Genomic DNA, 57,671 nt, shown 5'->3' with positions numbered 1-57,671 from the left:
GTGTATGAGGCACCGAGGAAAGTATTGGAAAGCTTGGACGCCCAGTTGATCGAACTGAAACGTTGCAAGAGCAATGGATTGTGCTGTGGTGCTGGGGGCGGACAAATGTTCAAAGAACCGGAGCCCGGAGCAAAAGACATTAACATCGAACGTATCGAAGAAGTCATCGATGCACAGCCTCAAGTTGTAGCTGCAGCATGTCCTTTCTGCATGACCATGCTAAAAGATGGCGTAAAGATAAAAGAAAAAGAATCAGTGATAGAAGTGCTGGACATTGCCGAAATCACGGCTCGGGCAAATCAACTGTAAAATACATTGCTTTACTTAATAAAAGAGGCCCGATCATACGATCGGGCCTTTTGTGTAGGGAGAAGAATATCTCCTGTTCACGATTGAATAAGGGAATCCCAAAGCCGGTTAAAATATAGGGGATTCCCCCGAATCGAAGACCAGCGCAGTATTTATACTGACCAAACGACTCTAGCAACTAGCCATAACAAAGGTATCTCCTCTAGTTCAATTCACTGTTGTTAATTTCTTTAAAAATGTTGTTCAAAAGTTTAAATTTAAAAAAAATGATCGTATACTGCGCGCTGCTATAGCCGCCACCGAAATAATAAAACTTCGAACTCATTTCGACTGCGTTAATTCTGAACGATTTCATTGTCTCTCTAAATCTCATCCTTCTCTATCCACTTTGGCACCAGTGGCGCCTCATACTCTTGCATCTTCTCGATCAGTGCTTCAATCGTATCAGCCACTAATAACATCGCTCGATTTTCCTGCTTAAGAAGCCCCTCTTCGACCATGTGATCAATAAAGTGGATTAGGTGATTATAAAATCCATTGATGTTTAACAAACCAACTGGCTTTTTATGTAAACCCAATTGAGCCCATGTAATCATTTCGAAAAGCTCTTCCAAGGTACCAAAACCGCCCGGCAGAGCAATAACTCCTTCCGCATAATCACTCATAATTCGTTTACGATCATGCATGGTATCTACAGTAATCAATTTCGTTACGCCCTTATGCTCCCTTTCTTTCGAATTTAAAAAGTCGGGAATCACACCAATGACCTCACCTCCCTTTGCAAGAGCTCCATTCGCAACAGCTCCCATTAGGCCAACCCTTCCACCCCCATAAACCAAACGAATACCGTATTCGGCCAAAACCTTTCCCACATAGGAGGCCTGCTCTTCATACACGGCCGAATTCCCTAAACTGGAAGCACAAAAAATAACAATACTATTAACTTTCTTCATATACAAGTATAGTTAAAAATAAACGGACCAGCTCTTTTTAATAAAAAAACAAACTAATTATCAATGATATACAAAAAAAACACGCGCATTATTTTCACATATAAATATAAATGTAAAAAAAACACTTAAAATAAATAACACATTTAATATCTTTGATTTACCGGTCCTTTTTTACATAACGGCTAACCAGACAAGCTCATCAGATCTTGTTAATAACAAATGATAATTTCAGTCCATATGATCTTCAAAAACAAATTTTTGCACAGTGCTCGCTTAAGCTTATTTAGTCTGGCGCTATCTGCTCAAACGACTCCTCAATTAAATTATTTCGATTTAAGAGAAGTCAGGTTATTACCGGGGCTTTTTAAACATGCCGAAGATCTGGACATCAATTATTTATTGGAAATGGATCCCGACCGTTTGTTGGCTCCGTTTTTACGCGAAGCCAATTTACCGCTTAAAAAAGACTCCTATACCAATTGGGAAAATACAGGGTTAGATGGCCATATCGGAGGTCATTATCTATCTGCTCTTGCTCATATGTATGCCGCTACAGGCGACCTTCGTATTAAGGAGCGCCTAGATTATATGCTCAGCAACTTGAAACGTTGTCAGGAAGCAAATGGAAACGGTTACCTTGGCGGAGTTCCTGGGGGTAAAATTATTTGGACAGAAATTCAACAGGGCCGGATCAACGCCGGTAGCTTTAACCTGAATGGAAAATGGGTACCACTATATAATATACACAAAACCTATGCTGGCCTGCGAGATGCCTACTTGTTGACAGGCAATAAATCTGCAAAAGACATGCTGGTCCAGATGACTGATTGGGCGCTTAAGTTGGTTGGCCAACTTTCTGATGCTCAAATACAGGAAATGTTACGAAGTGAACACGGTGGACTGAACGAAACTTTTGCTGATGTCGCTGCAATTACCCAAGATCAGGCTTACCTTGAGCTGGCTCGTAAATTCAGTCATCAATCCGTACTTGAGCCTTTATTAGCGCATGAAGATCATTTAACAGGATTGCATGCGAATACACAAATTCCAAAAGTCCTCGGTTTTAAGCGCATTGCTGACCTTTCCCATAACGAAAAATGGGCGGAGGCTGTTCGGTACTTTTGGGACAATGTCGTTGAACAGCGCTCAATTGCTATTGGTGGAAATAGTGTGAGTGAGCATTTTAACCCAACCAACGATTTTTCAAAGATGTTATATAGCATTGAGGGACCTGAGACCTGCAATACCTACAATATGTTACGGCTCACAAAAATGCTCTACCAAACCGATCCGCAAGGGAAATACCTCGATTTTTATGAACGTGCGCTATACAACCATATCTTATCGACACAACATCCCGACCACGGAGGATTAGTCTATTTCACACAGATCCGTCCGGGGCATTATCGCGTTTATTCACAAGTGCAGACAAGTATGTGGTGCTGCGTTGGATCAGGGATGGAAAATCACGCCAAATATGGTGAAATGATCTATGCATACCGCAACAATGACCTATTTGTCAATCTATTTATTCCTTCACGCCTGGACTGGAAGGAGAAAAATATGGAAGTCATTCAAGATACGAACTTCCCGACAGAAGCCAATACAAGCATACGAATCAACACCGTGAAACCGACGTCATTCAGCTTGTTTATTCGTAAACCCAGCTGGCTCACCACAGCTCCCCATGTGTTGATCAATGGGAAGCCCTACAACAATTTTAGTTCCACAAATGAGCATATCCAGATCAAACGTACATGGCGAAAAGGCGATATCGTCAGCCTTGAATTGCCCATGGGAATACATACTGAGCAGTTGCCTGATAAAAGCAATTATTACAGTATTTTATATGGGCCTCTTGTTTTGGGAGCCCGCACTGGACAGGAAGATCTTTTGGGACTTCAGGCTGATGACAGCCGAATGGGGCACATTGCATCGGGAAAACAAATCCCTTTACGTGATCTTCCAATTCTTCAAGCAGAACCGAACAATATTCCGGCACTTGTAAAACCAATAGCGTCAAAGCCCTTACACTTTACACTCTCTGATCTCTATTTGGGAAAAAAAGGTGTTCAAATGGAATTAGAACCTTTTTTCGGTATTCATGATTCCCGTTATATGATCTATTGGCCTCAAGCAACAGAAAAGGAATTGCAGGCATTACAGGAGAAAATGAGCCGCGATGAAGTAGAAAGCTTAGCGCTAGCGGCCAAAACGGTCGATAAGGTCGTCGCTGGAGAGCAACAACCGGAATCAGATCACTTTTTTCGCGAACAAAATAGCAATGCTGGGGCTTTCGGCGATACACGCTGGCGCGATACAAAAGACTGGTTCAGTTACGTGATGAAAATAACGCCCGAGGCCCAATTGGTGGCGATCAAATTTCTGGCAGACAATTCATCCAGGGTAACTGAGGTTATGATCGATGGTAAAACCATCAGCACATTGGAAGACAAGGACGAGAAATCCACCATGAAAACTATACGTATACAGCTTCCCAAAGAGTGTATAGGTAAAACCAAAATAGAACTGAAAATTAAGGCCGGAGCAGGATCGACAAGTCACAAGATCCTAGAAATTCGAACTCTTCGTCCTGACTAATGGAATCTGTGAGAAAGCTTCCATTAGTCAGGCCTGATTCATTTAGCCTGGATAATTCAGTTCATCAAAAGTGATTCAGTTCGTCAGAAGAGCGTTTAATTTATTTTCCGATTAAAACAACAGCGCCGTCAGGTTGCAATGTCAATTTGATGGACTTTGTTTTGGAAAGTCGAATTTGTTTCTGTTTTGACTGCCGGGCGATGTTATCGTCGATTAGCTGTACCGCATCTGTACTCAACATGGGCAAATTCACCGATACAGTCTTTTCTTTGCCCTCGGCATTTATACCGGCGATGTACCATGTATCATTCTTTCTCCGGCCAAGTATGACATATTTACCTGGATAACCATCAATAAAAACAGTCTCATCCCAGGTAGTTGGTACCTGCTTCATAAAATTAATCACGTGGGTTGGCATTTCCTGTAAATTATTGGGTGTCAATCCAAAATTTTGCACTGGAGTCTGAAATAGAACCGCCGTTGCCAATTGAAATGTTTCTGTCGTTTTGCGGATAGTACCGCCGCTATTTTCGCGGTTATGACGTTTGTTCAGTAAAACCGGGCCAAAATCCATGGCCGCCACGGCATTGCGAATAAAGGGATGTAAAGTCGCATTAAAAGCCTCCGTATCATTTGCATGTTGTGTGAAAATCAAATTTTCAGAGGCCAATACGGCTTCACTGCCCACGAAATTCGGATACATACGTTCCCAACCCCGCGGTAAAGTACATCCATGAAATATAACGGTTAATCCATAGTCATTTGCATCCGAAAGAATATCTTCGTAAAGCTTCAGTGTTTCTTGTTTATCGCCTCCAAAAAAGTCGACTTTGATTCCTTTAATGCCCACGCGCTGCATCCATTGCATCTCGGCTTTACGTGCAATCGAAGTATTCATTTTATTTTTTGGCGTCTGCGGTGCGTCGTTCCAGAATCCGTTCGAATTGTACCACAGACAAATACCTACGCCCCGCTCCTTCCCATAAGCCACCAATTGTTCAATTTTCTCGTGGCCGATCTTTGTATCCCACCAATTGTCGATCAATACAAATTCATACCCCATTGAAGCCGAAAGGTCAATGAACTTCTTTTGGTCTTCAAAATTAATACTGCCGTCCTGCCATTCCAACCAGCTCCACGTCGCCCGTCCGAATTCGTATTTCTTCGATGCCGTATACTGCGGTTCAACAACATCAAACGGAATCGTCGTCTCCACAATGGGTTTTAGATTGCTTCCGACAGTCAGTGTGCGCCAAGGTGTATAACCGGGTAATGAAATTGTGGGAGCAGCTCGTCCAATGCCATTGTTCTCCCCTTCTTCCGGAAAAGCAATGCTATAAAGCCCATCCTTGGTGCCTTCGCTTAACTTGGACGCACAATATGCACTTGAAACTCCCGTTTCCGAAACAAGTACCCATCCACGATCTCCAACATGAAATAGCGCAGGAAAAGTATAACCAACACCATACGTCGAAGGTACGCCTAGCGCCTGGTCTGCCTGATACTCCTCTTCGTAACTTGGTTTTGTTTTCATCCAGCCTATCATCGGGGAAGCTTGGGCTGTTAAAAATGTTGTTGTAACTAATGGGAATTTAAAGCCGCTGTTCTCCTTTATCAATGCAAAGTTGGCCGGCTCGCCCACTTGAGGCACATAATATCGGAAGGCTATATTGTTGTTGCTCACACGGAAAGTAACCTCGATCTGCTGCTTTGAAGTATTCTCCAACAGATAACGCAATTCATTCGCTTTATACGCTACCTGACTGCGTTTGATTTTTGATTCGTTATAATTAGTCGAAATTTCAGCTCTTTTTTCTGCTATTAAACGCAAATTATCGCTTAAATTTATGGTCTTACTTTGGAGCCCAAGAGGTGAAGATTCCAACATTGTCTTTCCTTCCAGTTCAACCTCATAAAATAGATGACCATTTTTCAGATCCAACTTAACGGTCAAAGTTCCATCAGGACTCGATACCGATGTTTGTTGCGCTATAGCAATTCTGCCCAGTAAAGACAGGGCACATACCAAAACATAACGTTTTAGCGGTAAACGGCTAAAATAGCATGTATAATTGTGATTTAACATAGATTAAGTCAAATAGTAGGTTAGTTATCCTGTTAAAGATAAGGTTTTATTTCAATAAATGTACTAAAAACACTTATTACAAAATGCGTATTTTATCAGGTTGCAATCGACCGCGTCATTTAGGAATTATCGTCGTTTGCTCTGGAAGGTGCGTATGTAGCTTTTCTTGTCCTATGAGAAGATATACCAAACAAAAATCCCTTATAATTGTAAAGAAATAGTGACATTTATTTTACGATCTTAAAACGTATTAAACTATGAATCTAATTATGAACATGATAGCACTTGCCAGTATAGCAACTGCTACCTTGGCTCCGTCATCAGCCAAAACCCGATTATTGCTCGAGCAAAAGGACCAAAACATTACGCTGATAGAGAAAAAACAGGCTTTAAAACGCGATTATGTTGGAACCGACTCGCTATTGCAATATTTTAACCAAACAACTGCGGAACTTGAAAAGCAGGTTGCGGGTTTAAGCGAAGCGCAGCTCCAATTTAAACCAGCGCCTGACAAATGGTCGATCAGTCAATGCCTTGAGCATATTATTCGTTCAGAACGAATGATATTTGACATGGCAAAAAAGGGCTTGGATCAAGATCCTCAACCTGAAAGAAGAAAAGAGATCAAGATGACCGACGACAACCTAAAAAACGCACTCACAGACAGGAGTCACAAATACCAGGCACCCAAGGAACTTCAGCCAGAAGGAATTTATAAAAATGTGAACACTGCTTTGACTGATTTCTCGGCCGCTCGCCAACCCGTGCTTGATTACATCAAAAAAGCTGATGCGGAAGATCTTAGAAATCATGTCAGCGATTCCCCAACCGGTCCGATTGATGGTTACCAAGCCCTCATGTTTATTGCTGCACATTCTGCGCGTCATACCAAACAGATCGCTGAAATAAAGGCCGATCCTAATTTTCCAAAACAATAGAAAGATGAAGAAATTGACTTATCAAATTAAGATCCATGCGCCTGTGGCGCGGGTTTTTAAAACTATGCTTGACAAAGAAACCTATAAAGAATGGACCAGTGCATTCAATCCAAGTTCAGATTTCGAAGGCATTTGGGAAAAGGGGCAAAAAATTCATTTTACCGGCGTCAATGAAAATGGTGAAAAAGGTGGAATGGTAGCAGAAATCGCTGAATACATTCCAAATTCATATGTATCTATTCGGCATCTTGGCATCCTAGACAATGGCCAAGAAATTTTATCCGGACCAGCTGTCGAAGATTGGGCTGGAGCATTGGAAAATTATTCTTTTTCGGACATTGAGGGACAAACATTATTGAAAGTAGATGTTGATACAAATGACGAATACATCGATTACTTTAATGAGGCTTGGCCAAATGCTTTGCAGCGACTAAAGGATATTAGTGAAACAAAATAAACAAATACAGGCTGCTATTTCATGTCTTTTGGAGACCGATACATTGGTAAGGATGCTATTGCTTAATAAAGCGGGACTATTCAAAACGTTTGTATAGCCCCGCTTTATTAAGCAATTCCACACTTATCGTCCTGCAGCATTCGATCAGCTATTCATCTTTCCAAGGGGTTCGTGTGATCTTTTGGCCTATTGACCTAAGAATATCTTCTGAACGTCAGTAACGTTCGTTTACAGTTGTTTTTTAACCCTAATGTCGAATATATTATAATACTTTAAGGTGCTGTAGTCCTTCAGGCTCATAAAGTCATAGGTAAGCGGATAATTAAAGATATTTTCCGTCTGACTCACATAAATGAGCATATCGCGGAGCGCTGTTCTAATAGCTTGGGCTCCTTTTGGATACTGAATAAAACTGTTCTTGCCACCGCCACGATAATAGACCAGCAGATTGCTGCAATCGAGTACCTTGGTATCTGTATCATCCAGCGTTTTATGTTCCAGTATTTTGTCTATTGCTGTATTTAGGCCTGCCCGTGTTGAATCAGTTTCGCCCATCAGAATCATATGGGTACCATACGTTACCGAAGCAAGCACGTAAGGAGAATAGCCTGCTTGAGTTAATGCGGCAACTTCCGATTCCGGATAAGCTTCATGATACTCGGTGTAATCAATATAAATCGTAAGCTTATTGACATTTCCTATCCGAAGCGTACTATTGGGTTTAGTGACCGTCGTTGAGTCAGCATGTCTGACCAGAGATAGGGCCTTTTTTACATCCTTCGAATTACCGAGAAATCCCTGTATTTCGGCGTAATCGCCAAAAGTGCTCGAAGTAAAGTTCATGCTACTTGCCTGTTTCGATTTTTCAAACTTATTTGCATAAGTAAGGCCATTCTTATAGCTGGGTTCAAAGAACCCCATATCGACGGAGAAATCATTGTCTGATAAGAAATGAAATTTAACTTTTTTTGCTTTTGCTTCCAGGCTTTCTAGCCGCGGCCCTTCAAGTGTGTCTTTGAGATTCCAGATGCCCCCTAAATACACCTTTTCATCAATATTATCATCAGCGAACAGTTCACTCATCTGCAACTGTACTTTCCGAATTTCGTACTTTTCTGGCGGGACAGTGGGTTCATTTTTGGTGGTATCTGTAGGGACCACCTCTGGAGGTTCTACGCTTGGCTCGATGGGATCTTTTGTACAACTTAGCCATATCAGTGCGCTAAGAAGAAGTAAAAAATTTCTATTGTGCATATTGAAGTTCTTCAGTTCCAAATTCAGTTATCATTAAAAAAGGTTAACTACACTTTTTTATCTGATAAATTAAATATAATAATCGAAGATAACGTTTTTTTACATCGGTCCACCACATACCATCCCGGTATAGCATATTTTTACAATTCAAATCAAAACGCTTCAATCTCGTTTAACGAAAAGAAGGTAACAATTTACGCGATAAGACGCTCCGTTATTGAACACAAATCATCAAAGCGTAGCGTTTCTAGCGCATCACAAACGAAAAAGCGAGTTAAAAACTGAACTTCCTGTACACCAAAAGGACTTAACAGTCTAACCATTTAGGCCGAAAAAAAGCGGGGTTTTCACCCCGCTTAAATTAACCGTTTGTAACAGCGCGAAAATGCTGAAGCCTCTCCTGGTTAAGAACAATAGGACGCTGCTGTATTAGACACCCCAAAATGCCCTGCATGCTTTAAAGAAGGATCCACAGCCTCCATTTGTATAGGTATCTGAAGTATGTGTACCGACCAGTTGAGCCGTGTCATAATCATAAAAGCTTAACACAAAAATACAGTGCGTCAATTTTCCTTCGCTTTCTTTGATCTCTTCGGTGACCTTCACGAGGGTGTTCGTGTTGGGAAGACGGTAAGTCATTGTTTTAGCATTGACATTTTCTTTCGGAGCCTTTTCAGTTGTCTTTGCAGAAGCGGCTGTAGATAGCAGTGCAACAGCCATCAAACTCATCATTAATTTTTTCATTGTTTCTATTTTTTTGTTAAACCATAACATGCTTTTGAAGCAGGTCTTTATTTTATGGAAGTAAAAATAAAAACGCATTTAACTAATTTTGCGGTGATTTATTATTTGTTGTGGTCCATTCATTATTCGTGGTTGTTCGCCTATTATTCGTAATACAACTATTATATTGTAAAGGTTAATGTGACAGCAAGCCTTGTTTTTATAAATTGTATGTCTTTATCATTATTTATTTTTTTAGGAATCTGATTCAAAATAAACTATAGTTTAGCTGCCTAATTGTTGCAACTATGCTGGAATTATTAACACATACAATTTCATCGAGAAAATTAATATTTTTCTAGAGAGAAGATATGGGACGATCAAAAAGCGCGATAATTAAAAGTCCTACAGTGTAAACTTCATGTCTTTCTAAATGGAGTGTGGACATTGATGCGAATTTTGAAAGACTGAGCTATAATTGCTATTCAAATAGCAATTAGCTTGCTTCAATACAATAATTTCTTTTATTTTTACGTCTCTAAGCAGATCTGCATGAGCAGTAAAATCATCATAAAAGACAAACTCGAACCGAAAAAGCTATTAAAAGTTGCTGCTTTTGATAATTCAAAAGCGGTCACCAAGCCACATAAGCATAATGGATACCTCGAAATTGTTTTTTTATCGGCTACATCAGGGAAACATACCATTGATGGGATTGAAAGTCCGATTAAAACGCCCTGCATATTGATCATTCGTAGAGATTCTGTTCATCACTGGGAACTTGCTCCCCCCATCGAAGGGTTTGTTCTGCTGGTAAAAAAATCATTTGTAGACCTAAGTTTAGATCTTGAAATCGCAAGGATGGTTGGCGAAATCAGTAAGTTCGATACAATATACTTAAAAGAAAACGGTATTATACCTACTCTTCTTGAAATCCTAGCACAAGAAGAAAACAGGATAGTTCAAGAGGGTTTATTCAGATCATTACTGGCAAAGGTTCTTGAGGATATAGACGGCATAGAACAATCCACATCAATATCCAATGATCTCTATGTACGATTTATTGAGCTGTTAAATACCGGATCGACAATCGTAAACAATGTGGCTCATTATGCCAACCTACTTTGCACTAGCCCTCAGAATCTAAATGCTGTCTGCAAGAAAAATGCCGGCAATACAGCTTCTCAGCTATTAGCAACCTATATTATTAAAGAAGCAAAGCGGCTCATTTTTTACACCAACAATTCCATCGCTGAGATTGCTTTTGCCTTGGGATTCTCAGACAAATCGAATTTTTCCAAATACTTTAAACGTTATACCGGCGTTACGCCTTCCGAATTCAAGAAGCAAAACCACTAAAATTCCTTTTCACCAAATTCACTTTTTGGCAGTTTGGTAGATTGATTCAATTTGTGCACATTGAAACTAAGGTTGAGCATCAGGATGTTTTTTTCATAGATATAATTCGTGGTCGTATAAAAGTCATGTGAAGCTGTGGTAATACGCTGCTCGTTTACACCCCATTTCCCCAACTCAATAAACTGCCATTGAACCTGTGCTTTAATGGCACCGTTCAAAAAAATCTTACTTAAATTAAAATGGGGCGCTAAAAAGCGTGAATCCTTTCCCTGAACGGTAGGTTTTTCAGAAAGATAATTTACTTGTAGCCCGGTGCTCCAATTTTTTAGTAGATCAGCCTGTAGTCCTGCATTTAAAGAATAAACCCAATCACTATTCGTGCGTGTCTCCGGATAGGTTAATACCTGCCCCGATATTTTATAACGATAGAGATTAAAACCACCGTTCACTTTTAGCCAAGAAAATGGTTTGCCCTCTCCTCCTATTTCAGTCCCCCAGCGATTGGCGTAGTCCGCATTGGTAAACACCCGGTTGAGAACAGTATCTGCGTAAACGGAGTTCACACGCTGGATAGGGTTTTTGCTGTGTTGATAGTAAGCGTTCATGAACATACTTCCAGCTTTCAGCTTTTTCAGAATCCCGGTCTCCAGATTCATCGTAAACTCTGGCAGCAGTTTTGGGTCCCCTTGTTCTAATGTTTCTGAGTGCTCGCGTTCTGGAATCGGATTTAGTTCAAAATTATTATTTCGCTGAATCCGTCTCGCTGCTGCAAATTTCCAGGACCAACTTTTACCCAAATCGTGCATCAAATTGAAGGTAGGATACAATTGATGGACCGCGTATGGATATTTTTCGGCGGTATTAACCAACAGCACATCACGTTGATAATATTCATAGCGAAGTCCGATCGACAGTTGGGTTCTTTTAAGTTTATGATCATACTGGCTAAACAATCCGTGCACCTTATTATCTGCGTTTAATCTTCCTGTAAATGCAGGAACAAGCTGCAATACACGGCTTCCCTGCATAGTGGCGAAATAGTCAAAGTCGCCCTTTTGTCGATCACGTCTCAGCTGGTAACCGCTCAATAGTTCACCATGTGGCAATTTCCAGTTATGTTGTATTGATAGCCGTAACCCGTGTAAAGGATTTGTATAGTTATTATTTGTCCATTGAACAGTATCGGTTCCATGCTCGATATTCGCATTCTTTGTCGATCCATAAATCCGAGCATACTCATAAATAGCACCGAATTGCAATACATGGGCTGCATTTAATCTATACTGGTAATTGAAATCGATAAGATAGAATTCTCCTTGTTTGTTTTGGAGATTGGAGTTAAAATAATTGGTTGCGGAGAGTTCTCTCCCCGTTGAAGGCTGTACTGTTCGGTTCGTGTAATATATATCAGCAAGACGGTCCTGAAATTTTCGGGAGGCCAATACCCCCAGACTAATTTGCTGTTTTTTTGATAGTTCATAAGAACCATTCAGTCTGACGCCAAAATTGTATTTGTCAAAACTTCTTTCGCCTTGGGAGGGAAAGAATGTTTGTCTGTCACCAATAATGGTGTATACGTCACCCGCTCTAAACCCCGCATTATCATTGCGCAGATAATTGGCCGAACCGTTCAATTCAAGTCTATTTTTTTTGAACTGGAAAGAAACATCGCCGCCAAATCGTTTTTGGCTCTTATGGTTATTGTAATTATCGATGCTAGGGAGTCCTCCTTGTAGATTGAGTATCCAGGCAAATCCGTCGGTTGTGGCTTTTTTAGTTTTTATATTAATCATTCCTCCTTTACCGTCAGGATCAAATTGAGCAGAGGGGCTAGTAATATATTCCACCTCGGTCACATCATTGGCTGCGATTTGGCTCAAAACCGTGACGGGATCTAAAAAAGAAGGTTTACCATTGATAAGCACGATTACACCCGCATTTCCACGCATACTAATGTTGCCATTGACATCGATAGCAGCCGAAGGTAGATTTTTAATCACATCCAATGCTGTACCGCCAACAGCATTATTATACTGATCTGCCCGATATCGTTGCCTGTCACCTGTATGTTGCTGTGCAACGCGCTGTCCGATGATCGCTACTTCGTCCAATCGTTGTCCTCTAGCTGCCAATGCAATTCCGGGCAGATCTATTCGACTCCGACCATCAAAATCCACAACAATATTTTTTGAGCCATAGCCAATAAATCGGACCGCAAGGGTATATTTCCCTTTTTTAAGATTCGAAAACAAAAAGCTACCGACTGAATCCGCTACAACACCATCAACTACCTGACCAGAAGCATCAAGGATTGAAATACTGGCAAAAGATATAGGAGAATGTGTAATAGAATCTCGTACTGTTCCTGACAATAAAGCCTTTTGGGCATGCACGGTAAGTACCAAAACTAGAAGGCAGAGTAGGGTAAAAAATCTTTTCACGCGAGTTTAAGTTTCCCAAAAATAGAAAAGTTAATGAAGGAGACCCCGTCTACATGCCAATTATACCACAGTTTTTTCAAATCAACCATTGCTATTAGACCTAATTTATGAAAAATACCCAACACGCCATCTTTACTGCCTGTTCTCGGTTATTTTCCATTAAAAAATCGAACTGTACTCAATTGCCCCTTCATAACCTGAATGACAACATTTTTGAGCATAAAAAAGGAGACAACTATTAACTAGTGTCTCCTTAAGTGCCCAGGAGCAGATTCGAACTGCCACGCCCATGCGAGCGCCACCCCCTCAAGATGGTGCGTCTACCAATTTCGCCACCTGGGCTCATATTCATCTTTGGTATCACAAAAATAAAGATTTTTCGCTCTTTTACAAGTCGAAAATCGCTTTTTACAGCATTATTTTACTAAATTCCTATTGATCAAGGTTCTAATTACGCCGTCGACAAGCCCAACCCTTGGAACAATGATTTGTTTTAGACGACCATGCTTCATAATCGTCAGAAAAATCTCACTTGCAGGAATAATGACATCGGCACGATCTTCGTTTAAACCCAATAAGATAATACGTTCTTTCAAAGAAAACGAAGATAAATGCTCATACACGGCTTTTAATTTAGCATAGGATAATGGTTTATCCAATTTTTCATTAGAAAGGCGCGCAAGCTTATTAATATTGCCGCCAGTACCAATACCAACCACTTGCTTATACATATGCGTATTGCTACGTACCCATTCCCTCAGTTCATCCCAGGTCTCTGCCTTGTCCTGATTGTCGAGGATACGGATTGTGCCCAAGTTGAACGACCTGGAATTAACCAAAACTCCATTGGCAAATAACGATAATTCTGTACTACCGCCACCGACATCAATGTAAAGGTAAACTTTGTCCTTTTCCATCTTATTATCCCAATGGCTATTGTAAATAATCTCCGCCTCCTTTGCCCCTTCTATAATATCGATGTTAATACCGTTTTTCTTGACCTCCGCAACAATGTCAGCTCCATTTCGCGCATCGCGCATGGCCGAAGTTGCACAGGCCATATAATCCTCCACGTTATAAACATCCATCAACTCCCGAAAAGCCTTCATCGTTTTAATCAAACTCTGAGCTTTCCTTGGTGAAATTTCCTGATGAATAAACGCATCATCCCCCAAACGAAGTGGAACACGTAACAGTGTATTTTTCTTAAAATTATATTGGTCTTTCTGTCCAATAATGTCAGCTATCAAAAGACGGACTGCATTGGAGCCTATATCTATTGCGGCGTATCTCACTTTATATACGATTTCATTAAATTACGCTAAAATAAACACAGTTATTAAGAACTGTGTTATATAAACGTTAAGTTATCATTAATTTAACAAATAACAAACCATTATTACAGGGAATTCTTGCCTACAAAACATTCGATATGTCGTACAATAACTAAAATTCCCATTTTATCAAAAATAACAACGGATTTCCTGACAAAATCATTTCACTAGCAATAACTGAGTCGAGATACAGATCGAGCATCCTACCTAAACTCACTATTAGCACAATTCCGTACAAAAATCTACTATTGCCAACAAAAAAATCATAAAAAAAGGAATATTCATTTTGATGAATACTCCTTTCCTACTATTATCTTATTTCTTAGTGATGGTGCTCTTCAACTTTACCGCCAGCTAATTTGTAGATCTCTTCCACTTTTTTCAAAGATTCCTCTGAAAGGTGAATAACATCCTTATTTGTATTGAGTTCTTCATGAGACAATCTTGTATTGATCTCACCTTGTTTTTCAACTACTAGTGCTAAAAATGCTTTATCGTTAAATGCCGCTGTACTGTCCGAACCAATTGAAGCAGGAACTTGAAATGCAGGCACGCCACGTTGCGCATCGCCAACATGCAATTCTTTAGCTAAATTGTCCAATTCTGGTAGCACTGTCGCGTAAGCTTCTTTAATCTTTGCGGCTACATTTTTCACCTCTGCTGAGGTAGATTGTTTTGCAGCTACATCGGCAAGATTTACCAAGTAGTTTCCATTTTCGCCAACGAATTTAATCATTGCAAAGGCATCACCATCCGCTAAGGATGCATTAGAGTATTGACGCTGTCTATCTGCAGCTGTTTGACCACAAGATGCAAATAATGTACCCGCACAAGCCGCAACAATAAATAACTTATTAATCTTCATATCAATTTTGTTAACTATACAAAAGTAGATAAAATATATGTTCTCCGAAACCCTATCCGTGAAAAGAAAGAAAAATTACGCAACATTTCTTCCGGCATTCACCACGCCAAAGATTGTACGCGCTATTAATTTCGAATAATCTTCACGTTGTGCATCAGTCAGCTGATCCGAATTCAATGCACGAATCGCAAAATGCTGTATAACCAATAACGGTAATACAATTCCCTCGCGCGCTAAAATAGACTCTCGATCCACAGGATAGTTTTCCATCAATTTTGAGGTTCCGCTCAGCTTTAACAGATATTCTTTTGTTATCTGGTACTCGGCATACAAAGTTTTCCAAAAATCACCATAAATAGGATCGTCTTTCATGTATGCTGTAATATCAAAGTTGGACTTTGTCATCGACATCATACAATTGTCGATCAATGTTTGGAAAAATCCGGATGACACATACAATTGCTGCACGTCTTTCCAAAGGTTATTTTTTTCAGCCCATTGTAATGCTGTTCCGACACCATAAAACCCAGGAATATTTTGTTTCAGCTGGCTCCATGAAGTTACAAAACTAATCGCCCGCAAATCTTCCAATCGCAATTCACGGCCCGAGTTACGTTTTACAGGTCTACTTGAAATATTGATCGACGATAGCGCTTTCAATGGCGACATCGTTTCCAGATAAGGTAAAAACAATTCGTTCGTGCGTAGATCCATAAACTTATGATGGCTCAGCTCAGCCAGCTTATCAATGATCTCCTGTTGATGTTTGGTTAAGGTATCGCCCACACGTTGTTTCAAATCGGAAATAATTCCAGCGTGCAACAATTGCTCAATATTAAATCGTGCCGTATCTAAGGATCCATACTGGCTACTGATTGTTTGTCCTTGAATTGTCAATTGAATATGATCGTTGGCAATCTCCTTGCCCATAGATGCATAAAAACGTTGTGTTTTACCACCACCGCGTGCGGGAGGTCCACCACGACCGTCAAAAAATACCAAATCGACATCGTATTCGCGTGATATTGCCGTAAGTTCGATTTTTGCACGATAAATCGACCAGTTCGCCATCAAGTATCCACCGTCTTTGGTACTATCTGAATAGCCCAACATAATGGTCTGTTTGTTTCCTCTACGTTTCAAATGTGCCTTGTACTCCTTATTGCTGTACAAGGTTTTCATCACGTCCGCTGCTCTCGTCAAGTCATCAACGGTCTCAAACAAGGGTACAAAATCGATCGTTAAAGCATCCTTCTTCCATCCAGACCACAAGAATAATTGGCGCAGTCCCAGGATATCACTTGCCTGTTGGCAATTGCTGATGATAAAGCGTTGCGCAGCTCGCTCAGAACCGGAACGTTGAATCTCCTTTAATAATTTTATCACACCAGATGTATCCTTCGTCAACGGATCCGCATCCTCGCCTACCGTCAAGTCAAGTTCTTTGAACTTTAACGCTTTTTGCTTATCATTTTCACCTAGTTCCAGATAATCCAACGGCATCCCAGTCTCTTCCTGATTATGTTGAATCAGATAATTGGTAGCCTCACGTAAAATGCGGCTGTCTTGTCTGATATCCAGCGTCGTAAAGAAACAACCAAAAGTCATCACTTTGCGGAGCAAATCATCAACGATCTCTACAAAAAGCCCATTGTGATATTCCTCCAAAACATTTTTGATTGCTTTCAGATTTGTGATAATAGTATCAGTTTCGTCTGCTGGATGTTCCACCGGATTAAAACTGTTTTCGTAGAACAATGTTTGAAGGTTTTCCATATATTCCTCCACACCTCTAAAAGTAATGCGGCGTCTAACGATACGAAAATCCCTATAGTAACATCTAAACAAAATAGTACGTAACAATGCGGCAACTTTCTTGGTGCTATCAACACTTACGTTGGGATTACCATCACGGTCACCTCCAGGCCAAAAGCCCAATTCAATCAATTGTTTGACTTCTTCGGTATCCACGTCCAGTTCATCATCAATAAAGGACTGAATTTCCGATGCTACCTTATAAAATACGTTTTCCAAAAACCAAGCTAAGCTCGCCGCCTCATCCACTGGGGTTGGTTTATTTTTATTGATGAAAGGCGTTTTACCCAGTTGCTGTAGCAATAAATGTATACTATGAATATCATTGGTCTTGATTGCATCAATCAGGTCGTTGATAATACCCAATACTGGTCCCGGATAAAATTGGGTAGGATGTGCTGTTAAGACAAGACGTACAGAAAAGTCCTTCAATTTTGACACGATCTTACGGCGCATATCATCGCTGCCTTCGGCATTTTTTATTAATGCCCCTAAGACATTTTCGTCATCGCCACGACCTACCATCTGAAAGGATGAATCTTCGATCGCATCAAATAACACAACCTGACGCTCTATATATTGAACAAATCGAAACAACAAATCAATCCGTTGCTCTTCCGAAGAAAATTCCTCATGCTGATCGAAGAAACTCTTTATGATCTCATCAGGAGTTAAATGCTGATCCACACCCTTTTCACATTGCTTTGCAAAAAATGGTAATAAAGTACCTGTATCTTTAACACGTTGAAATGGCAATGTTAAAAACAAACTTTTGAAAAGCTCAAAGCGTGTCAATACCTCGTCCTGAAAGACGGCTTCATTTTTACTTTGCTTCATATTTAAATCTTTGAAAGTGGTCAAGAGAGTTTAGGTGACTCTTGAAATTTTGTAATGTCTCTGAAATTACCCTATGGCTCCAAATATAACAATATTATACCTAAACAAATAAAAAAATATAAATTAATCAAAAAAACAATTAAAATATTATAAACATACTAACAAATTTTTGGTAAATTTTCGTTTTTAACACATTATCGCCAACATCGCATTAAAAACGATAGCCCTTGATAACCTGAACTATAAAAACCCGCTACAAAATGGATATTTCTTCATTAGACATGAACCGGCCAACTATCTGGCTATCATTAGTACCAAAAAGAGCAAACATCGCAAAACAATTGTTTTTAATATGAAAAGCAATTTATCTAAGTTTGTACTATACATTATGAAACAGACACAAGAAATAAAAAGTTTTTTCTATAGCCAATATTTTGCGGATGGACTCCGAATCACCATCGGATGTATTGTGCCTGTCCTAATCTTTGCAACCATCGGGCAATTTACCAATGGAACCATTGTTTCCCTGGGAGCGCTATTGGTAGGTCTCTCCGATACGCCGGGAGCACCTAGCCATAGAAGGAAAGGCATGATTGCGGGTGCGATTTTGACTACTTTAACTTTTATTTTAACCAATATAGTTAATCAAAATGTCTATCTACTGGCAATTTTTATCGGCGTAGCCTGCTTTATATTTGCCATGTTTGCAGTATTCAATAGCAGGGCCGCCAACGTAGGCCTTATGTGTATTCTGATGATGTTGATCCATGTGCAGATTCACTATCCTCTTGCTGAAGCCATCAACTATTTAGGCTTCTATACATTAGGCGGTCTATGGTATATCGCCATTAGTCTTTCCATCACCCAAGCGCGCCCTTATCGGCTCGCCGAACAGGAGCTATCCGAAACAATTCGCTATGTGGCTGATTACATCCGGCTAAAAGCTAATTTTTACGATGCTAAAATTGATAATGATAAAAACTACCTCAAACTGATCGACAAACAAGTTGAAGTCAATCAGCATCAGGAAAACCTACGGGATGTATTGTTTCAAAGTAAACGATCAATTAAAGACACCACAAAGGTGGGACGTTATTTAACCCTCGTTTTCAACGATATTGTCGATCTCTTTGAGCAAAGTATGGCGGCGCACTATGATTACAACACCATCAGCGAACGCTTTGGTCCGACCGGAATCTTGGAAGATTTCAAAAACGTGATCCTAAAATATACCAATGAGCTTGATAATCTAGCCTATCAGCTTAACACAAATACGCAGCCAAAGCCACTATACGATTTCGATTCGGATCTCAGTCGTCTTCATAGTAAAATCGATCAACTTGATAAAAATCAAGAGTATAGTACCTTTGCTTTACGTAAGGTATTGATCAATTTGCGTGATCTGGTTCGCCGGATCAAAAATATCTATGGTTACTCGCATCTACAACCAGACGATGTCAAACGAAAAGAAATTGACGACGCAAAGCGCTTTGTTCAAAGCTCTGCAATTGACTTTAAGAAGTTCCGCGAAAATCTTACCCTAAAATCCACCATCTTTCGACATGCCTGCCGCATGGCAATTGTCATGTCGGTCACTTATTACGTGTTTGAGGTCACCAATATCACAAATAATGTCTACTGGATCCTCCTGACTATCATGGTTATCCTAAAACCTGGCTTCGGGCTAACAAAGGAGAGAAATATCCAACGTCTCATCGGTACAACAATAGGTGGACTCATCGGAGCCCTCATCCTGCTAACCATCCATGACCCAACTGTTCTTTTCGTTCTCCTGGTATTCTTTTTTCTGACGGCATATAGCCTATTCCGGGTCAATTATGTCATTGCCGTGCTTTTTATGACCCCGTATGTATTAATTATGCTGAGTTTCGTCAGCGCTAATACACTAGACGTCACGAAAGAACGCATATTGGATACCTTTATCGGGGGCATGATTGCATTCTTGTCCAGTTACATTATTTTTCCAAATTGGGAGAGCATGCAAGTCAAGGAATCCATGCGAAAGCTACTCATTGCCAACTACAATTACATCTTTCAGGCATTAAAAGAAATTGCAGGTCAAGCGCCTTCCATCACGGAATACAAACTAACGCGCAAGGCAGTCTATGTGGAAACAGCCAACATGGGTTCCACTTTCCAACGTATGCTTACAGAACCCAAGAAACGTCAAAAATATAGCAAGGAAGTCAACAAATTCGTCATATTCAACCATATCCTAGCTTCTTTTTCGGTGACTTTAATGAACCATCTCGACGAAATGGATAATAATTATATCAATAAGGACCATGTCCGGACGATCCGAAAAATATTAGGCGCCTTAGAGCAGTCCATTCAATTGCTTCATTCAGCCGATAGCGTCGATGCATTTGTTCCTTTGACAATCGAAATTCCCAACGACCAATTTGCGAATACAGATGTCAGTTCAGTTGATGGACAGCTATTGAGTGAACAGCTGGACTTTCTCAATAAAATTGCACAGGACCTGCATAAAATAGTCCAGGACCTTCACGCTAAAAGCACAGCAATGTCAGAAAATGAACTGCCTAAAGCTTTAAGCTGATTTATTCTTTAAAATTCTCGACATTTATACCATGAGCGATACGATAACACGGTACGACCTGATTATAGTTGGCGGCGGCCCAATTGGCTTAGCTTGCGCCTTAGAAGCCAAGGAAGCAAATTTAAATTATCTTATTCTTGAAAAGGGCTGTTTGGTCAACTCATTATATAATTACCCTCAGAATATGACCTTCTTCTCTTCCTCCGAACGACTAGAAATAGGTGATATTCCTTTTGTGACAACCAACCCCAAGCCCAAACGCATGGAGGCTTTGGAATATTACAGACGTATACAACAAAAGTTTGCACTGGATACCCATCTTTTTGAAGAAGTACTGGAAATTAAGAAAGAGGACACGGAATTCCGGGTCAGCAGCAGCAAAAGCATGTACTTAACCAAGAAAGTCATTATCGCCACGGGTTTTTATGACATACCAATGTTGCTCAATATCCCAGGCGAAGAACTCCCAAAAGTGAGGCATTACTACGATGATCCACATTATTATAGCAGCCAAAAGGTGATCGTTGTCGGCGCCAGTAATTCATCCATCGATGCAGCGCTTGAAACCTACCGAAAAGGAGCGCACGTATCTTTGGTGATTCGCGGCAGCGAAATCAGCCGCCGGGTAAAATATTGGGTAAAACCTGATATTGAAAATCGAATCGCTGCTGGTGAAATCGATGTGTATTATAACAGCAGCTTAACAGAAGTTACTCCAACTACTGCACATATCCAAACACCAAATGGTATTGTCGAACTCGATAATGATTTCGTACTGGCTTTAACCGGCTATCGCCCAAATTTTGAATTTTTAAAAAGAATCGGAATTGATATTCCTGAAGAGGCACCTTGTATTCCCAGCCATAATGAAGAAACAATGGAAACAAATGTAGCTGGGATGTACTTGGCAGGCGTCGTCTGCGGTGGGTTAAATACCCACCTTTGGTTCATTGAAAATTCACGAATTCATGCCAAACAGATTATCGGACATATCCGCTCAACACTTACTTAACAACTTGAAAACGTAAACCATTTAAGAAGATTTTCATCATTTTCTTCTGTAAACTAAGAATATGATCGAATTCTTCTTTTGTTGGAAACAACATGTTTTTCATATCCTTTAATATGCCCATACGCATGCCGAATAGGGAATACAGAAGAATCCGTGCAGTTTCATTGATATCTTCAACCTGTATCTCGCCGGCATCGATACCAATCTTGAGAATCTTCTCAATAATTTCTACTTCACGAAGATATGACTCTTTGAACACCTGCTCCAACTCGTCCGGAAGCTCTTTGACCATCTTCATGGTGTATTCAAATAAATTATAATACTGATTGATGATCTTAACACGCATATCAATGGAGTACATCATAATCTCCTCAAAGTCCCCCCCCTTTCCAATGACATCCTCTAGGTCCTCGATCATTTTGTCGATGACATATTCGAAAACCGCAGAATATAAGCTATTCTTATCCGGAAAATAATAATAGAGCAATGCTTTTGAGAAATTGAGATCCTTGGCTATTTCCGACATCGTTGTCTTAGCCATTCCAAAATGTGCAAAGCGCCTTGTCGCAGCTTCTAGAATTTTGATTCTTTTTACATCTGCATTACCCATTAAACTTATATTTTTTATCGTTAAATAAACGGTTTATACTATCTTTACCGATTATCATGCTAAAGATAGCTGATTTTTTTGAATTTCTGAAAACTAAAGTCAATATGAAGTTAAACATTCAATCGAATATATCTTTAAAAGCTTTCAATACGTTTGGGATTGAAGAAAAGACAAATTTTCTAATCGAAGTGAATGACAATGAAACATTGACCGAAATTTTTAAAAACGATATTTTTAAGGAGAACTTTTTTGTTCTTGGTGCCGGTAGCAATGTCCTTTTCACTAAAGCATTCGACGGCTATATTATCCGCATGACCAGCAAGGGCATACAGTCAAAAATTGATGGCGATGACGTCTATGTCACTGCGCAAGCAGGAGAAATCTGGAACGACTTCGTTTGGTATTGTATCGAACATAATTACGCCGGCATTGAAAACATGGCCCTTATTCCCGGCACTGTTGGTGCTTCACCTGTGCAAAACATCGGTGCCTATGGTACCGAGTTAATGTATGTCTTTTACGAATGTCAGGCTTTCGATACGCATACCGGCAACTTTACAACATTCAAAAAGGAAGATTGCGATTTCTCCTATCGCGACAGCATTTTTAAAACAGCACACAAAGGACGGTTTATCATTACCCAGGTAACTTACAAGCTGAGCCGAACAGCCCATATCAATACAACTTATGGTGCAATAGAAGCCGAACTCGCCAAAGAAAACATAACAAACCCAAGCATTGCCGACATTGCAACCATTGTCTCCAAAATCCGCGTAGAAAAGCTTCCTGACCCAAGTACAGTAGGAAATGCAGGTAGCTTCTTTAAAAACCCTGTAGTGACAGCATCGACTTTTGAACCTCTTCAGAAAGAATATCCTACAATACCGCATTATCCAATGCCCAATAATGAAACAAAATTGGCTGCTGGATGGTTAATAGAACAATGTGGTTGGAAAGGAAAAGAATATGGACAAGCAGGCGTATGGAAAAATCAGGCACTTGTACTAATAAATAGACAAAACGCTACAGGACAGGAAATTTATAATCTATCGGAACAAATTATAAGTGATGTCGCAAACAAATTTGGCATTAGGCTAGAGCGTGAAGTTAATTTACTGTAAAGATTTAAAAAAAGTATTTTTACTCTTTTTAAATCTGAAAGCAAAAGAAAAACAAGCTTTACCTTAGCAAAACATCACTTTCAGCTAATTTTATTTACTTAAAGTTAGCTTACGCACACGTTTGCTTTGCTTAAAATAATCTTAAAATTATATTAACAAATCTAATTTTGCCATTTTTGGCGCATTTTTTGCCTCATACTTAATGAACCGCATTTTATAAACGTACTGTTTTGTAAAAAGAACAGTTATAATTCATTAAGCTATGACAAAGAATGAATTTGACACCATGGTTATTGAGCAATCGGACTCATTAAAACTCTACGCCAGAAATTTTACCAGTGATTACGAAGATGCCAACGATCTCGTTCAGGACACGATCCTGAAAGCTGTAACCTATTTTAAAAATTTCAAAGAAGGAACCAATTTGAAAGGATGGCTCTACACCATCATGAAAAACACGTTTATCAACAACTATAGACGTATTGTAAAAACCAACTCTTTCATTACGAAAGACGAGGATATTTCTAACGCTAACCTCCTATTATCCGCTTCCTCAAATCAGGGCGAAAGCAAATTTGTTATGGAAGACATCCATGAAGCCTTATCTAGTCTTTCGGAAGAATATTACATCCCATTTTCACTGTACTTCGAAGGGTTTAAATATCACGAGATATCTGAACATTTGAATATCCCCATCGGAACGGTAAAAACAAGAATACATGTTGCTAGAAAATTAATGAAAAGATCACTATCGGCCTATAAAGTAGCCTAGTTTTTTTATCTTCGCCTTTTTACAATAACGAATGGCAGAAGAATTATCGGAATATAGCAAAAGCCAACTGGCTTTACGTAATGGTCAGGACAAACCACAGATCTGGATTGCTTATCGCGGATTTATCTATGATGTCGGAGAAAGCAGACTTTGGAAAAACGGAATGCATTACGAACATTGGGCCGGACAAGATCTAACTGAGGAGCTCCAAGAAGCCCCCCATTCAGCATCCGTATTTTCAAAATTTCAGATCGTCGGAAAACTGAAAGATCAATGACTATAAATTAAACTGAGATAGGGCAACAAAAGCGTTCAATCGCTTTTGTATGTCCTCTTCGGTAAGATCAACCAAACGATCTGTTCCAAATTTCTCCACACAGAATGAAGCTAGGGCAGAACCAAAAATCAACGCATTCTTCATGTTTGTAAAGTTTATACTTTTTACTTTGGCAAGATAGCCAATAAAACCTCCAGCGAAGGAATCCCCTGCGCCAGTTGGGTCAAACACATCTGCTAGTGGTAGTGCTGGGGCAGAAAAAATCTGGTTCTCTCCAAAAAGAAGCGCGCCGTGTTCACCTTTTTTGATAATTAAATATTTAGGGCCCATTGCTAAAATGGCTGTTGCAGCTTTAACCAGCGAATACTCTCCTGATAGTTGCCTTGCTTCGGAATCATTGATGGCTAAAACATCAACCTTGAGAAGCACTTTTCTTAAGTCTTCCATGGCAACATTCATCCAGTAGTTCATGGTATCCAGAACAACCAACTTAGGCTTATGTACCAAGCGCTCCAACGTTGTCAATTGTATTTGAGGTGTAAGATTACCCAAGAGAAGATACTCGCAATCTTGGTAACTTTCGGGAATAATTGGATCAAAATCAGCCAATACATTTAGGTCTGTAGCCAGGGTGTCACGGCTATTCATATCGTTATGATACCTGCCAGACCAAGAAAAAGTTTGCCCACCAGTGATTACCTGAACCCCTGTAACGTCTACACCACGGTTTCTGATAAGATCAAGATTGTCATTTCCAAAATCCTCCCCAACAACACTGACCAATTTGATTTGATCACATAGATAGGATGCCGCTATACTCGCAAATGTACCGGCACCTCCTAGAATTTTGTCAGTTTTACCGAACGGTGTTTCTATTGTATCGAAAGCCACCGTACCAATAATTACTAAACTCATAGTTTTTTAATAAGCATGGTAAACAAAAAAACCGGCGTAAAGCCGGTTTCAATATTGCTCCTGAAGCTGGGCTCGAACCAGCGACCCTCTGATTAACAGTCAGATGCTCTAACCTGCTGAGCTATTCAGGAATTTGTTTTTCGAGAAATTCCTTTCTCATAGAGTGTACAAAAGTAGTACATTTTAATATTATTTGCAAATAAAATATTTGCATTGTTGCTCCTGAAGCTGGGCTCGAACCAGCGACCCTCTGATTAACAGTCAGATGCTCTAACCGGCTGAGCTATTCAGGAATGAAAAATTGAATATTTTAAAAACCCCGGTTATGTAAGTTATTAAATTGCTCCTGAAGCTGGGCTCGAACCAGCGACCCTCTGATTAACAGTCAGATGCTCTAACCTGCTGAGCTATTCAGGAGTGTTTTTCAATTTTTCCGGAGACCCTATTGCGTTTCCGTGATGCAAGTATCGGAAGATTATTAGAATACTACAAATTTTTTGAGCACATTTTTTACAACTTCCTAAATTCCAATTAGAATAATTTATTTTTATTTTTTCAAACAGCTCCACAAAATCCCCTTTTCAGCACTTAAACCAACATTATCCTTCTTTTACCTTCAATCGCCATGAGTGGATCAACGAACAATATCGGAAATTGCGTACGATTAAAGCAGCACACCTTTCAAAATTAGCGTGGCCACACTAAAATAAATCAGCAAACCTGTTACATCGACTAATGTCGATACAAAGGGCGCTGAAGAACTCGCTGGGTCGGCCCCAAGTCGTTTCATCACAAAAGGCAACATAGACCCCATCAACGACCCCCAAAGAACCACACCAACCAAGGACAAAGAGATAACTAATGCAACCAACACCCAATACTGACCATAGCTATGCGCAAAAGATTGCCATGCCATAATCCTTATAAAACCCAAAGCCCCCAAAATAAGCCCCAGCAATAAACCCGACAAAATCTCTCTTCGCATCACACGCCACCAGTCCCCCAACGTAACTTCCCCTAAAGCCATCGCTTGAATAATTAGTGTTGAGGCTTGCGAACCGCTATTCCCACCACTGGATATAATAACAGGCATCAGTGCAAACAACATAATCGCACTTGCCATTTGCTCCTCGAAATGCTCAATCACTGTAGCTGTCAAAAGTTGCCCCAAAAAAAGCACAATAAGCCATCCAGCTCTCTTCTTGACCAAGTTCTTAATCGACACATCCAGATAAGGTTCATCCAACGCCTCCGTTCCCCCAATACGCTGCATATCTTCCGTGTACTCCTCGTTTGCCACCCAAAGAATATCATCGACAGTCACAATCCCCAACATAACCCCCTGTTCGTCGACAACAGGCAAGGCCACGCGATTATTCATCCGGAAGATGTTGATCGCTTCCTCCTGGGGATCGTAAGCATTCAGCGAGATCAGCCGATGATCGATCAAATCTCCAACGACTCTATCTGGCTCCGCCATCAGCACATCTTTAATCCGAATATCATCAACCAGCTTCCCATTTCCATCAATCACATATAGTACATCTATCGTCTCCGAATCTCTTCCATAACGTCTAATATGTCCCAATATACGCTCAATACTCCAATGCTCCTTTACGGTAATATAATCGGGTGTCATAAGGCGTCCAACGCTATCCTCGGGATAGCCCAGCAAAGCCAATGCTTCAACACGATCTTTAGGTGGTAACAGTAAAATCAAATGCTTAATATCGTCCTTCATTTCTGAAAAAAAAGAAGTCCGATCGTCGGGGGGCAACTCGTTAATTAATGCGCTAATTTTCGCTTTAGAAAGCTTCTTAAAAATCCGGTTTTGCGTAGGGAAATCCAGAATACGAAATACGTTAACTGCACGATTCAAATTTAACGATTCAATAAACAGTGAACCATGTTCGGGCAACTCATCAATCAGCTCCTCTACTTCTGAAATATTTAATTCATTCAAAAATTCTTCCAGCCCAACAAGATCTCCACTTGCTATCAATTGCTCTATTTGATTCACCTGCATTTCCAGTTCTTCCATATCTCCTATCAATTTAAAAATCCTACATCTACACAAAATTTATATGTTACAAAAATCGCTTTTTTAAAGTAAATTCTGCATAAAAAAATAAATAATAAAAACCGGCTGTCTGTCGCAGCAATTGGGATAAATATCAGACGAATGGTGCAATGCCCAAATTAAAAAAGAGACATTTTGTCATCAATAAAAATACGAGAGAAAACCGTCCCCGCCAACATCTTCAACAAGTACAAGCAAAAAAAAGACGACGAAATTTATCGTCTAATTACCGACCCATTTTTTATCGAATAAAATGAATCAGGCCACACCGAACTCGCCAGCACACTCCCGAAAGCAACGCCCCATAGTCCTCTGATTTTTCCACAAAAAAAAAGCAAACAAATTTTCTGAGCACAGCCTTCGAATCGCCAATTATTTAAGTATATTCGTCGTATGCTTTAACCTGTTTAGTGCAGAGCTTTTTTTTCAGCTCAGCTCAATGGGACTGGTTTTTCTTCAAGAAAAAATAACAAAAAAAGCTGAAATATAAAAAACATAAAACCCTATTATTCAACAACTAGTAAACTTTAAAAAGAACTTAAAATTCATATAAACAACAATAATAAAACTAAAAAAAATAGCAAACCTCCGATACATAGAAATTAATGAAACATAAAAACTTAATTATCAACATATTATCATTATTGTCATTAATAATATATTCACACAAAAGTTCTGCTCAATTTTTTGAAGACAGCCAAGCCCCCTTAAGTCAAAAATGGTATAAAATTGAAACGAAGAATTTTCAATTAATTTTCGCCGAAGAGATGAAGGGCAAGGCCCCTACCCTAGCCGACCAGGTTAACCGATCGCTGCGTACAACTGCTAGAAATTACAAAATAACACCGCGAAAAATTCCATTCATTATCCATAACACAAATTTGCAAACGAACGGTTTTGTACAGTTGTCTCCACGTAAATCTGAACTATACAGCACCGCAGGAGCAGAACCTGATAACCAAACCTGGCTCCCCAATTTGATCCTTCACGAGTCCAGACATGTAAGCCAATTTGACAAATTGACAGGAAAATTGCGCGCGCCATTTTTTGAACAATTAGCCCTTGCCTACTATGGGCTGACCGTTCCTTCCTGGTACTTCGAAGGCGATGCAACCCTAACTGAAACCATATATTCGGAGGGCGGAAGAGGAAGATTGCCTGCTTTTGAAATGCCTGTTAAAGCAAACTTTCAATCTAATCGCCACTACAGTTTCAATAAATATTTACTGGGATCCTATAAAGATATAGTCCCGAGTTACTATACAATCGGCTATCTGATGACCTCCACTTTAAAGTCGGAATTACCTTCGAATTATGAAGCCGACCTCTTTGCGGAGCTGAACAAAAAACCATTATATCCCTATAATATCAATCGTGTTTTAAAGAAAAAAATTGGAGGAAATAGTGCCTACTTATACAATAAAACAATAGCAAATTTAGAGACCATATGGAATAAGAAAACAAGCGACTATCAATACCAGAAATACACAGAAATAGACAAGAAAAACGACAGCTATTACAACAGCAATTTATTACCAAAACATAAGAACGGTCTGATCTATTTCATTAAGCAGAACCCACAAAAAACCAATGCAATTTATACGTGTGATGTCGCAACAAAAATAGAAAATAGGCTCGTTAAAACTGGCATACAGTTAACGCCACATTTTGACGTAAACAGCAGTTATATCGTATGGGATGAGCTCCATAAAGATCCGCGTTTCAACAAAAGAACATACAGCGTTATCAATATCATGGATCTCAAAACAGGGAAAATTAACCAGCTCAGCAAACAGACGAGATATTATTCACCTATTTTAAGCCCATTAGACGAAACAATCGCCTGCGTCGAGGTAGATTTATCCAATGACAGCTATCTAACGCTCATAGGCCTTAAAAACAACAGCATCATCAAACGGATAAAAATAGGCCATTCCGAACAGCTCCAACACCCTGCTTTCAACCCCCAAGGCGATAAAATAATAGCTATACGATTATCCGAATCCGGAACCGCACTGTGTGAAATAGACCTGAACAAGGATAAAATCACCAACCTAACACCTTGGGGCAACCAGCAATATGAAAGACCGCAATACCTTTCAGGTATGAAAATCATCACAAAAGCCAACTTCAACGGTATCGATAATATTTACAGCATCGACCTCTTAACTGGAAAAAAACAGCTTTTGACAAAGGCACAATTTGGCGCGTTCAACCCTTTTTACGATAACGATACAAGGCAATTATTCTTCAACGACTACCAGTACAACGGCTACAAGATCGCCCAGACATCTATCGATACCGCATTTGATATTGCTCCAGAAACGGATTACTTTTCGCATTATTACGCCACCGCATTGACCAGAGACAGCGTAAAAAATATCGCTGCAGTCTCCGTAGATACTAGTCAGCACTACCAAATTGTTCCCTATCGTGGACTGGGCAGAACGTTCAATTTTCATAGTCTTTCGCTAAGTAGCAGCAATTTTGAAAGCTTCGACAATTTTAAACCCGGAGTCTTCTGGTTATCAAACAACATCTTAAACACCACACAAATTGCTCTGGGGTATGAATATGACACCGACATTCGAAAAGGAGTATACTCGGCAGAACTTACCTACAACAAGTACTTTCCAAAATTCTCGCTACGCTATGAAAACAGAGGGCAAATTGCAGCAGCAAGCATCCCTAACAAACCTGACAGTAGCATCCGTTTCGACTGGCGCGAGCATTATATATCTTCACAGATCTCCATCCCACTCTCCTTTTACAAAAGAGACTACGTCTACTCCACTGGATTCAACCTGGCAACAGCCTATCTACGGCGCTATGACCTTAGCAGAACAGACGTCAAGAACTTTAATTACGAGACTGCATTTCCATTGACCTATCAGCTTTACCTCAATCGAAATGCTCGAATGGCCAATATGGACCTCTACCCAAGATGGGGACAAAATTTTAGTGTCACCTACCGACATACGCCCTTTGAAAACAATGCAAAAGGTGAAATTTTATCAGCAAGAACAGTATTCTATCTACCTGGATTTATGAGCAATCACGGTTTTCAAATTAGATTGAGCGCCCAAACAGGATCAGGAATTTATCAATACATCAACGATATCCCTCTTGTGAGTGGATTTAGCTACTACAAATATGAAAAAATAAAAAACACGGTGTTGGTCAACTATCGTTTCCCCATAGCTTATCCCGACCTTGGATTAGGATCTTTAGCCTATATAAAACGTGTAAAAGGAGGAATATTTGCCGATTATCAAAATATACACAAACACAGGGAGATTTCACCAAAAAGCTTTGGAGCCTATCTCTCGCTTGATTTCAATGCCTTTAGATACCCACTTCCGGATTTCGAATTTGTTGTTAAGGGCACCTATATCAATGACAACACCACAACACAACGTGTAGTTCCAACATTCAGTTTAAACTATACCTATTAAGGATGAACTGTTTAAGGACGAATCGCCCAGTTGAAATTCAGTGCCAAGGCATAATGATCCGATAAGGGCAACCCTTTGACATTGGTGAATAGATTATTTTCTATTTTATAATCCCGGGCAGCAAGACTGAGGTGACTGCTGCTTCGATAAAGAATCTTATCGATAGATTCGCTCTGATTGCCGATAGACAACATATGCGGGGGCTTAAACTCATGTCGCACCTCCGGCACTAAGCCTCCATTTTCGAGCTCAACCCAGCTATCAACCAATGCTGTGGAATCCATAAAATCATGCAGGTTATCATCACAAAAACTATAATGTGCATTAAAATCCCCCATTACAATAAGTGGCTTACCGCCCGAATGCTCTCCGATATAATCACGTAGCTGATTGAGATTATCCCGACGTGCACTTGATGCCTTCCTGCTATTTTGTGCATTCGCATGAACGTTATAGACATCCAACCAGACTTCAGGAACGATTTCTATCTGAACGAGGGTAAATCCCTTCGGTGTTAGAAAATCTGCTCCTGTACGTTTCTTCCAAGGAACACGCACAACATCAGTCATTGGAAAATGAGACAGGGTATTCAATCCATCACCAAAGGGAACACGCCCCTTGGTTTTCGTGCGATATGGATGTAAATTTCCACCCCAATATAAACTCCTATTATAATTGAAATCCTCCTGTACATTAACAATATCAAAAGGATTGATCTTCTTTCCAATTTCAGCAATACTTCGACTTCTTCCTGTAATCGCAGAGGAAATAATCCCGGGCAACCCCGCTACATTATACGTCAGTACCGAAAAAAAACCAGAACTATCTTTTTCTTTACTCTTATTAGCATCCATCAATATCTGCATATATAACCATGTCATGATAAATTTAGCAAATACAATAAAAACTCACCAGTGCTACACAAACATTTAACAGATAATTGATTTAATCTGACATTACATCCATAGTTTCGTACAAAACACCGATCTTTTTTAAATAAAAAGGGACAACCTATGTTGTCCCTTTCTAAAGATTTGCTTTATATTAATCTTCAAGTGCCTTCACCCCTGGAAGAACTTTTCCTTCCATATATTCCAAAAGCGCACCACCACCTGTACTGACGTAACTTACATCTTCAGTCATACCAAATTTACTTACCGCAGCAGCTGAATCGCCACCCCCTATCAAAGAGAATGCACCATTCTTCGTTGCTTCCACAACAGCATCAGCTACAGCTTTGGTACCCTTCGCAAAGGTATCAAATTCAAAAACACCCATTGGACCATTCCAAAGAACTGTTTTAGAATTTTTGATGATCGCAGCGAAATTTGCTGCAGACTCCTGACCAATATCCAGCCCCTGCAAATTTGCGGGAATTTGATCATTTGGTCCATCATATACATTGGCATCGTTAGAAAATGCATCTGCAATCTGAGCATCCGTAGGAATAACCAAGTTTACACCTTTTTCCTTTGCTTTTTTTACCAGCTCATTCGCTAAATCAAGTTTATCGATTTCAACCAACGACTGGCCAATCTCACCGCCTCTAGCTTTGATGAACGTATAAGCCATACCTCCACCAATCAAAAGGTTGTCAACTTTATCCAATAAAGCCTCAATTAACTGAATTTTATCAGAAACTTTTGCTCCACCCATGATAGCCGTAAATGGTCTAACCGGATTGTTTAATACTTTTTCTGCATTTCCAACTTCTGCTGCCATCAAGTAACCGCTATATTTAGCTCCTGAAAAAAATTGGGCAACAATTGCTGTCGAAGCATGAGCTCTGTGGGCCGTACCGAAAGCATCGTTCACATAGATATCGCCTAATTTTGACAACTTCTCAGCAAATTGAACATCTCCCTTTTCTTCTTCTTTATAGAAGCGAAGGTTTTCTAGCAATAAAACCTGACCAGCTTGTAAAGCTGCCGCTTTTTCTACGGCCTCTGTGCCGATACAATCATTGGCAAACTGAACATCAGTGCCTAAAACCTGTGAAAGATGAGCGACAATATGTTTTAATGAATACTTATCAGTAGGACCATCTTTTGGCCTTCCTAAATGGGACATTAATATCACGCTTCCACCATCGTTCAAAATCTTCTTTATTGTTGGAGCCGCTCCCTGGATACGATTATCATCCGTAATATTGAAATTTTCATCCAAAGGCACGTTGAAATCCACACGTACCAAGGCTTTTTTACCTGCAAAATTTAAATCGTCTACTGTTTTCATTCTGTAACTTTATTGATTTGGGATTAGGTCGTTTTGTCAAACGAACAGCTAAATATAAAAAAAAGCATTTGCTTTCATTAGAAATAATTATTTATTCATGGCAATCCGTACATTGGATCGAACTTCTCCGCACGCAACGTAAGAATTACCCGCATCGTTATAAATTATAATCACCTACAACCATACCGCGATTGAACTTCCTTTACGAATCAATTACTAGTGAATCTCAACGCTATAAGGCATTCTCGCCTGCACCCCCGTCTGTGCTGTAGCTTTTCTCACGACATCAAAATAACGATAATATTCGCCCATTTGCTCTTTTGCAATCCAAACTTGGACTTTTTCTTTTGAATTATTTAATATCGAGGTAAAAGGATCTTCTTTTTCCGGATACTGGGACACTTTATAGTTACTCAATTTGGCCTTTTTAGCGGCAGCCTGAATAGCGGCATCCAAGTTACCGAGGCGGTCAACCAATTTATTGTCCACCCCCTGCGCACCAGTCCAAACTCTTCCCTGTCCAATGCTATCCACATCAGCAATGGATAATTTACGGCCGTCTGCAACAACTTTAGTAAATGTACCATATACTTTATCCACTTCCCGCTGGATGATATCCCTTTCTTCTGCTGTCAACGGCCGATCGAAAGAAGTCATCAAATCAGCAAACTTACCCGTCTTTACACCATCATAATGCACTCCAATTTTATTGTTCATCAGATTTTGGAAATTAGGAATCACACCAAATACACCAATAGATCCTGTAATTGTAGTTGGTTCAGCAAATATCGAATCTGCTGCCGCCGAGATATAATACCCACCTGATGCAGCTAAATCTCCCATCGACACGATTACGGGTTTCACTTTCTTGGTCAAAATAACCTCCCGCCAAATAATATCGGACGCTAAAGCAGATCCACCTGGTGAATTCACACGCAAGACAACAGCTTTAACAGCATCATCTTCTCTTAATTTTCGTAGTTCGCGGGAGAATTTATCACCACCGATTTGGCCAGGTCCTGTTCCCTCACCATCGACAATTTCTCCAGCAGCATAGAGAACCGCGACTTCAGATCCGCTCGCATCATCTTTTAACTTTTTATTATAATCCAATAGGGAAACAAACGATATCTCATCCTTTTCCAAAATTTTCAGACGTTTTCTCAAATCTGATAAAAGTTCGTCTTTATACAACTTGGCATCTGCAAGCTTATATTTTACCGCGTCGTCCGCATCCCGGACACGATAGTCATTCGCAATAGCCCGTAATGAATCGGCAGCAATATTTCTGCTCGCTGCTATTTCATTAATAAAGGTACTGTATATACTTCCCAAATATGATGTTACCTGCAAGCGATTGGGATCACTCATTTTATTTAAAAAGAAAGGCTCAACAGCACTTTTAAATGTACCTACCTTCACAATCTGCATCTCCACCCCAACCTTGTCCAAAAGGTCTTTATAGAACATCGTAGAACTTGCCAAACCTTTAAAATCAATCGTCCCTTGCGGATTAACATAGACCTTATCGGCGGTGCTCGCTACATAATAGGCCTTCTGGTCATACCCCGCATTATAAGCAACAACAAATTTCCCGGTTTTCTTAAAAGCCAAAAGTTCGTCTCTCACTTCCTTTAAACTTGCAAATCCAACACCGATATGACTAGCATCTAAATAGATCCCTTTAATATTCCCATCCGTAGCCGCATACTTGATCCTCGCCAAAATATCGTCTAGACCAATATTTTTAGTGGAATAACCTGGAAGATTGAGACTACCCAAAGGATTCGCTTCGCTTCGCTCTGAAATATCATAATCAAAGGAAAGGTATAAAACAGAATTGCTTTTAACAACAATCTCCTGATCCGAGGACGCCGAGCTGATGATCGCCCCAATAATCCCCATCAAAACAATAAACAACACAACAAAAGAGATCACAATCCCCGTAATTGTTGCCAGTACGTACTTAAAAAATGATTTCATATTTTGTAATTAAATCCGATCCATAACCTATCTTCCTGTGAAAAGACTTATTTTCACTAAAGGTAATGCAATATTTTTTATTCACCCAGTCTTTTATTTCATCTACCCCACATTTTATTCGCGAAATTAAGGCTCATAGCCTGAAAGAAATTTACATATCCATAGACCATTAATACACTAAATCCAAAAAATAGTCGAAATTCAAACAACTAAGTTTCACAAAATCTTAATTTAGCATCATGAATCAGATTTATATACTATTGGGCACTAACCTTGGGGATCGTTTTCAACAGCTTGATCTAGCGAGAAAACAACTTGAAACACATGTTGGAGCAATTATTGAAGCTTCTTCGATCTATGAAACAGCGGCCTGGGGAGTTGAAGACCAACCGCCCTTTTTAAATCAGGTCGTTTTAGTGGCATCCCGGTTACAGCCTTTAGCATGCTTAAACCTGACACAACACATCGAACAGGAATTAGGACGTGTCCGTATAAAAAAATGGGGTGAAAGAGTCATTGACATTGATATACTCTACTTTAACCAGGAAATTATCGATCTGCCTTCGTTGCAGATTCCACACCCTTTTATTGCTGATCGCAGGTTTACACTGGAGCCTTTAGTGGAAATAGCACCAGCCTATATCCATCCCGTTTACAAAAAAAATAACGTATATTTATTGAATAAATGCAAAGACGACTTACCTGTAAAGAAAATTAGCGACGATGAACCATATCGATATTGAACTGATCAACCAAAACATGTTTGACAACCAAGACTTAATCAAACAATTTGTATCCATGTATCTTATTCAAACACCTGTCGATTTCCACAAGCTCCGCGAAGCAGTGGCTGAGGGAGATCTTCAAAAGATTGGCGATGCTGCACATCATATCAAGCCGACCATGGACTATATCGGTGCCTTTCATCTAAAAGAAAAATTTGAGGAATTAGAGACCAATTCAAAGAACGAAGCATCTCTTGACAGCCTTCGGGCCACTTTTGGTGTTATCGATATTGAAATGAAAGAGCTTCTATTTGAATTGGAACAATATGAAAAAACGATCTAAACCAGATCGTTTTTTTTATTAAAATGCAATGCTGATAATAGGAAATATAAAATTAAAATAATCGGTAAAGCCATAAATTGACCAGCAATAAACAAGATCAGCGTCAAGATCAAAAATATAAAGCGAAATTTATTCGTTTTCCAATCCATTGAACTAAATTTCATCGAAAACAACCTGATTTCACTGATCAAAAGATAACTGGTTAAAAGAACACTACAGATTAATACAATCGGATTTAAAACCAATTGCGGGTATTTGTCTGCGATATAAGGTAGGGAAAGCACATAAAATGTATTCATTGGCGTATTCAAACCAATGAAATCCGAAGTTTGGCGCTCATCCAGGTTGAACTTTGCTAAACGTAAAGCCGAGAAAACAGTAATGATAAACCCTAAATAAGGCAACAGAGAACCATCAGGAAATACCTTTGTCAACAAGGTAAACATGATTGTCCCAGGTAAAAAACCAAAACTGACCATATCAGCCAACGAATCCAGCTCCTTTCCTATTGGCGATTTAACATGAAGTAGTCTCGCTACCATTCCGTCAAAAAAATCGAATATCCCGGAAGCAAATACGCAAATAGTGACAACTTGAATATTACCTTGCAATGCCATCAATACAGCGATACAGCCACTAAATAAATTTAGACAGGTCAGCAGATTTGGGATATGTTTTTTCATGTACAGAATCTATTTTATAAAAAAAGCCATCATTTGATTAAAAATGATGGCTAAAATATCAAAATTTGATGGGATTACCCATTCATACTGATCAAAAATTCTTCATTTGATTTAGTTCCACGCAATTGACCTTGTAAAAATTCCATGGCCTCTGTAGAATTCATATCCGATAAGTGGTTGCGAAGTACCCAAATACGTTGTAATGTTTCTTTGTCAGTCAATAGATCATCACGACGTGTACTCGATGCAGTGATATCGATCGCAGGGAAAATTCGTTTGTTTGCCAACTTACGATCCAACTGTAATTCCATATTACCTGTACCTTTGAATTCCTCAAAGATAACTTCGTCCATTTTAGAACCTGTATCTGTCAATGCTGTTGCTAAGATGGTCAATGAACCACCATTTTCAATATTCCGGGCAGCACCAAAGAAACGTTTTGGCTTGTGTAAAGCATTCGCATCCACACCACCTGACAAAATTTTACCTGACGCAGGCGCCACGGTGTTATAGGCACGTGCCAATCTTGTAATCGAGTCTAACAAGATAACGACATCATGTCCACATTCTACCATACGTTTAGCTTTCTCAAGCACGATGTTTGCAATTTTAACGTGACGGTCAGCCGGCTCATCAAATGTCGAAGAAACAACTTCTGCGCGTACGCTTCTCGCCATATCAGTAACCTCCTCAGGACGCTCATCGATTAATAAGATAATCAAATAAACTTCTGGGTGATTTTTTGCAATAGCATTTGCAACCTCTTTCAACAAGTTTGTTTTACCCGTTTTCGGTTGAGCAACGATTAATCCACGTTGACCTTTACCGATCGGCGTAAATAAATCCATGATACGTGTAGAGTAATTTCCAACACCCATATCTAAATTTAAACGCTCATCAGGGAATAATGGTGTCAAATAATCAAATGGCACACGATCGCGTACCTCAGCCGGATTTTGTCCATTGATAGCCTCAACCCGTACCAAAGGGAAGTATTTTTCACCCTCTTTAGGCGGACGGATACAACCACGTACCGTATCTCCCGTTTTCAAACCAAATAATTTGATCTGAGATTGTGATACATAAATATCATCAGGAGAAGTCAGATAGTTATAATCTGATGAACGTAAGAAGCCATAACCATCAGGCATGATCTCCAATACACCCTCATTAACGATCACATTATCGAAATCTGTACTTGAAGAAGTGTTTTCTGCTTTAGGAGTTTGTGTTGCTTTTTCAGGTTGGGGGCCTTTATCTGCTGCTGGTGCATCTTCGGTTGCAACCGGGGTTTCGTCATGCTCAGAAACTTCACGTTTTCTTACCGTGACAGGTTCCGCAGTTTTTACGGTCCGCACACGTTTACGTGTACGCTCAGCATGTTCCTGATTATCTTCCTCTACTTTAGCTGCTTTTTCAGCTGGCGCTGGTGCTGCTTCCTCTTCCCCACCAGTATTGCTAATTCTTTCGATTAATTCTTGTTTACGCAATTTATCAGCATCTGCGATACCGATCAACTTAGCAATCTCGCGCAATTCCGATACGAGTTTAGCGTTTAATTCGTTAATATCCATTAATGTGTTGTGTATGATTTTTGGATTTTTTTTTGAGCTTTTTTCTGAATTCTGATTACACACTTAAACAAGTTTCCATGATTAAGTGAGATGAAGAACTTAATGATTTCTTTTAAACCCGAAGTGGATTAAATATTGAGAACCTAGACAAAGAAAAAAACAAATTTTGTTATTTCAAAATATTTCAAAAAAAATATTTACTATTGTAGCTAGTAAAACGATTTAACAACATTTTTAGATTGAATTTTATATTTTTTTTCATAAGTTCGTACCTTTCAAAATTAAGTTTTTAGATCCCTTATATGGAACAGCAACAAACTAAAACCAATTACCCCGCACTCTACACATTGATTATTGTGTTTTTCTTTTGGGGGTTCATTGCGGCAGGGAACAGTGTTTTTATACCGTTCTGCAAAAATTACTTTCATTTAGACCAGTTTCAATCCCAGTTAATAGACTTTGCTTTTTATACAGCCTATTATATTGGTGCATTGTTACTATTTATATTCAGTTCAATCGGAGGAAAGGACCTGGTTGGAAAATGGGGATATAAAAAGAGTATAGTTTACGGTTTACTTTTCTCGGCCTTGGGTGCCGCAGCCATGATTGTTGCTGTCGAAGTAAACTTGTATGTTGGTATGCTATTGGGACTATTCGTTGTAGCCCTTGGTTTTTCATTACAACAGACTGCAGCAAATCCATTTGCGGTTTTATTGGGCGATCCAAAAACGGGTGCTTCCCGTGTGAACCTAGGCGGTGGTATCAACTCATTTGGTACAACAATAGGCCCTCTTGTTATCGGGTTTTCCTTATTCGGAACTTTTGAGCCTATTTCTGACTCCGAGATCGCCAACCTTCCGCTAAACAAGGTTGTTTATCTTTATGTTGGTGTTGGTCTATTGTTCCTGTTAGCTGCAGCATTATTTAATTTCAGTAAAAAAGTTCCTGCTGGAATTAGTGATGAGCCAATGGAAAAAGCAAATAAAGCTTTACGTACGTTGATCATTATGACCGTCCTCCTTTTTGGTATGTTCACGCCAGTGTTTTTAAGCTATAAGAGCGATTTGGCCTTGCAGGTAGAACAGTTGCACAAACAGGTTTCGAGTTTAACAGATCAGGTTCAGATCGACCAACTCAAACTGCACATTAAAGAAGTTGCCAAACCACTCGAAATGCAACGCATGTTATGGTTGGCAGGAGCATTGGTCGTTGTGATCGGTGGTTTATTGTTCTCCAATAAGAGCGCGCAAAAAAATCCAGAAGGTTGGGGTGCGATGAAATATCCACAATTGGCTTTGGGTATGCTCGCGCTTTTTATCTATGTCGGTATCGAAGTCGCTATCGGTAGTAACCTCGGCGAATTATTAACATTGAAGGAATTTGGTCATTTGCAATCATCTCAAATTACACCTTATGTATCCATGTATTGGGGGAGTATGATGATCGGTCGTTGGGCTGGTGCTATTACAGCATTTAACTTGAGTAAATCAACTAAAAATGGATTATTGATTATCGTTCCTCTGATTGCATTCTCCATTATCATCGGCGTCAATACGCTTGCAGGATTTGAGATGTCACATTTGTATTATTACGTCGTATGTATTATTCTTCAAATTGTAGCATTCTACCTAAGTAAAGAAAAACCTGCTCGCACATTGATTATTTTTGGATTATTTGGAATTATTGCGATGTTAATTGGCCTATTCTCATCGGGCACTATTGCAATCTATGCTTTCTTGTCAGGTGGTCTTGCGTGTTCAATTATGTGGTCCTCAATTTTCAGTTTGTCCATTGTAGGTTTAGGAAAATATACCGCTCAAGGTTCTGCATTTCTTGTGATGATGATTCTTGGTGGTGGTGTTCTTCCTCCAATTCAAGGAAAATTAGCGGATATTATCGGTATACATAACTCGTATATTTTACCATTAATCGGATTCTGTTATGTCGTTTTCTTTGCGATATTTGTTAAGGGAATATTAACAAAACAAGGAATCAATATAGATGAAATAGAGGCTGAAGGAGGCCATTAACACCCCTCACTAATTGTAAATAGTACACTATTTAAACAATTTTATTACACAGCTCAAAAACTGGCTTAACAACACCGTTAAGCCAGTTTTTTTATATAGTCACCAAAGTACAAAAATTTATTTTTTGAAAAATAAGCGGATAAATTATGATATTTAAAATTAAAAAATGTATTTTCGGGGAATTGATTAATGAATTGATTACTCATTTTATAACGATAAACACAATTAAAACTACTCAATAATGATAATCATTGCTGACGGGGGATCAACAAAAACAAACTGGTGTTTGTTAGACGATTCGAATAAAAAAATCTACTTCAACACGGAAGGGTACAACCCTTATTTTGTTGATAGTGAATACATTGTAAACTCCCTAAAAAAAGGACTACCGCAAGATTTACCTTTTGAAAAAATCTCAGAGGTAAACTATTATGGTGCAGGTGTTCATAACAAGGAAAAAGCACAAATTGTTGTTGATGCTTTAAAACAAGTATTTACTACAGCTGAAGTTGAAGTAGGACACGATCTTCTTGCAGCAGCAAGAGCATTATTAGGAACTCAAGCCGGATTTGCTGCGATCTTAGGAACAGGAACAAATTCTTGTCTATACGATGGTAAAGAAATCACATTAAACATCGACTCAGGTGCTTACATTTTAGGTGATGAAGGTTCTGGTAGTTATATCGGTAAAAAATTACTGGCAGATTATGTTCGCAATTTGATGCCTAAAGATGTTAAAGAAGTATTTTATAACACGTATAAAATGACAAAGGACGAAATTATGGACGCGGTTTATACCAAACCTATGCCAAATCGTTTTTGTGCGAGCTTTAGCAAATTTGTCTATGACAACAATGTAAATATCGAATATACACGCAATATCGTTGATGAAGCTTTTGAAGCGTTTTTCAGAAACCTTGTCAGCAAATACCCTAATTATCAGAGCTATACTTTCAACTGTATCGGTTCGGTTGGTTACAATTTCAGAAATGTATTAGCTGAAAAAGCTGAGCAATATGGAATGAAAGTTGGTAAGATTTTGCGCTCCCCTATTGATGATTTAGTACAATTCCACATCGATAGAGCAGCAGCGACTGCCAAATAGAAAAAGAAAATTAATCTTTAACATAAGGAAAGGTATTCAATAAAATTGGATACCTTTTTTATTGCTCTTACCCCACTCCTCCGACCTCCCATTATTCTCCGTACCGAAAATTTCCTACTAATATTAATTTCCAATTAACTAACTCATACCGTTTTACAAGACATTTTAATGATTTAATAACAGGAATTTCATCGGTACAAAATAAAAGTATCTTTTTTTTGTAATAGAAGTTAACAGATGGATTAAATGAAATATTGCGGCTTAGAATAACTTCAAAAACGGTAAAAAAGGTCGTTTATGATCGATTCATTTCAGACAAATCCGGCAAAGTTCAAATATAGTCCTCAACAGAGGTATAGAAAAAAAATCTACAAAGGACATCTTGGTAGACATAGATGAATAAACAAATTTATTGCAAATGAAAAGAAGCCTTGATATACTTGTAATCTCAGATTTACACCTAGGTACTTACGGTAGTAGAGCTAAAGAGCTTTTACTTTACCTAGAGTCCGTATCTCCCAAAATACTGATACTCAATGGAGACATCGTAGACATTTGGCAATTTAAAAAAAGCTATTTTCCGCAAGAACATCTCAAAGTCATCAAAAAAATCATTGACATGAGCTCTTCGGGGACAGAAGTACATTACATCACGGGCAACCACGATGAAATGTTGCGCAAGTTTACCGATCTAAAATTAGGTAATATCAAGCTGAGCAATAAACTCCTTCTTTCACTCAATAATCAAAAAGTGTGGATCTTTCATGGAGACGTTTTCGACGCATCCATTCATCATTCTAAATGGTTGGCCAAACTCGGTGGATGGGGCTACGACAAACTTATCCAGCTCAATAATATCATTAATTATTGCCTAGATAAGATGGGTAAGGAGAAATATTCTCTTTCTAAAAAGATCAAAAACTCCGTTAAAAAGGCCGTCAAGTATATATCGGATTTTGAACATACGGCTACTGAACTAGCGATTGAAAAAAATTACGATTTCGTCATCTGTGGGCACATCCATCAGCCTCAAATCAAAGAAGTTATTACCCGAAAAGGAACCTGCACCTATATGAACTCCGGGGATTGGATTGAAAACCTCAGTAGTTTAGAATATAAAAATGGGGAATGGAAGCTGTTCTATTTTGAAGAAAACAAAGAACAAATCCTGAAGAATAAAATCATCGATATCCCTCTTTTCAGCCTAGAAGATCTTAAAAAGATTGTCATCTCATAAAGATTGTCATGTCTTAATGAACACAACAGAGATCTGCATATAATCAGGAAAACACTAAACAAAGCCGAGCAAGCTCGGCTTTGTTTAGTGTTTATAGTTCAAATGTCGCACCGATTTTCGGCAATGACAATGAAATATCCTCATTTTGGAATTTATCCAAAGCTTGTTGTTTATCGATCGTTATTGGCGGAAATGAATCGTAATGGATACCAACTACCCGAGCACAATTCACAAACTCAGCCGCTTTAATTGCATCATCCACATCCATTGTATAGTGCCCACCTATAGGTAAAAATGCCCAATCCAGGTTCATGTCTGCCAGCAATTTCATTTCCATAGTCAGTGCGGTATCGCCGGCAAAATAAATTTTTTTGCCTTTTACATGGAAGACAAATCCCACAGGAAACCCGCCGTATTGACCGTCAGGTGTGCTATTGGTATGTGCAGCATACACCATCTTGACCGAACCAAAAGGCAGTTGAACTGTTCCGCCCAAGTTGAATTCGATCACCTTATCGTCAGGTACCCCCTGTCTTCTCACCCAGCCTGCGGTTTCAACAATCGCTAAAACAGTGGCATCGCTGTTTTTTTGAATCGTCGCCATATCGGCCACATGGTCTTGATGTCCATGACTTAAAAAGATATAATCCGGTTTAATTGTATTTACATCGATTTCTTTTGCAAGTGGATTATAAGTAACAAATGGATCTAAAAGAACCTTCGTTCCGTCAAAATCAAACTCTACACAAGACTGTCCGTAATAAGTTGCTTTCATGATAATATCGCTATTGATTAAATAATCCGCCTAGTCCGCCTAGTCCACCCAACATATCTTTACTTGCTGCCTGCATTTCAGCCTGGCTGATATTCTCAGCTTGCGCAATTGCCTTATTCAGAGCAACTACAAGCAACTCCTCCAATTCTTCCTTATCTGCGTTTGATAAAAATACAGGATCGATGGTAACCTCTTTTATCTCTTTGTTTGCTGTCGCTACTACACGGATTAAACCACCTTCCACTTCACCAGACACAGAAATTGAATCCAATCTTTTCTTGATTTCCTCCGCCTTTTGCTGGGCTTGAAATAATTTGTCAAACATATTTATATCATTTATTTCAGGCCAATTTACAAAAATCTGCGCATACCTACTATTGCTAATTTACTTTCGCCAATGCTTCCCTTTTTTTTCTGAAAGTGTCTGATCTTATTGGTCAGAAAGAACCTTCAGTTCGCTTTCATTGCTCTTGGTGTCTGCGAAGTCAGGAAGGTTTTGTATTTTTGCAACATGCAAAGCAATCAAGAAAAACTAGTCGCCCATATTTTGGACCAGTTGGACCTAAATCCGGCAGCTATTCCAGCTGAAACCTACGACACATTAATTTCAGATCGCCCTCAACTTGTCGACATCGACGATATGATCTCCTATATCAAACGTATCGGGACTGATCTCGATGCCATTGATAAAACAGTTGAACTGGTTGAAAAAATTGAAGACGAAACAAGTATTCTCATCCATAAGCTTAAGTTTATTTCGGCCACTGACAGGCCAAAGGTATTGGTACTGGACCAAATACAGCCACTTGAAATAAACCGTTCTGCCTATCTGCAGGAAGCCATAAAAATAGCCGGTGGTATTCCAGTTACAACAGAAAATGAAGCCGATAAAATCATTGTCATCGGCCAGGGGGAACAGACATTTATCCAAATCCCGCAATTGTTGAATTCGGCAGCTATCGCATCATCCAAAGCTATCGAGCTCGACCAGATCTTCATCATGACCAATGAACAATTTGCACAGATTCCCGGATACAATTATTTGAGCGAACTTGAATCCTTAGCCGAAATTCTTCAGCCAAAGTATTTTGTGTATGGTCATGAAGGAAGCGATTGGCTACAATTTCAACTAAGCTAAAAAAACAAAAATATAGGTATAAAAAAACAGCTCCAGTAGAACGGGAGCTGTTTTTTTATACTTTAGAATTTTAGTTGTATCTTCTGCGCAGGACGTTGTATAATTTTTCAACGGTATGCGGTTTATCTGCCCATTTATTTTTAATCGCATAATTTGTCTGCAAAAATGCATCCGCTTCCGCATAGCTTGTAAACCTATTCAATAATTCGACAGCCTCACTATACGCTAAACTATACCCATTAAACAAATCCTTAATAAATAAGAGCTTATCATTTAAGCTTATTCCTGCTTTAATATCTGTGAGTTTATCGCTATGTCCAGATTGATTTACCTGATAAACACGGTTCTGCACGCCAGCTTGCTTCTGTTGAGAGATAATTTCATTCAAGGTCAATGGTCTCGCGGGAGCTTCTTCAATGACCGTATTGATTTCTTCCTGAATAAACACTTCTTGCGGCTGCTCAATTACGACTTCTTTTGGTTCTTCGATGACTTCTGTAACGAAGACAGTAGGTTCTTCAACTTGCGCTGTCACTTCCTTTTCTGCCTGATAAGCTAATTCCTCCACTGGAGCAGCTTCAAAAACCGGTGGCGCGACAGGTTCAGCAATTGCAGGGCTAGGCTCTCCCGATTGTATCGGTTCACTTTCAGAAACAAATGAGGTTTCTGGCTCTTCCAATTTTACAGGTTCACGTTCAGAAACAAGTGGGACTTCGTTTTCCTCCACACTGGTTTCTTCATTTGCTACAATGGCTTCTTCATTTCCACGGTTGAAATCTTCAACTGGTTGAGCTTCTTGAATCTCGCTTTCAGTCGGTTCAGCAACAACTTGCTGCGCTGAAGATCTAAGGGTGGAAGGCGGTGTAAAATAGTCGTTGAAAGCAATCTTCTTACTGTCTAAGGCAGCAGTACTTAACGTATGCTGCGATTGAGTTCCCTGAAGAACGGCCTTGGTCTTAAGTAAAGTTATGTAGGCAGCCACAGCCTGTGCCTTCGCTTCCAGTGTTACTAATTCGTTAATTTCGGACAAGCTGCCCTGTTCCGACAAGGTCAGATACTGCCCATTTAAATCCTGTAATAAATCGCCTATCGTATTAAAAATTTCCTCTTTAGTACCCATAATTCTATTTGAAATCACCAATTAATTATTTATAACACTTACACCTGCAACCGATCAAAAAGTGGAAAACCCAATCCTTTGATTTAGAAATATTTGGATTTACGTCCAATTTTTGCTACCCAAATTTAATATTTAATTCTGATATTAGCGGTGTCAAAAACAGAATATAATGGGAGGTCATTTTACAAAAATCACCTTATTTGCGGACCTTCCGACAAAATTAAATTAATCAAATGCTTTTTTCCGAACATAATTTGGCTTTGCGCCCCGCACAATATGGTAGCATTGAAATTGTCTGTGGATCGATGTTCTCGGGCAAGACTGAAGAATTGATTCGCAGGCTAAAACGAGCACAATATGCACGTTTGAATGTCGAAATCTTTAAACCAGCGGTTGACAAGCGATATGATGAAAAGTTGGTCGTTTCTCACGATAGCAATAGCATCCCATCAACTCCCGTTGATCATTCTTCAGCGATCCTACTCTTAAGTTCATCGACCCAAGTTGTCGGAATCGATGAAGCACAATTTTTTGATGACGGTTTGACAGAAGTATGTGTCAAATTGGCAAATAGTGGTATCCGGGTGATCGTTGCCGGTCTCGATATGGATTTTCAAGGGCAACCATTTGGTCCAATTCCCAATTTAATGGCAGTAGCCGAACACGTCACGAAGGTGCATGCGGTTTGCATGCAATGTGGCGCTCCAGCGAATTATTCCTACCGCCTGACCAAGGATACGGAAACCGTGCTTTTGGGTGAAAAAGAAGCTTATGAACCACGGTGTAGACCCTGTTATTTCGGCTTGAATAAGTAAATGATCCAAAAAGTTAACTAAAATCTGCCAAAAGGACCATAAACGCTATTTGGCATAGGATTTGAAATATACTTTATAAATAAGAAGATTAACGCTTTTAATAGCGACAAAATACTTTTCATAATTTAGGTTTATAATTGGTTAGTTAGCACCTCCTTGCCCATCAAGGAGGTGTTTTTTTTAACAAAAAAAGAACGCTGTTTTCAGTCAAAGGAAACAGCGTTCTTTTTTCATGAACTCCTATAGGTAAGGTTTAAGGCTGAACACCATAGTTTATGACCTTCCGGCCAATGTTACCTGTTTGATCCATTCCCTCGACGATGACCTTGTAATTTCCGTTTCCATCGGCATTATAAAATTGAATGGCAGCTTCCCCCGTCTCTGTGATTGAGACTTTCGGATTCCAGTAAATGGTCGTTCTCAAATCGTTTACAGCCTTTCTTTCCGGCGTATCGTATTTTGGAACATAGAATTTGCGTTCTTTAATATAACCTAGAGGATACATATCGATCACATTTGATTTTGGCAACATGCTCTCAATTTCACTCAATGACATTCGCGGTTTCTTCGCTTCCACTTTTTTCGTATAAATGGACACAACACCATTATTTTGATACATTCTGGAGACTGTTCCCAATTCATCACGTAAGAAGATTTCGATTCCTTCGATATCAGCGACATTGATGCTGTTCAATCCAGGCTCATCGATAGCCATACCGTTCAGAAAGAACTGAACAGGCGTACGTCCCCCAGCATTATAATCGCGGGAAACATAATATTTCAATGTCTGCGGATCATAGGTAATGCCAGTCAATACCGTTTGAAGACACATGGTCAACACGTTACAACCGGTCAAACGCTCGGGCTCAATACGGTGTTCCGGCATGGATAAGCCCGAAATAGATGGAAAATCTTTATTGGTGATTGCTTTCTTCACTACGCCTGTCACCTCGACCTCATCCAGAAGGATCGATTTTCGATACTCTTTTCGGCTATTTGCCAAATAAGGAGCAAAAGCCTGGTCTATATTCGGGACAAAATAACTCTTATAGCCATTATTCTTATCGATCTCCGGGTAAAAGCTCTGATCCATATTAATAACCAGGCTCCGGTAATTGTCGTTAGAGCGGGCATTAACCGTTACTTTAGACGAGTCCGGGAACACAAGATCCTTAAAGGTGAATCGTCCATTCTGATCCGTATAAACGTCTTTCTTAATATTACGCGAAGGAACCGATAAAAGTAAGCCTCCATTTGGATAAGGGCGTCCAGTATTCATCCGAAGTATACCGGACAATTCAATTCCTTGCTCGGGAAGAAAACTGATCTGTGGCAACTTCTCCGATATAAGTGTCGGGTAGTCAAATCGACGGTATCCCTGTGTCATTAATAGTGCATCCAGCGCTTTATCCCGATTGGGATTCTTTTCATCGAAATATGAATTTGGGTTTTCGACATTTCCTTTCAGGTCCGAAGTCAACAGAAAGTTGCTCACAATAGAGAGATCTGCCTGATCATTGTAAGGAACTTTGGATTCGTCTATTACAGCGACTGAATAGCTTCCCGGGAACTTCTGCCCATTGTTGTCCACAGCAAGTTTAAGATTGACCAAGTCTTTAGCCTTATAGCTTTGCTTATCGCTGGTAACTTGAATATTTAAAAGCTTTTCACTTTGAACAAATGCCAAGCGTTCGCTGATAGGTTTTCCGTCCGGACTCAATAAGGTTACCTGAACAATACCATTTGGCAAACGCTCTTTCGGAATATTGACCAATGCTGACGAAGATTTTAAATTCACCTGTGCGCCAAAACAGAGATGGCCATTCGACTGAACCAAAACATAATAAGATTGCCCCTGGTTCTTTGAAAAATTCTCCTCGCTAGTGACCACGGCAAACTCTGCATTCGTGGCATCCTGTTTTACAAAAACAACATTTGCCTTGTCACTGACAACAGCCGGCAATTTGTATTTGCGCTCCTGTCCATTCTCAAACTTCACAACAGCTTGATAATTTTCTCCTGCGAGCGGCAGAAGAGAAAAATAGCCCATTCCAGTTCCAAAGTCTGCAAACTCTGCTACCGACTTGCCCTTTGAATCCAAAATACTACCTTTTACCTTAAGCCCCTTACCATCGGATCCAACGGCTTTAAATGCAACTTTTTTGGCCAATCCAGCGATAATATCACCCCCTTCAGGAAAGAATTGTACATCTGCATCCCACAAGGCATTTTTGAGCAAGAAGGAACTGGACAAAGGTTTTTCATTTTTATTTTCCTGAATGCTAATCTTCAGTTGTCCTTTCTCCAGATTTGCCTTTTCTTTTGCAGACAGGTTTATGGTTACTTTCCCCAGCCCATCGGTCTCAGCTTTGCCCTTGTCGAAGGTTTCCCATCCCGACACAAACTCCCAATTGATTTTTGAATTGATCATCGGTTTTCCCGTACGATCGCGGAACTGTATGACAGCTTGGGTTTTATTACCACCAATGTTATTTTGAAATTCAATGTTCGTAATCAATTTCTTATTGATTACATCCCCGATGGGCACCACTTTGTTAAAAAAGTAAGCATTATCAAAGTTGGCCATCCATTTTGTGTAGGCCCTAAAGCGATAATTGTCCTGAGACATAAATTGAGGATCAAGTACAATCTGCCCATTTCCTACCTCTTTATCCAATGGAATTTTTAGTGTCTGAATCAGGGAATCGCGACTGTTCAGCACTTCCACATAAGCTATTTTACTCGGCTCATATTCGGCCAAATTGCGGGATAAATAGGTTGAAAACCAAAGAGTATCCCCTACCGCATAATAAGGCTTGTCGAAATGTAAATGTACCTTTTCAACTGGGTAAACCTGAAAATATTTCTGAACTCGTTCTACGATTGTATTAATAGGCAATGTAGGTGTAGTCTGGGCATAAGTGGTCCCTATTCCTAACAGTCCTATCGATAAAGTCAATAGTTTTATGTGCTTCATTGAAAGTCTTAGAATAAAAAATGAATAGCTAAATATATTCAATTTTGAGCAAAGACCAACCGCATTGGGGTATTTTTAACATTTATTATACCTATTCATGGGACGATTTCCGACGCGCTAAAAGTAATTAGAGCAATGGAGCCAAAAGCCTACAGATAGAATCTACTCCTCTTTTCCAGCGGCTTCGCTGCATCCACTTTCGAATTGTAATCAGGTCTGAAACTTCGATATCAGCCAAAAATTGCGCATTAAGGCGGTCGCAAAGCGCTTTATCCGATACAATTCCCGAGATTTCAAAGTTGATGTAAAAACTTCTGATATCCAAGTTTGTCGTACCGATATAGGCCAGCTTCCCATCAATGCAGATGGTTTTGGCATGCAGAAATCCCTTTGTATAGAGGTATACATTAACTCCTCTTTCCAGTAGTGGTTTTATAAATGAGAAGGAGGCATGCTGTACAAAAAACGAATCAGACTGGGCCGGCAACATCAAGTCCACCCGGACACCGGAAGATACCGCGAGCATTAAAGCAGTCGTCAATTGATCGCTGGGAATAAAATAAGGTGTACACAACTGTATATATTCTTTTGCTTCGTTGATACCGGCAATAATTGCTTCCATATTGAAAGGTGCTGGCGACCCAGGATCACTGGCTGTAAATCCTACTCCACTCTCATCTTCATCGGTAAGTGGAAATCGGTTTAAATAACCGCGGCCCAATTCAAACGGTTCTGCATCTGTCTGGTTCCAGCTGTTCCAAAACTGGATTTGCAAGGTATTTACTGCTGCGCCGACAACCATCATCGCCGTATCCCGCCAGTAAATCTCATTTTTTCCGTTATTGATATATCGATCTGAAATATTGATTCCGCCGACAAAACCGATTTTCCCATCGATCACGGCTATCTTACGGTGATTTCGGTAGTTGCTATTCGCCAAGGAACTAAAGGTCACCGGAAGGAAAGCTTGAAACACAAAATCGGGTTTATGCCGCCGTAAATATTTAATCACATCCGGAGCACCAAAACTATCCAATATCAGGCGAACAGTTACGCCAGCTTTTGCTTTTTCTTCTAGAATATGTAAGATTTCCTGCCCTACATCATCCATTTCCCAGATATAGTATTCCATGTGAATGGAATGCTGCGCAGCCTTAAGACGGTCTATAAGTACTGGAAACTTTTCTTCCCCATTGATAAACAGGGTGACATCGTTGTTGAGGGAAAAAGTAGAGATCTTTTGATTTTTAAGGTAGCGGTATACCATGGCCAAACTACCGATCCGCTCATTTAACGTATCGATATGTTCCTCCATAATTTCGGATTCCTTACGCCAGGCATCCATTAACTTTTTGGACTGCTCGCGATACACACGTTTCATCCTTTTGACCTTCTTAAACTTCTGACCAAAGAAATAGTAACTGAGCAAACCAACGCCAGGTAAGAAAACAATGACCATAATCCAGGCAATGGTCTTGGAAGGATTACGGTTTTCGATCAAAATCGTCCCGATTACACCAATATAAAGGATGAGTAAGGGAATCCAATAATAGGTTAATGCAATCTGTAAAATATGATGAAGTACCTCCATATTGTGTGCTAAGGGTTTTACCAAATATAATACTTAGCATCGACATATTGTTTGTCGTTAAACACAGTTTATTGCACCATCGACATGAATGAACGGACTTAAATAGGGAATATCTAAATTGGCACCCCGGAGTATAAACCATATCCCCAATAAGAAATAGAGAAAAGGAATCCATTTCGAAAATCCAATTTTGAAAGATCGGGAGAAATTTCCCAAAAAAGAAAACACAAACAAGAGCGGGATAGTGCCTAAGCCAAAAAACAACATAAAAAAGAAACTCTGCTGTGGGCTATCCGCATTTATGGACGACATAAGCGCCATGTAGACCATACCACAGGGCAACAATCCATTCAGTACACCGGCAACAAAGCTACCGCCCGGTTTATAGAGCCATTTCGACAATAACCGTACAATTGGCTGAACAGCCTTCGTCTGCCAGCTGGCAATTTTTCGATTATGTTTACCAATAAGCTGAAATAAAGCAATTCCAATCAGGATGATACCTGTAGCCCAGCTTAGACTACGCTGCCAGCCCTGGATCTGCGCAAATGTTCCGATCGTACCCAGTAAAAGTCCCAAACAACCATAAGTCAGTACCCTACCGGATTGATACAGTATTTTATTTAAGAAAATGTTCCAACCAAAACCTTGCCTTCCTTCAATGGCGAAAATTAATGGACCACACATGACCGCACAATGTATGCTTCCAAACAATCCCATGAAAAATGCAAAGTAGGTATAACTCATTTCCTTAAAATAAAATATGCTCTTCAAACAAAAAATCTTTACCTACACTCTTCCAGTCGATATACAAATTCCACATGCCTTTATCGAACGTGGAAATGGGCAGTGTATATAAATTGCCTGTTGTCTGAAATGGTAATTCTTTATCCAATCGATTGTCCGAAGGTTTTCGAAACAGCAATTTCCCTTTATTTTCTTTGGAGACAAAATGAATATACAAGGTATCTTGCCTGATTTCAATTGTCGGTGATTCTTTCATCATTAAGACATTTTGCTTTTTGTCGTAAGCTTGATCATAATTTAGTCCCTGCTCGTAATAATCGTCTTCTTCCAGACTATCTGAATCGTGACTCACCATGTATATTCCCGCTCCGACTATACACAACATAAATACCGCCAAGGTTAAAAAAATCTTTGTACCCCAATTCATTGTTTTTCATTTTAATTCATACCCGGAGGCGCTATAAAAGTGGTTTTTAAACTTTCCACTTTCTTATCGCCCGAATAGATAGCTAATTTTACATTACTTTTATAAGTCTCAACATCCTTATTTGCGATAATTAGAAAAAAACTTAGTGTTGCATGCCCTTCTTTACTCAATTTTTGAATGGGGTTAACCACCTGAATCTTTAAGCGTGGGTCATCACAGACCAATTTAAAAGGCATTTCTTTACCCGACTTATTGATCAATTCCAAAGAATACAGGTTGCTTATTGTCTTATCATCACGAAGCTGGTAGGTACTTCCCTTTGCGCGGAGCAATCTACCGTCCACCTGAGAACGGTTGAACAACAGAAAACCAAAGACCGACATTAGTGCAACCAACACGATCGAATAAGCTATTGCTCTCGTATTGCTTTTTTTCTTCAGTGTTCCTTCAATCTCACCCATTGGATAAAAGCCTATCAACTTTTTAGGCTTTCCGATTTTGTCCATGACAGCATCACAGGCATCTATACAGGCTGTACAGCTTACACATTCCAATTGAAGGCCATTTCGAATATCAATTCCTGTGGGGCATACATGTACACAGAGCTTACAGTCCACACAATCCCCTTGCGTCGTCACTGCATCCTTTTGCTGTTTTCCTCTTGGCTCTCCACGTCTATGATCATAGGCGACAGTTATACTTTGGTCATCCAGGAGTACACCCTGCAATCTGCCGTAAGGGCAAATTGCAATACATACAATCTCCCTGACGTACGCAAACACAGCATAAAAAACCAATGTAAATATGATTATCGATATCAGTCCACCGATATGTTGGTCCAAGGGATCAGTGATAATCTTCATCAGCGCATCAGCACCGATGATGTAAGACAAAAAGATATTTGAAATGAAAAATGATATGATCAAGAATATACCATGTTTCAAAATTTTTTTCAATTGTTTTTGATCCGTATTTGGTCCCGCATCCAATTTCTTTTGTTGCTGCCAGTCACCTTCGATCCAATATTCAATTCGTCTAAATATTAATTCCAAAAAAATGGTCTGAGGGCATGTCCATCCACACCATACTCGTCCAAAGACAACAGTAAACAAAACCACACATACCATCACGATTAACATACCGAATACGAATATGTAGAGATCTTGTGGATAGAAAAGATTTCCCAAGATGGAAAACTTTCGCTCAATAATGTTGAACATGAGAAACGGTTCACCGTTTATTTTGATAAAAGGAACGATAAACAAGAACAGCAGTAGTGAATACCCAACCCACTGTCTTTTTTTGTAAAGCTCTCCCTGCGGTTTTTTGGCATAAATCCATTGTCTTTTTTTTGACTTAGATCCACCGTTATTGGCATTATTCACGACTGCTGTACTCATTGCTATTTCAATTTACTACTCTGCTTTTTTATCTGCTTCAGCTGGACCTGTTTTGGCATCATCCGCTGCTTTCTCTCCGTTTGCCACCTGACCACCGCCATAGGTTACCTCATCACCTTGTGGAGCTTTTGGATTAGCAGGGTTTGTATCCCTTAAGGTGACAATATAACTGGCAACCTGTGCGATTTGAGCGGGACTTAACGTTTGTTCCCATGGCACCATTCCTTTATCAGGAACACCATACTTAATGGTTTTGAAGATGTCTTTAATCTCACCACCATGTAGCCAAAACTTATCGGTCAAGTTGGGTCCGATGCCTCCCTCGCCACTACCTCCGTGACAAGCGACACAGTTTGCAGTAAAGATCGCTTTTCCATCAGCAGCCATTTCTGGCTGAAACTCCACGCTACTTTCGTCTACATTACTCGCAGAAGCAGTAAGATAAGCCTGACGCTCTTTCTCGGCAACGACCATCTCATGTTCATACTCCTGGTCCTGGTTCATTCCGATACCCGACACCTGATAAACAAATAAGTAAACAAGGCCGAAAAAAATCGTTCCATAAAAAAGGAAATTAAACCAGATCGGAATCGGATTATCCAATTCGCGGATACCATCGTACTCATGGTCTATGACAATATCCTTTTCTTCTGAAATCGGTCTGATCCCCATGATCTTGTTCCACGACCTTTTCATCCAGCCCTTATTCGACACCTTTTTGAGTTTTTCCTCCTGGGCCAATTCAGGCATGGTAATCTTAATGATGGATTTCATCGCGCGATTGACCATCAATGCCGAAGCAAGTAGAGCCAGCATCACAACGATCAATACAACAATTAAGATATCTGTGTATAAATTATCTGTACCGAATCCTATCGTAGATTGAACAACTTCTGCGGTAGCTGGTGCAGTATCCAATAATAAACTCATATATTATAGACTTTCAGGTGAATGATTCAGTTCCTTTTCTGTTTCATCTTCTTCCAAAGGCAATTCCTTCATATAAGTAACATAATCTTTTTTCATTCGAAACAACATGATTGCTACTGAAATGAAGAATACCAAGAAGATCCAAAGTGATGCAATTAGATAAAGCTCACTGCCGTTTAGATTTGTTATTTGCTTAAACATGGCTTTATTGATTTGCGTTAACATTATCAGCTACTTTTGGAGCTGCTTTTATATCTGTTCCTAATCGTTGTAAGTAGGCAATTACAGCTACAATCTCACGGTCAGCTAACACATTCACTTGATTTTGTTTTAGATCATCAGCAATTTTCTGTGCCTGTTTGGTGAGATCCTGTTCAGCATGTTCAATTTCCGCATCGGTATAGGGGATTCCCAATTTCCGTAACGCCTTCATTTTATCTTGCAGAATAGCATTATCCAGTTTCTGATCGATTAACCACGGATATGTTGGCATAATACTTCCAGGCGAGGTAATCGTTGGATCCAACAGGTGATCAAAGTGCCATTTGTTTGGATATTTACCACCGATGCGATGCAGATCAGGTCCTGTCCGTTTCGAACCCCATAAAAACGGTGTATCGTAAACAAATTCTCCCGCCTTGCTATACTCCCCATAACGGGCGGTTTCGGATCTAAAAGGACGAATAGTTTGCGTATGACAGTTCACACAACCTTCTCTAACGTAGAGATCCCGTCCCTGCAGTTCCAATGCTGTATAAGGTTTTACACTTGCAATTGTTGGAACATTTTTAGAAATTGTAAAAGTCGGCACCATCTCCACCATACCCCCGATGAGGATGGCGATAAGCGCGAGTACCATAAATAAAATTGGCTTACGTTCAAGACGACGGTGTTGAGACTGTTCATTTACCTGAACTGGCAATAATGCAGGAGCTTCTGCTGGCTCATTAGCCAAGAGCTTCCCTTGTTTCATGGTTTTGATCAAGTTAAAGGTCATTAGGAAGACCCCCGACAGATAAAGTGCACCACCTAGTGCGCGCATCATGTGCATCGGCAGAATTTCCAATGTTGTCGCCAGGAAGTTTGGATATTTCAAGACCCCTTCTGGTGTAAATTCTTTCCACATCAAGCCTTGTACTACAGCTGCCCAATACATCGGGATCGCATAGAACAAAATACCCAAGGTACCTATCCAAAAGTGCGTTGATGCCAACTTTTTAGAATACAACTCTGTCTTATATATACGTGGTATCAACCAGTATAGAATACCGAATGTCATAAACCCATTCCATCCCAAAGCACCTACGTGTACGTGCGCTACGATCCAGTCGGTAAAGTGGGCAATTGCATTCACCTGTTTCAAGGATAACATAGGGCCTTCGAAAGTCGCCATACCATAACAAGTAAGGGCCACGACCATGAATTTTAACATCGGTTCTGTCCGTACCTTATCCCAAGCACCACGTAAGGTCAATAAGCCATTGATCATACCACCCCAGCTTGGAGCAATCAACATAATGGAGAATACAACCCCTAAAGACTGTACCCAACCCGGTAGCGCCGTATAGAGCAAATGGTGAGGACCTGCCCAGATATAAATAAAGATTAAAGACCAAAAGTGAAGAATACTTAACTTGTACGAGTAAACAGGACGGTTGGCCATCTTAGGAAGGAAATAATACATCATTCCCAAATAAGGCGTTGTCAAGAAAAACGCAACTGCGTTGTGACCATACCACCATTGTACCAGTGCATCCTGCACACCCTTGTAGACGTAATAGCTTTTCCAGCCAGCTACTGGCAATTGGATGGAGTTAACAATATGCAATACGGCTACTGTGACAAATGTGGCAATATAGAACCAAACTGCGACATACATGTGACGTTCGCGTCGTTTGATAATAGTACCGAACATATTGATTCCGAATACCACCCAAATGAGGGTAATTGCGATATCAATAGGCCATTCCATTTCGGCATACTCATGGCTTGAAGTAAGGCCGAGTGGTAGTGTAATAGCCGAGGCAACAATAATTAATTGCCAACCCCAAAAATGGAGCTTGCTCAAAGCATCACTAAACATTCTTGCTTTAAGCACCCGCTGTAAGGAGTAGTATACTCCCATAAAAATACCATTACCCACGAAAGCAAAAATCACCGCATTGGTATGCACAGGACGTACACGGCCAAATGTTGTAAATTGCAATCCAAAGTTCATCTGGGGCCAAACAAGCTGCGTCGCCACAAGCAATCCTATGGTCATACCAACTATTCCCCAAATAATGGTAGCGATTCCGAAATTCCTGACAATCTTGTTGTCGTAACTAAATTGCTCTAACTGCATTACTTAAATTGTTGATTCTGGTTCAAAAGTAAGCAGCAATTTATGACAATCTAATGATGGGCAATGCGTACAAAAATGATGTACGTCACTTTTGTATTACCGGATTACAAGGTTTAGTTACTAATTTCGGCTACTGGTTCTAAATGACTTAGGGAAAATTGAGACCCTAAAATATACTTTTCGCCAGTAGATCTGACATCAAAAGTGACCGTAGTCACATTTCCTGCCGTACAATACGCTATAGCACACCAAATCTCATCAGAGTGGCAAACCTTAATCTTTCAATGTGTCACACTATCCAACTGTAACCAGCGAGCCAAAGCCTTTTCGAAAAGGAGCAGTGGCGGGATGAGCTTGAATAGGGACAGTAGAGGCTCTAGGACAGCGCCGGTCGGGGGTACGGAAGATATGCAATAGCATTATACGGGGAAGTACGGGAGTTACCTAAACGAAAGAAGCCCTTGACTGTTTCCAGCAAGGGCTTCCGTGTAAAAAAAGGCACCGACCTACTCTCCCACCTGTTACGGCAATACCATCGGCTCTGGCGGGCTTGACTGCTCTGTTCGGAATGGGAAGAGGTAGACACCGCCGATATAGGCACCTAAATATTTTTTTAGATCTGAGATCAGGGATAAGAGTATCCGGAGCCTGTAAGGTCCGAAATAATCCCTATGTCCATATCTAAATGACATATCTA

Annotated in this window: 45 protein-coding genes, 4 tRNA genes and 1 rRNA gene (1 of these 50 running past the window's edge); 18 read left to right on the top strand and 32 right to left on the bottom strand. The window is 39.7% G+C overall.

All coding sequences use genetic code 11. The features are described 5' to 3' along the window. Positions 1–309: the 3' portion of a (Fe-S)-binding protein gene (locus AAW12_RS01875; RefSeq protein WP_046671939.1), read on the top strand. 486 nt of this gene lie to the left of the window's left edge; the window shows 309 of its 795 coding nt (coding positions 487–795); the start codon falls outside the window, past its left edge; the stop codon is at positions 307–309. 362 nt (positions 310–671) lie between these two features. Here the strand turns inward: AAW12_RS01875 and AAW12_RS01870 are convergent, their stop codons facing one another. Beyond that, positions 672–1,262 carry a TIGR00730 family Rossman fold protein gene (locus tag AAW12_RS01870; RefSeq protein WP_046671925.1) on the bottom strand — a complete coding sequence of 197 codons (591 nt, stop codon included), beginning with the start codon at positions 1,260–1,262 and terminating at the stop codon, positions 672–674. Positions 1,263–1,499: 237 nt separating this feature from the next. On the opposite strand from AAW12_RS01870, the gene AAW12_RS01865 reads away from it, so the two are divergent. Next, positions 1,500–3,863 (top strand): glycoside hydrolase family 127 protein, encoded by a 2,364-nt coding sequence (locus tag AAW12_RS01865; protein WP_046671924.1) that lies wholly within the window; start codon positions 1,500–1,502, stop codon positions 3,861–3,863. Positions 3,864–3,963: 100 nt separating this feature from the next. Here the strand turns inward: AAW12_RS01865 and AAW12_RS01860 are convergent, their stop codons facing one another. Continuing rightward, the gene (locus AAW12_RS01860; RefSeq protein ID WP_046671923.1) at positions 3,964–5,949 is read right to left on the bottom strand and encodes a glycoside hydrolase family 97 protein; all 1,986 of its coding nucleotides are present in this window, start codon (positions 5,947–5,949) and stop codon (positions 3,964–3,966) included. A gap of 257 nt (positions 5,950–6,206) precedes the next feature. On the opposite strand from AAW12_RS01860, the gene AAW12_RS01855 reads away from it, so the two are divergent. Together AAW12_RS01855 and AAW12_RS01850 are read left to right on the top strand one after the other, a co-directional pair. Continuing rightward, positions 6,207–6,887 carry a DinB family protein gene (locus AAW12_RS01855; RefSeq protein WP_053003490.1) on the top strand — a complete coding sequence of 227 codons (681 nt, stop codon included), beginning with the start codon at positions 6,207–6,209 and terminating at the stop codon, positions 6,885–6,887. A gap of 4 nt (positions 6,888–6,891) precedes the next feature. Beyond that, positions 6,892–7,344, top strand: a complete 453-nt coding sequence (locus AAW12_RS01850) for an SRPBCC family protein (protein ID WP_046671922.1) — start codon at positions 6,892–6,894, stop codon at positions 7,342–7,344. 228 nt (positions 7,345–7,572) lie between these two features. On the opposite strand, the gene AAW12_RS01845 is transcribed toward AAW12_RS01850, so the two are convergent. Both AAW12_RS01845 and AAW12_RS01840 read right to left on the bottom strand, forming a co-directional pair. Beyond that, positions 7,573–8,598: a hypothetical protein gene (locus tag AAW12_RS01845; RefSeq protein ID WP_046671921.1), complete on the bottom strand. Its 1,026-nt coding sequence runs from the start codon at positions 8,596–8,598 to the stop codon at positions 7,573–7,575. A 429-nt stretch (positions 8,599–9,027) separates the two neighbouring features. Further along, positions 9,028–9,342, bottom strand: a complete 315-nt coding sequence (locus AAW12_RS01840; protein WP_156167503.1) for a hypothetical protein — start codon at positions 9,340–9,342, stop codon at positions 9,028–9,030. Between the two features lie 531 nt (positions 9,343–9,873). Between AAW12_RS01840 and AAW12_RS01835 the strand changes: the two genes are divergently transcribed. Continuing rightward, the gene (locus AAW12_RS01835; RefSeq protein WP_046671919.1) at positions 9,874–10,680 is read left to right on the top strand and encodes a helix-turn-helix domain-containing protein; all 807 of its coding nucleotides are present in this window, start codon (positions 9,874–9,876) and stop codon (positions 10,678–10,680) included. Here AAW12_RS01835 and AAW12_RS01830 read toward each other — a convergent pair. The 5 genes from AAW12_RS01830 to AAW12_RS01810 form a co-directional block, all read right to left on the bottom strand. Further along, positions 10,677–13,121 (bottom strand): TonB-dependent receptor, encoded by a 2,445-nt coding sequence (locus AAW12_RS01830; RefSeq protein WP_046671918.1) that lies wholly within the window; start codon positions 13,119–13,121, stop codon positions 10,677–10,679. The genes AAW12_RS01835 and AAW12_RS01830 overlap by 4 nt on opposite strands. 258 nt (positions 13,122–13,379) lie before the next feature. Continuing rightward, a tRNA-Leu gene (locus tag AAW12_RS01825) sits at positions 13,380–13,463 on the bottom strand. 74 nt (positions 13,464–13,537) lie between these two features. Then, positions 13,538–14,416: an exopolyphosphatase gene (locus AAW12_RS01820; protein ID WP_046671917.1), complete on the bottom strand. Its 879-nt coding sequence runs from the start codon at positions 14,414–14,416 to the stop codon at positions 13,538–13,540. 361 nt (positions 14,417–14,777) lie between these two features. Then, positions 14,778–15,320, bottom strand: a complete 543-nt coding sequence (locus AAW12_RS01815; RefSeq protein WP_046671916.1) for a hypothetical protein — start codon at positions 15,318–15,320, stop codon at positions 14,778–14,780. Between the two features lie 75 nt (positions 15,321–15,395). Beyond that, a complete protein-coding gene (locus AAW12_RS01810; protein ID WP_046671915.1) occupies positions 15,396–17,972 on the bottom strand; it encodes a phosphoenolpyruvate carboxylase in 2,577 nt (858 codons plus the stop codon). A gap of 388 nt (positions 17,973–18,360) precedes the next feature. Between AAW12_RS01810 and AAW12_RS01805 the strand changes: the two genes are divergently transcribed. Together AAW12_RS01805 and AAW12_RS01800 are read left to right on the top strand one after the other, a co-directional pair. Further along, positions 18,361–20,553, top strand: coding sequence for an FUSC family protein (locus AAW12_RS01805; RefSeq protein ID WP_046671914.1), 2,193 nt, complete (start codon positions 18,361–18,363; stop codon positions 20,551–20,553). Positions 20,554–20,584: 31 nt separating this feature from the next. Then, entirely contained in the window at positions 20,585–21,565 is a 981-nt protein-coding gene (locus AAW12_RS01800; protein WP_046671913.1) for a YpdA family putative bacillithiol disulfide reductase, read from the top strand. On the opposite strand, the gene AAW12_RS01795 is transcribed toward AAW12_RS01800, so the two are convergent. Next, entirely contained in the window at positions 21,558–22,175 is a 618-nt protein-coding gene (locus AAW12_RS01795) for a TetR/AcrR family transcriptional regulator (protein WP_046671912.1), read from the bottom strand. The two genes, AAW12_RS01800 and AAW12_RS01795, sit on opposite strands and share 8 nt — an antisense overlap. Positions 22,176–22,279: 104 nt before the next feature. Between AAW12_RS01795 and murB the strand changes: the two genes are divergently transcribed. The 3 genes from murB to AAW12_RS01780 all read left to right on the top strand — a co-directional run bounded on the left by murB (position 22,280) and on the right by AAW12_RS01780 (position 24,345). Beyond that, the gene (gene murB / locus AAW12_RS01790) at positions 22,280–23,296 is read left to right on the top strand and encodes a UDP-N-acetylmuramate dehydrogenase (protein WP_084823041.1); all 1,017 of its coding nucleotides are present in this window, start codon (positions 22,280–22,282) and stop codon (positions 23,294–23,296) included. A gap of 262 nt (positions 23,297–23,558) precedes the next feature. Further along, positions 23,559–24,068, top strand: a complete 510-nt coding sequence (locus AAW12_RS01785; RefSeq protein ID WP_046671910.1) for an RNA polymerase sigma factor — start codon at positions 23,559–23,561, stop codon at positions 24,066–24,068. Positions 24,069–24,099: 31 nt separating this feature from the next. Continuing rightward, positions 24,100–24,345, top strand: a complete 246-nt coding sequence (locus AAW12_RS01780; protein ID WP_046671909.1) for a cytochrome b5 domain-containing protein — start codon at positions 24,100–24,102, stop codon at positions 24,343–24,345. On the opposite strand, the gene AAW12_RS01775 is transcribed toward AAW12_RS01780, so the two are convergent. The 5 genes from AAW12_RS01775 to mgtE all read right to left on the bottom strand — a co-directional run bounded on the left by AAW12_RS01775 (position 24,346) and on the right by mgtE (position 27,301). Beyond that, positions 24,346–25,260, bottom strand: a complete 915-nt coding sequence (locus AAW12_RS01775; protein ID WP_046671908.1) for a PfkB family carbohydrate kinase — start codon at positions 25,258–25,260, stop codon at positions 24,346–24,348. Between the two features lie 57 nt (positions 25,261–25,317). Then, positions 25,318–25,391 (bottom strand) — tRNA-Asn (locus AAW12_RS01770). An 88-nt stretch (positions 25,392–25,479) separates the two neighbouring features. Continuing rightward, positions 25,480–25,553: transfer RNA gene (locus tag AAW12_RS01765), tRNA-Asn, on the bottom strand. A gap of 50 nt (positions 25,554–25,603) precedes the next feature. Next, positions 25,604–25,677: transfer RNA gene (locus tag AAW12_RS01760), tRNA-Asn, on the bottom strand. 247 nt (positions 25,678–25,924) lie between these two features. Then, positions 25,925–27,301 carry a magnesium transporter gene (gene mgtE, locus AAW12_RS01755; RefSeq protein WP_046671907.1) on the bottom strand — a complete coding sequence of 459 codons (1,377 nt, stop codon included), beginning with the start codon at positions 27,299–27,301 and terminating at the stop codon, positions 25,925–25,927. 806 nt (positions 27,302–28,107) lie between these two features. Between mgtE and AAW12_RS01750 the strand changes: the two genes are divergently transcribed. Then, the gene (locus AAW12_RS01750; protein ID WP_231585183.1) at positions 28,108–30,795 is read left to right on the top strand and encodes a TolB family protein; all 2,688 of its coding nucleotides are present in this window, start codon (positions 28,108–28,110) and stop codon (positions 30,793–30,795) included. 11 nt (positions 30,796–30,806) lie between these two features. Here the strand turns inward: AAW12_RS01750 and AAW12_RS01745 are convergent, their stop codons facing one another. The 3 genes from AAW12_RS01745 to sppA all read right to left on the bottom strand — a co-directional run bounded on the left by AAW12_RS01745 (position 30,807) and on the right by sppA (position 35,013). Further along, positions 30,807–31,676 carry an endonuclease/exonuclease/phosphatase family protein gene (locus tag AAW12_RS01745; protein ID WP_046671905.1) on the bottom strand — a complete coding sequence of 290 codons (870 nt, stop codon included), beginning with the start codon at positions 31,674–31,676 and terminating at the stop codon, positions 30,807–30,809. Positions 31,677–31,839: 163 nt separating this feature from the next. Then, entirely contained in the window at positions 31,840–33,030 is a 1,191-nt protein-coding gene (locus tag AAW12_RS01740; RefSeq protein ID WP_046671904.1) for a phosphoglycerate kinase, read from the bottom strand. A gap of 216 nt (positions 33,031–33,246) precedes the next feature. Continuing rightward, positions 33,247–35,013, bottom strand: coding sequence for a signal peptide peptidase SppA (gene sppA / locus AAW12_RS01735; RefSeq protein WP_046671903.1), 1,767 nt, complete (start codon positions 35,011–35,013; stop codon positions 33,247–33,249). 239 nt (positions 35,014–35,252) lie between these two features. Here sppA and folK point away from each other — a divergent pair, with 239 nt between their 5' ends. Further along, positions 35,253–35,756 carry a 2-amino-4-hydroxy-6-hydroxymethyldihydropteridine diphosphokinase gene (gene folK / locus AAW12_RS01730; protein ID WP_046671902.1) on the top strand — a complete coding sequence of 168 codons (504 nt, stop codon included), beginning with the start codon at positions 35,253–35,255 and terminating at the stop codon, positions 35,754–35,756. Beyond that, on the top strand, positions 35,737–36,081 hold the full coding sequence (locus tag AAW12_RS01725; RefSeq protein WP_053003487.1) for an Hpt domain-containing protein: 345 nt from the start codon (positions 35,737–35,739) through the stop codon (positions 36,079–36,081). Before folK ends, AAW12_RS01725 begins: the two co-directional genes overlap by 20 nt. On the opposite strand, the gene pssA is transcribed toward AAW12_RS01725, so the two are convergent. Both pssA and rho read right to left on the bottom strand, forming a co-directional pair. Then, positions 36,078–36,764 (bottom strand): CDP-diacylglycerol--serine O-phosphatidyltransferase, encoded by a 687-nt coding sequence (gene pssA, locus AAW12_RS01720; RefSeq protein WP_046671901.1) that lies wholly within the window; start codon positions 36,762–36,764, stop codon positions 36,078–36,080. The two genes, AAW12_RS01725 and pssA, sit on opposite strands and share 4 nt — an antisense overlap. A 74-nt stretch (positions 36,765–36,838) precedes the next feature. Further along, the gene (gene rho / locus AAW12_RS01715) at positions 36,839–38,338 is read right to left on the bottom strand and encodes a transcription termination factor Rho (RefSeq protein ID WP_046671936.1); all 1,500 of its coding nucleotides are present in this window, start codon (positions 38,336–38,338) and stop codon (positions 36,839–36,841) included. Between the two features lie 302 nt (positions 38,339–38,640). Here rho and AAW12_RS01710 point away from each other — a divergent pair, with 302 nt between their 5' ends. The 3 genes from AAW12_RS01710 to AAW12_RS01700 all read left to right on the top strand — a co-directional run bounded on the left by AAW12_RS01710 (position 38,641) and on the right by AAW12_RS01700 (position 42,710). Then, the gene (locus AAW12_RS01710; RefSeq protein WP_046671900.1) at positions 38,641–40,368 is read left to right on the top strand and encodes a glucose transporter; all 1,728 of its coding nucleotides are present in this window, start codon (positions 38,641–38,643) and stop codon (positions 40,366–40,368) included. Positions 40,369–40,609: 241 nt separating this feature from the next. Continuing rightward, positions 40,610–41,473: an N-acetylglucosamine kinase gene (locus tag AAW12_RS01705; protein WP_046671899.1), complete on the top strand. Its 864-nt coding sequence runs from the start codon at positions 40,610–40,612 to the stop codon at positions 41,471–41,473. Positions 41,474–41,891: 418 nt separating this feature from the next. Then, positions 41,892–42,710 (top strand): UDP-2,3-diacylglucosamine diphosphatase, encoded by an 819-nt coding sequence (locus AAW12_RS01700; RefSeq protein WP_046671898.1) that lies wholly within the window; start codon positions 41,892–41,894, stop codon positions 42,708–42,710. A 91-nt stretch (positions 42,711–42,801) separates the two neighbouring features. Here the strand turns inward: AAW12_RS01700 and AAW12_RS01695 are convergent, their stop codons facing one another. Both AAW12_RS01695 and AAW12_RS01690 read right to left on the bottom strand, forming a co-directional pair. Beyond that, positions 42,802–43,485 carry a metal-dependent hydrolase gene (locus AAW12_RS01695; protein ID WP_046671897.1) on the bottom strand — a complete coding sequence of 228 codons (684 nt, stop codon included), beginning with the start codon at positions 43,483–43,485 and terminating at the stop codon, positions 42,802–42,804. Positions 43,486–43,495: 10 nt separating this feature from the next. Continuing rightward, positions 43,496–43,810, bottom strand: a complete 315-nt coding sequence (locus tag AAW12_RS01690) for a YbaB/EbfC family nucleoid-associated protein (RefSeq protein ID WP_046671896.1) — start codon at positions 43,808–43,810, stop codon at positions 43,496–43,498. A 186-nt stretch (positions 43,811–43,996) separates the two neighbouring features. Between AAW12_RS01690 and AAW12_RS01685 the strand changes: the two genes are divergently transcribed. Beyond that, positions 43,997–44,623: a hypothetical protein gene (locus AAW12_RS01685; protein ID WP_046671895.1), complete on the top strand. Its 627-nt coding sequence runs from the start codon at positions 43,997–43,999 to the stop codon at positions 44,621–44,623. A 70-nt stretch (positions 44,624–44,693) separates the two neighbouring features. On the opposite strand, the gene AAW12_RS01680 is transcribed toward AAW12_RS01685, so the two are convergent. Then, positions 44,694–45,743 (bottom strand): hypothetical protein, encoded by a 1,050-nt coding sequence (locus AAW12_RS01680; RefSeq protein WP_046671894.1) that lies wholly within the window; start codon positions 45,741–45,743, stop codon positions 44,694–44,696. 233 nt (positions 45,744–45,976) lie between these two features. On the opposite strand from AAW12_RS01680, the gene AAW12_RS01675 reads away from it, so the two are divergent. Next, complete coding sequence (locus AAW12_RS01675; RefSeq protein WP_046671893.1) at positions 45,977–46,558, top strand: thymidine kinase; 582 nt, start codon at positions 45,977–45,979, stop codon at positions 46,556–46,558. Positions 46,559–46,811: 253 nt separating this feature from the next. Here the strand turns inward: AAW12_RS01675 and AAW12_RS01670 are convergent, their stop codons facing one another. From AAW12_RS01670 to rrf, 9 genes are all read right to left on the bottom strand, one after another. Beyond that, positions 46,812–49,535 carry a hypothetical protein gene (locus AAW12_RS01670; protein ID WP_046671892.1) on the bottom strand — a complete coding sequence of 908 codons (2,724 nt, stop codon included), beginning with the start codon at positions 49,533–49,535 and terminating at the stop codon, positions 46,812–46,814. A 127-nt stretch (positions 49,536–49,662) separates the two neighbouring features. Then, complete coding sequence (cls, locus tag AAW12_RS01665) at positions 49,663–51,126, bottom strand: cardiolipin synthase (RefSeq protein WP_046671891.1); 1,464 nt, start codon at positions 51,124–51,126, stop codon at positions 49,663–49,665. A gap of 57 nt (positions 51,127–51,183) precedes the next feature. Beyond that, positions 51,184–51,900 carry a sulfite exporter TauE/SafE family protein gene (locus AAW12_RS01660; protein WP_231585182.1) on the bottom strand — a complete coding sequence of 239 codons (717 nt, stop codon included), beginning with the start codon at positions 51,898–51,900 and terminating at the stop codon, positions 51,184–51,186. After that, positions 51,878–52,300, bottom strand: coding sequence for a FixH family protein (locus AAW12_RS01655; protein ID WP_046671889.1), 423 nt, complete (start codon positions 52,298–52,300; stop codon positions 51,878–51,880). Before AAW12_RS01655 ends, AAW12_RS01660 begins: the two co-directional genes overlap by 23 nt. Positions 52,301–52,311: 11 nt before the next feature. Beyond that, positions 52,312–53,700: a cytochrome c oxidase accessory protein CcoG gene (gene ccoG / locus AAW12_RS01650; protein WP_046671888.1), complete on the bottom strand. Its 1,389-nt coding sequence runs from the start codon at positions 53,698–53,700 to the stop codon at positions 52,312–52,314. A gap of 15 nt (positions 53,701–53,715) precedes the next feature. Then, entirely contained in the window at positions 53,716–54,630 is a 915-nt protein-coding gene (locus tag AAW12_RS01645; protein ID WP_046671887.1) for a cbb3-type cytochrome c oxidase N-terminal domain-containing protein, read from the bottom strand. Between the two features lie 3 nt (positions 54,631–54,633). Next, positions 54,634–54,831: a hypothetical protein gene (locus AAW12_RS01640; protein WP_046671935.1), complete on the bottom strand. Its 198-nt coding sequence runs from the start codon at positions 54,829–54,831 to the stop codon at positions 54,634–54,636. Between the two features lie 4 nt (positions 54,832–54,835). Then, positions 54,836–56,974 (bottom strand): cytochrome-c oxidase, cbb3-type subunit I, encoded by a 2,139-nt coding sequence (gene ccoN / locus AAW12_RS01635; RefSeq protein ID WP_046671886.1) that lies wholly within the window; start codon positions 56,972–56,974, stop codon positions 54,836–54,838. A gap of 493 nt (positions 56,975–57,467) precedes the next feature. Continuing rightward, positions 57,468–57,579 (bottom strand): 5S ribosomal RNA (gene rrf / locus AAW12_RS01630). Positions 57,580–57,671 lie beyond the last annotated feature (92 nt).

Origin of the sequence: Sphingobacterium sp. Ag1 (assembly GCF_000988325.1) — a bacterium.
Classification (GTDB): domain Bacteria; phylum Bacteroidota; class Bacteroidia; order Sphingobacteriales; family Sphingobacteriaceae; genus Sphingobacterium.
Note: the sequence above shows the minus strand (reverse complement) of the source record. Positions and strands in the feature narration are given on the sequence as shown.

Bases quoted from the DNA above. Each gene is read 5' to 3' on its own strand.
- AAW12_RS01870 (WP_046671925.1), bottom strand. From the start codon at position 1,262: ATGAAGAAAGTTAATAGTATTGTTATTTTTTGTGCTTCCAGTTTAGGG.
- AAW12_RS01865 (WP_046671924.1), top strand. From the start codon at position 1,500: ATGATCTTCAAAAACAAATTTTTGCACAGTGCTCGCTTAAGCTTATTT.
- AAW12_RS01860 (WP_046671923.1), bottom strand. From the start codon at position 5,949: ATGTTAAATCACAATTATACATGCTATTTTAGCCGTTTACCGCTAAAA.
- AAW12_RS01855 (WP_053003490.1), top strand. From the start codon at position 6,207: ATGAATCTAATTATGAACATGATAGCACTTGCCAGTATAGCAACTGCT.
- AAW12_RS01850 (WP_046671922.1), top strand. From the start codon at position 6,892: ATGAAGAAATTGACTTATCAAATTAAGATCCATGCGCCTGTGGCGCGG.
- AAW12_RS01845 (WP_046671921.1), bottom strand. From the start codon at position 8,598: ATGCACAATAGAAATTTTTTACTTCTTCTTAGCGCACTGATATGGCTA.
- AAW12_RS01840 (WP_156167503.1), bottom strand. From the start codon at position 9,342: ATGAAAAAATTAATGATGAGTTTGATGGCTGTTGCACTGCTATCTACA.
- AAW12_RS01835 (WP_046671919.1), top strand. From the start codon at position 9,874: ATGAGCAGTAAAATCATCATAAAAGACAAACTCGAACCGAAAAAGCTA.
- AAW12_RS01815 (WP_046671916.1), bottom strand. From the start codon at position 15,320: ATGAAGATTAATAAGTTATTTATTGTTGCGGCTTGTGCGGGTACATTA.
- AAW12_RS01810 (WP_046671915.1), bottom strand. From the start codon at position 17,972: ATGAAGCAAAGTAAAAATGAAGCCGTCTTTCAGGACGAGGTATTGACA.
- AAW12_RS01805 (WP_046671914.1), top strand. From the start codon at position 18,361: ATGAAACAGACACAAGAAATAAAAAGTTTTTTCTATAGCCAATATTTT.
- AAW12_RS01800 (WP_046671913.1), top strand. From the start codon at position 20,585: ATGAGCGATACGATAACACGGTACGACCTGATTATAGTTGGCGGCGGC.
- AAW12_RS01795 (WP_046671912.1), bottom strand. From the start codon at position 22,175: ATGGGTAATGCAGATGTAAAAAGAATCAAAATTCTAGAAGCTGCGACA.
- murB (WP_084823041.1), top strand. From the start codon at position 22,280: ATGAAGTTAAACATTCAATCGAATATATCTTTAAAAGCTTTCAATACG.
- AAW12_RS01785 (WP_046671910.1), top strand. From the start codon at position 23,559: ATGACAAAGAATGAATTTGACACCATGGTTATTGAGCAATCGGACTCA.
- AAW12_RS01780 (WP_046671909.1), top strand. From the start codon at position 24,100: ATGGCAGAAGAATTATCGGAATATAGCAAAAGCCAACTGGCTTTACGT.
- AAW12_RS01775 (WP_046671908.1), bottom strand. From the start codon at position 25,260: ATGAGTTTAGTAATTATTGGTACGGTGGCTTTCGATACAATAGAAACA.
- mgtE (WP_046671907.1), bottom strand. From the start codon at position 27,301: ATGGAAGAACTGGAAATGCAGGTGAATCAAATAGAGCAATTGATAGCA.
- AAW12_RS01750 (WP_231585183.1), top strand. From the start codon at position 28,108: ATGAAGGGCAAGGCCCCTACCCTAGCCGACCAGGTTAACCGATCGCTG.
- AAW12_RS01745 (WP_046671905.1), bottom strand. From the start codon at position 31,676: ATGACATGGTTATATATGCAGATATTGATGGATGCTAATAAGAGTAAA.
- AAW12_RS01740 (WP_046671904.1), bottom strand. From the start codon at position 33,030: ATGAAAACAGTAGACGATTTAAATTTTGCAGGTAAAAAAGCCTTGGTA.
- sppA (WP_046671903.1), bottom strand. From the start codon at position 35,013: ATGAAATCATTTTTTAAGTACGTACTGGCAACAATTACGGGGATTGTG.
- folK (WP_046671902.1), top strand. From the start codon at position 35,253: ATGAATCAGATTTATATACTATTGGGCACTAACCTTGGGGATCGTTTT.
- AAW12_RS01725 (WP_053003487.1), top strand. From the start codon at position 35,737: ATGAACCATATCGATATTGAACTGATCAACCAAAACATGTTTGACAAC.
- pssA (WP_046671901.1), bottom strand. From the start codon at position 36,764: ATGAAAAAACATATCCCAAATCTGCTGACCTGTCTAAATTTATTTAGT.
- rho (WP_046671936.1), bottom strand. From the start codon at position 38,338: ATGGATATTAACGAATTAAACGCTAAACTCGTATCGGAATTGCGCGAG.
- AAW12_RS01710 (WP_046671900.1), top strand. From the start codon at position 38,641: ATGGAACAGCAACAAACTAAAACCAATTACCCCGCACTCTACACATTG.
- AAW12_RS01705 (WP_046671899.1), top strand. From the start codon at position 40,610: ATGATAATCATTGCTGACGGGGGATCAACAAAAACAAACTGGTGTTTG.
- AAW12_RS01700 (WP_046671898.1), top strand. From the start codon at position 41,892: ATGAAAAGAAGCCTTGATATACTTGTAATCTCAGATTTACACCTAGGT.
- AAW12_RS01695 (WP_046671897.1), bottom strand. From the start codon at position 43,485: ATGAAAGCAACTTATTACGGACAGTCTTGTGTAGAGTTTGATTTTGAC.
- AAW12_RS01690 (WP_046671896.1), bottom strand. From the start codon at position 43,810: ATGTTTGACAAATTATTTCAAGCCCAGCAAAAGGCGGAGGAAATCAAG.
- AAW12_RS01685 (WP_046671895.1), top strand. From the start codon at position 43,997: ATGCAAAGCAATCAAGAAAAACTAGTCGCCCATATTTTGGACCAGTTG.
- AAW12_RS01680 (WP_046671894.1), bottom strand. From the start codon at position 45,743: ATGGGTACTAAAGAGGAAATTTTTAATACGATAGGCGATTTATTACAG.
- AAW12_RS01675 (WP_046671893.1), top strand. From the start codon at position 45,977: ATGCTTTTTTCCGAACATAATTTGGCTTTGCGCCCCGCACAATATGGT.
- AAW12_RS01670 (WP_046671892.1), bottom strand. From the start codon at position 49,535: ATGAAGCACATAAAACTATTGACTTTATCGATAGGACTGTTAGGAATA.
- cls (WP_046671891.1), bottom strand. From the start codon at position 51,126: ATGGAGGTACTTCATCATATTTTACAGATTGCATTAACCTATTATTGG.
- AAW12_RS01655 (WP_046671889.1), bottom strand. From the start codon at position 52,300: ATGAATTGGGGTACAAAGATTTTTTTAACCTTGGCGGTATTTATGTTG.
- ccoG (WP_046671888.1), bottom strand. From the start codon at position 53,700: ATGAGTACAGCAGTCGTGAATAATGCCAATAACGGTGGATCTAAGTCA.
- AAW12_RS01645 (WP_046671887.1), bottom strand. From the start codon at position 54,630: ATGAGTTTATTATTGGATACTGCACCAGCTACCGCAGAAGTTGTTCAA.
- AAW12_RS01640 (WP_046671935.1), bottom strand. From the start codon at position 54,831: ATGTTTAAGCAAATAACAAATCTAAACGGCAGTGAGCTTTATCTAATT.
- ccoN (WP_046671886.1), bottom strand. From the start codon at position 56,974: ATGCAGTTAGAGCAATTTAGTTACGACAACAAGATTGTCAGGAATTTC.